The 57,671-nt window shown below is 45.8% G+C and carries 55 protein-coding genes, 2 pseudogenes and 1 riboswitch (1 of these 58 running past the window's edge); of the genes and pseudogenes, 43 read left to right on the forward strand and 14 right to left on the reverse strand.

The annotated features are described in order from the left end of the window. The first annotated feature begins 265 nt into the window (after positions 1–265). From ABXS70_RS09540 to ABXS70_RS09565, 6 genes are all read left to right on the forward strand, one after another. Entirely contained in the window at positions 266–970 is a 705-nt protein-coding gene (locus ABXS70_RS09540; protein ID WP_366295478.1) for a thiamine phosphate synthase, read from the forward strand. A 51-nt stretch (positions 971–1,021) separates the two neighbouring features. Further along, positions 1,022–2,266, forward strand: coding sequence for a glycine oxidase ThiO (gene thiO / locus ABXS70_RS09545; RefSeq protein ID WP_366295480.1), 1,245 nt, complete (start codon positions 1,022–1,024; stop codon positions 2,264–2,266). Further along, entirely contained in the window at positions 2,263–2,466 is a 204-nt protein-coding gene (gene thiS / locus ABXS70_RS09550; RefSeq protein ID WP_342551438.1) for a sulfur carrier protein ThiS, read from the forward strand. The genes thiO and thiS overlap by 4 nt, the downstream gene beginning before the upstream one ends. A 27-nt stretch (positions 2,467–2,493) precedes the next feature. After that, positions 2,494–3,261 carry a thiazole synthase gene (locus tag ABXS70_RS09555; RefSeq protein ID WP_342551437.1) on the forward strand — a complete coding sequence of 256 codons (768 nt, stop codon included), beginning with the start codon at positions 2,494–2,496 and terminating at the stop codon, positions 3,259–3,261. After that, positions 3,258–4,307: a ThiF family adenylyltransferase gene (locus tag ABXS70_RS09560; RefSeq protein WP_342551436.1), complete on the forward strand. Its 1,050-nt coding sequence runs from the start codon at positions 3,258–3,260 to the stop codon at positions 4,305–4,307. The genes ABXS70_RS09555 and ABXS70_RS09560 overlap by 4 nt, the downstream gene beginning before the upstream one ends. Before the next feature lie 140 nt (positions 4,308–4,447). After that, on the forward strand, positions 4,448–5,146 hold the full coding sequence (locus tag ABXS70_RS09565; protein WP_366295483.1) for a response regulator transcription factor: 699 nt from the start codon (positions 4,448–4,450) through the stop codon (positions 5,144–5,146). Between the two features lie 124 nt (positions 5,147–5,270). Here ABXS70_RS09565 and ABXS70_RS09570 read toward each other — a convergent pair whose 3' ends face one another. Beyond that, positions 5,271–5,765 carry a C40 family peptidase gene (locus ABXS70_RS09570; protein ID WP_342551434.1) on the reverse strand — a complete coding sequence of 165 codons (495 nt, stop codon included), beginning with the start codon at positions 5,763–5,765 and terminating at the stop codon, positions 5,271–5,273. 338 nt (positions 5,766–6,103) lie between these two features. Further along, the gene (locus ABXS70_RS09575; protein ID WP_342551433.1) at positions 6,104–6,745 is read right to left on the reverse strand and encodes a thiamine diphosphokinase; all 642 of its coding nucleotides are present in this window, start codon (positions 6,743–6,745) and stop codon (positions 6,104–6,106) included. Between the two features lie 194 nt (positions 6,746–6,939). Here ABXS70_RS09575 and ABXS70_RS09580 point away from each other — a divergent pair, with 194 nt between their 5' ends. Both ABXS70_RS09580 and ABXS70_RS09585 read left to right on the forward strand, forming a co-directional pair. Next, entirely contained in the window at positions 6,940–7,635 is a 696-nt protein-coding gene (locus tag ABXS70_RS09580; protein WP_366295486.1) for a trimeric intracellular cation channel family protein, read from the forward strand. A gap of 6 nt (positions 7,636–7,641) precedes the next feature. After that, positions 7,642–8,112: a low molecular weight protein-tyrosine-phosphatase gene (locus ABXS70_RS09585; protein WP_366295488.1), complete on the forward strand. Its 471-nt coding sequence runs from the start codon at positions 7,642–7,644 to the stop codon at positions 8,110–8,112. A gap of 207 nt (positions 8,113–8,319) precedes the next feature. Here the strand turns inward: ABXS70_RS09585 and ABXS70_RS09590 are convergent, their stop codons facing one another. Beyond that, the gene (locus ABXS70_RS09590) at positions 8,320–9,054 is read right to left on the reverse strand and encodes an alpha/beta hydrolase-fold protein (protein WP_342551430.1); all 735 of its coding nucleotides are present in this window, start codon (positions 9,052–9,054) and stop codon (positions 8,320–8,322) included. Positions 9,055–9,308: 254 nt separating this feature from the next. Here ABXS70_RS09590 and pdhA point away from each other — a divergent pair, with 254 nt between their 5' ends. From pdhA to ABXS70_RS09635, 9 genes are all read left to right on the forward strand, one after another. After that, entirely contained in the window at positions 9,309–10,376 is a 1,068-nt protein-coding gene (gene pdhA / locus ABXS70_RS09595) for a pyruvate dehydrogenase (acetyl-transferring) E1 component subunit alpha (protein ID WP_145401862.1), read from the forward strand. 105 nt (positions 10,377–10,481) lie between these two features. Continuing rightward, positions 10,482–11,459 (forward strand): alpha-ketoacid dehydrogenase subunit beta, encoded by a 978-nt coding sequence (locus ABXS70_RS09600; protein ID WP_366295491.1) that lies wholly within the window; start codon positions 10,482–10,484, stop codon positions 11,457–11,459. Between the two features lie 176 nt (positions 11,460–11,635). After that, positions 11,636–12,958, forward strand: a complete 1,323-nt coding sequence (locus tag ABXS70_RS09605) for a dihydrolipoamide acetyltransferase family protein (protein ID WP_342551429.1) — start codon at positions 11,636–11,638, stop codon at positions 12,956–12,958. Positions 12,959–12,961: 3 nt separating this feature from the next. After that, positions 12,962–14,377, forward strand: a complete 1,416-nt coding sequence (gene lpdA / locus ABXS70_RS09610) for a dihydrolipoyl dehydrogenase (RefSeq protein WP_145331519.1) — start codon at positions 12,962–12,964, stop codon at positions 14,375–14,377. Between the two features lie 280 nt (positions 14,378–14,657). Continuing rightward, positions 14,658–15,452 (forward strand): thymidylate synthase, encoded by a 795-nt coding sequence (gene thyA / locus ABXS70_RS09615; protein ID WP_342551428.1) that lies wholly within the window; start codon positions 14,658–14,660, stop codon positions 15,450–15,452. A gap of 87 nt (positions 15,453–15,539) precedes the next feature. Next, the gene (locus ABXS70_RS09620; protein WP_342551427.1) at positions 15,540–16,028 is read left to right on the forward strand and encodes a dihydrofolate reductase; all 489 of its coding nucleotides are present in this window, start codon (positions 15,540–15,542) and stop codon (positions 16,026–16,028) included. 612 nt (positions 16,029–16,640) lie between these two features. Continuing rightward, entirely contained in the window at positions 16,641–18,128 is a 1,488-nt protein-coding gene (locus ABXS70_RS09625; protein WP_342551426.1) for a glutamate synthase subunit beta, read from the forward strand. A gap of 401 nt (positions 18,129–18,529) precedes the next feature. After that, complete coding sequence (locus ABXS70_RS09630; RefSeq protein WP_342556364.1) at positions 18,530–18,997, forward strand: Fur family transcriptional regulator; 468 nt, start codon at positions 18,530–18,532, stop codon at positions 18,995–18,997. Between the two features lie 126 nt (positions 18,998–19,123). Further along, positions 19,124–21,424 carry a DNA topoisomerase 3 gene (locus ABXS70_RS09635; protein WP_342551425.1) on the forward strand — a complete coding sequence of 767 codons (2,301 nt, stop codon included), beginning with the start codon at positions 19,124–19,126 and terminating at the stop codon, positions 21,422–21,424. A 103-nt stretch (positions 21,425–21,527) separates the two neighbouring features. On the opposite strand, the gene ABXS70_RS09640 is transcribed toward ABXS70_RS09635, so the two are convergent. Further along, positions 21,528–22,289: an HAD family hydrolase gene (locus ABXS70_RS09640; protein ID WP_342551424.1), complete on the reverse strand. Its 762-nt coding sequence runs from the start codon at positions 22,287–22,289 to the stop codon at positions 21,528–21,530. A 52-nt stretch (positions 22,290–22,341) separates the two neighbouring features. Beyond that, positions 22,342–23,262, reverse strand: coding sequence for an ArsR family transcriptional regulator (locus ABXS70_RS09645; protein ID WP_342551423.1), 921 nt, complete (start codon positions 23,260–23,262; stop codon positions 22,342–22,344). A gap of 213 nt (positions 23,263–23,475) precedes the next feature. Here ABXS70_RS09645 and ABXS70_RS09650 point away from each other — a divergent pair, with 213 nt between their 5' ends. The 5 genes from ABXS70_RS09650 to ABXS70_RS09670 all read left to right on the forward strand — a co-directional run bounded on the left by ABXS70_RS09650 (position 23,476) and on the right by ABXS70_RS09670 (position 29,104). Next, on the forward strand, positions 23,476–24,666 hold the full coding sequence (locus tag ABXS70_RS09650; protein ID WP_342551422.1) for an MFS transporter: 1,191 nt from the start codon (positions 23,476–23,478) through the stop codon (positions 24,664–24,666). An 83-nt stretch (positions 24,667–24,749) separates the two neighbouring features. Then, positions 24,750–25,475 (forward strand): ATP-binding cassette domain-containing protein, encoded by a 726-nt coding sequence (locus ABXS70_RS09655; protein ID WP_342551421.1) that lies wholly within the window; start codon positions 24,750–24,752, stop codon positions 25,473–25,475. Between the two features lie 112 nt (positions 25,476–25,587). Next, complete coding sequence (locus tag ABXS70_RS09660) at positions 25,588–26,901, forward strand: hypothetical protein (protein ID WP_342551420.1); 1,314 nt, start codon at positions 25,588–25,590, stop codon at positions 26,899–26,901. A gap of 14 nt (positions 26,902–26,915) precedes the next feature. After that, complete coding sequence (locus ABXS70_RS09665) at positions 26,916–27,614, forward strand: response regulator transcription factor (RefSeq protein WP_090916668.1); 699 nt, start codon at positions 26,916–26,918, stop codon at positions 27,612–27,614. Next, a complete protein-coding gene (locus ABXS70_RS09670; protein ID WP_342551419.1) occupies positions 27,611–29,104 on the forward strand; it encodes a HAMP domain-containing sensor histidine kinase in 1,494 nt (497 codons plus the stop codon). The genes ABXS70_RS09665 and ABXS70_RS09670 overlap by 4 nt, the downstream gene beginning before the upstream one ends. Before the next feature lie 128 nt (positions 29,105–29,232). Here ABXS70_RS09670 and ABXS70_RS09675 read toward each other — a convergent pair whose 3' ends face one another. Then, a complete protein-coding gene (locus ABXS70_RS09675) occupies positions 29,233–30,459 on the reverse strand; it encodes a glucose-1-phosphate adenylyltransferase (RefSeq protein WP_342551418.1) in 1,227 nt (408 codons plus the stop codon). Positions 30,460–30,655: 196 nt separating this feature from the next. Here ABXS70_RS09675 and glgB point away from each other — a divergent pair, with 196 nt between their 5' ends. After that, a complete protein-coding gene (gene glgB / locus ABXS70_RS09680; protein WP_342551417.1) occupies positions 30,656–32,665 on the forward strand; it encodes a 1,4-alpha-glucan branching protein GlgB in 2,010 nt (669 codons plus the stop codon). Continuing rightward, complete coding sequence (gene glgA, locus ABXS70_RS09685; RefSeq protein WP_366295498.1) at positions 32,662–34,092, forward strand: glycogen synthase GlgA; 1,431 nt, start codon at positions 32,662–32,664, stop codon at positions 34,090–34,092. Before glgB ends, glgA begins: the two co-directional genes overlap by 4 nt. Positions 34,093–34,264: 172 nt before the next feature. Here the strand turns inward: glgA and ABXS70_RS09690 are convergent, their stop codons facing one another. Next, entirely contained in the window at positions 34,265–35,440 is a 1,176-nt protein-coding gene (locus tag ABXS70_RS09690) for a M20 family metallopeptidase (protein ID WP_366295500.1), read from the reverse strand. A 198-nt stretch (positions 35,441–35,638) separates the two neighbouring features. Between ABXS70_RS09690 and ABXS70_RS09695 the strand changes: the two genes are divergently transcribed. The 3 genes from ABXS70_RS09695 to ABXS70_RS09705 all read left to right on the forward strand — a co-directional run bounded on the left by ABXS70_RS09695 (position 35,639) and on the right by ABXS70_RS09705 (position 38,952). Further along, positions 35,639–37,105, forward strand: a complete 1,467-nt coding sequence (locus ABXS70_RS09695; protein ID WP_342551414.1) for an ABC transporter substrate-binding protein/permease — start codon at positions 35,639–35,641, stop codon at positions 37,103–37,105. After that, positions 37,092–37,814: an amino acid ABC transporter ATP-binding protein gene (locus ABXS70_RS09700; RefSeq protein ID WP_342551413.1), complete on the forward strand. Its 723-nt coding sequence runs from the start codon at positions 37,092–37,094 to the stop codon at positions 37,812–37,814. Before ABXS70_RS09695 ends, ABXS70_RS09700 begins: the two co-directional genes overlap by 14 nt. Positions 37,815–38,083: 269 nt before the next feature. Beyond that, a riboswitch (cyclic di-AMP (ydaO/yuaA leader) is annotated at positions 38,084–38,278 on the forward strand. Between the two features lie 2 nt (positions 38,279–38,280). After that, the gene (locus ABXS70_RS09705; RefSeq protein ID WP_366295503.1) at positions 38,281–38,952 is read left to right on the forward strand and encodes a 3D domain-containing protein; all 672 of its coding nucleotides are present in this window, start codon (positions 38,281–38,283) and stop codon (positions 38,950–38,952) included. Positions 38,953–39,126: 174 nt separating this feature from the next. Here the strand turns inward: ABXS70_RS09705 and ABXS70_RS09710 are convergent, their stop codons facing one another. After that, positions 39,127–39,933 (reverse strand): polysaccharide deacetylase family protein, encoded by an 807-nt coding sequence (locus tag ABXS70_RS09710; RefSeq protein WP_366295505.1) that lies wholly within the window; start codon positions 39,931–39,933, stop codon positions 39,127–39,129. Between the two features lie 155 nt (positions 39,934–40,088). On the opposite strand from ABXS70_RS09710, the gene ABXS70_RS09715 reads away from it, so the two are divergent. The 5 genes and pseudogenes from ABXS70_RS09715 (at position 40,089) to ABXS70_RS09735 (ending at position 43,066) form a co-directional block, all read left to right on the forward strand. Continuing rightward, positions 40,089–40,433 carry a hypothetical protein gene (locus tag ABXS70_RS09715; RefSeq protein WP_342551410.1) on the forward strand — a complete coding sequence of 115 codons (345 nt, stop codon included), beginning with the start codon at positions 40,089–40,091 and terminating at the stop codon, positions 40,431–40,433. 167 nt (positions 40,434–40,600) lie between these two features. Next, positions 40,601–41,271: pseudogene (locus tag ABXS70_RS09720) on the forward strand (PspA/IM30 family protein). A 95-nt stretch (positions 41,272–41,366) separates the two neighbouring features. After that, entirely contained in the window at positions 41,367–41,768 is a 402-nt protein-coding gene (locus ABXS70_RS09725) for a DUF350 domain-containing protein (protein ID WP_342551408.1), read from the forward strand. 30 nt (positions 41,769–41,798) lie between these two features. Beyond that, complete coding sequence (locus ABXS70_RS09730; RefSeq protein WP_342551407.1) at positions 41,799–42,305, forward strand: DUF4178 domain-containing protein; 507 nt, start codon at positions 41,799–41,801, stop codon at positions 42,303–42,305. Positions 42,306–42,316: 11 nt separating this feature from the next. Further along, the gene (locus ABXS70_RS09735) at positions 42,317–43,066 is read left to right on the forward strand and encodes a DUF4247 domain-containing protein (protein WP_342551406.1); all 750 of its coding nucleotides are present in this window, start codon (positions 42,317–42,319) and stop codon (positions 43,064–43,066) included. A 101-nt stretch (positions 43,067–43,167) separates the two neighbouring features. Here ABXS70_RS09735 and ABXS70_RS09740 read toward each other — a convergent pair whose 3' ends face one another. After that, complete coding sequence (locus ABXS70_RS09740; protein ID WP_342551405.1) at positions 43,168–43,458, reverse strand: HNH endonuclease; 291 nt, start codon at positions 43,456–43,458, stop codon at positions 43,168–43,170. A 283-nt stretch (positions 43,459–43,741) separates the two neighbouring features. Here ABXS70_RS09740 and glp point away from each other — a divergent pair, with 283 nt between their 5' ends. Next, positions 43,742–45,010, forward strand: coding sequence for a gephyrin-like molybdotransferase Glp (gene glp, locus ABXS70_RS09745; RefSeq protein ID WP_366296587.1), 1,269 nt, complete (start codon positions 43,742–43,744; stop codon positions 45,008–45,010). 8 nt (positions 45,011–45,018) lie between these two features. After that, a complete protein-coding gene (gene mobB, locus ABXS70_RS09750; RefSeq protein WP_342551404.1) occupies positions 45,019–45,591 on the forward strand; it encodes a molybdopterin-guanine dinucleotide biosynthesis protein B in 573 nt (190 codons plus the stop codon). A gap of 287 nt (positions 45,592–45,878) precedes the next feature. Here mobB and xerS read toward each other — a convergent pair whose 3' ends face one another. After that, positions 45,879–46,970, reverse strand: a complete 1,092-nt coding sequence (gene xerS / locus ABXS70_RS09755) for a tyrosine recombinase XerS (protein WP_342551403.1) — start codon at positions 46,968–46,970, stop codon at positions 45,879–45,881. Positions 46,971–47,188: 218 nt separating this feature from the next. Between xerS and ABXS70_RS09760 the strand changes: the two genes are divergently transcribed. From ABXS70_RS09760 to ABXS70_RS09770, 3 genes are all read left to right on the forward strand, one after another. After that, the gene (locus tag ABXS70_RS09760; RefSeq protein WP_366295509.1) at positions 47,189–47,677 is read left to right on the forward strand and encodes a GNAT family N-acetyltransferase; all 489 of its coding nucleotides are present in this window, start codon (positions 47,189–47,191) and stop codon (positions 47,675–47,677) included. Between the two features lie 48 nt (positions 47,678–47,725). Next, positions 47,726–48,499, forward strand: a complete 774-nt coding sequence (locus tag ABXS70_RS09765) for a glucose 1-dehydrogenase (protein ID WP_366295511.1) — start codon at positions 47,726–47,728, stop codon at positions 48,497–48,499. Between the two features lie 181 nt (positions 48,500–48,680). Next, positions 48,681–49,571, forward strand: coding sequence for an aldo/keto reductase (locus tag ABXS70_RS09770; RefSeq protein WP_366296589.1), 891 nt, complete (start codon positions 48,681–48,683; stop codon positions 49,569–49,571). Between the two features lie 543 nt (positions 49,572–50,114). Here the strand turns inward: ABXS70_RS09770 and ABXS70_RS09775 are convergent. Beyond that, positions 50,115–51,344 carry a DUF418 domain-containing protein gene (locus tag ABXS70_RS09775; RefSeq protein WP_342551401.1) on the reverse strand — a complete coding sequence of 410 codons (1,230 nt, stop codon included), beginning with the start codon at positions 51,342–51,344 and terminating at the stop codon, positions 50,115–50,117. Positions 51,345–51,618: 274 nt separating this feature from the next. On the opposite strand from ABXS70_RS09775, the gene ABXS70_RS09780 reads away from it, so the two are divergent. The 5 genes from ABXS70_RS09780 to ABXS70_RS09800 all read left to right on the forward strand — a co-directional run bounded on the left by ABXS70_RS09780 (position 51,619) and on the right by ABXS70_RS09800 (position 55,014). After that, positions 51,619–52,314 (forward strand): response regulator transcription factor, encoded by a 696-nt coding sequence (locus ABXS70_RS09780; protein ID WP_342551400.1) that lies wholly within the window; start codon positions 51,619–51,621, stop codon positions 52,312–52,314. Next, a complete protein-coding gene (locus tag ABXS70_RS09785) occupies positions 52,301–53,596 on the forward strand; it encodes a HAMP domain-containing sensor histidine kinase (RefSeq protein ID WP_366295513.1) in 1,296 nt (431 codons plus the stop codon). The genes ABXS70_RS09780 and ABXS70_RS09785 overlap by 14 nt, the downstream gene beginning before the upstream one ends. 80 nt (positions 53,597–53,676) lie before the next feature. Then, positions 53,677–54,264 (forward strand): sigma-70 family RNA polymerase sigma factor, encoded by a 588-nt coding sequence (locus ABXS70_RS09790; RefSeq protein WP_342551398.1) that lies wholly within the window; start codon positions 53,677–53,679, stop codon positions 54,262–54,264. Between the two features lie 17 nt (positions 54,265–54,281). Next, entirely contained in the window at positions 54,282–54,707 is a 426-nt protein-coding gene (psiE, locus tag ABXS70_RS09795; protein ID WP_342551397.1) for a phosphate-starvation-inducible protein PsiE, read from the forward strand. Between the two features lie 28 nt (positions 54,708–54,735). Then, the gene (locus tag ABXS70_RS09800) at positions 54,736–55,014 is read left to right on the forward strand and encodes a barnase inhibitor (RefSeq protein WP_342551396.1); all 279 of its coding nucleotides are present in this window, start codon (positions 54,736–54,738) and stop codon (positions 55,012–55,014) included. A 224-nt stretch (positions 55,015–55,238) separates the two neighbouring features. On the opposite strand, the gene ABXS70_RS09805 is transcribed toward ABXS70_RS09800, so the two are convergent. Both ABXS70_RS09805 and ABXS70_RS09810 read right to left on the reverse strand, forming a co-directional pair. Further along, positions 55,239–55,883, reverse strand: a complete 645-nt coding sequence (locus ABXS70_RS09805) for a LysE family transporter (protein WP_366295516.1) — start codon at positions 55,881–55,883, stop codon at positions 55,239–55,241. A gap of 184 nt (positions 55,884–56,067) precedes the next feature. Further along, entirely contained in the window at positions 56,068–56,817 is a 750-nt protein-coding gene (locus ABXS70_RS09810; RefSeq protein ID WP_366295518.1) for a YqcI/YcgG family protein, read from the reverse strand. A gap of 183 nt (positions 56,818–57,000) precedes the next feature. On the opposite strand from ABXS70_RS09810, the pseudogene ABXS70_RS09815 reads away from it, so the two are divergent. Next, positions 57,001–57,132 (forward strand): annotated as a pseudogene (locus ABXS70_RS09815) (manganese catalase family protein); the annotation flags it as partial. 291 nt (positions 57,133–57,423) lie between these two features. Here the strand turns inward: ABXS70_RS09815 and ABXS70_RS09820 are convergent. Beyond that, a protein-coding gene (locus tag ABXS70_RS09820) for an AMP-dependent synthetase and ligase (protein ID WP_342551393.1) crosses the window boundary here: on the reverse strand, positions 57,424–57,671 show its 3' portion. It continues 109 nt past the right edge of the window; only the last 248 of its 357 coding nucleotides appear in the window; its start codon lies off the right edge, out of view; it ends in the stop codon at positions 57,424–57,426.

Genomic DNA, 57,671 nt, shown 5'->3' on the forward strand with positions numbered 1-57,671 from the left:
AAAATATGAACAGGATCTCTACACTGCAGGTGATGCAGGCTTTCGATACCGGGCTAATAGTTAATGGGTATTTTAACTGTTAACAGGTATAACTGCATTTTCGTTATTGAACTGAATCTTTGTTTATACGCAGCCGCTCCCCTACGGGAGCGGCTTTTTTGATTTTTTATTAATATTTTTGGTTTCCGTATAAGCGATGTGAGGAGGGAGAACAAAGCTGCGTACAGTAAAATGCGAGAATGAAGCAGGGAGATTACGTGAGCAGATGAAGGAATTAGCCGAGCAGAAGAAATACCAACCGCAGAAGTTGGAAGAGAGCTTTAGACGGAGGTGTGAACAAGATCACTGCTCTTTTGAGCTGCATGCTGTATCCACAAATAAAGGGGAACAAGCGGCCATGCTGCGGGCAGCCAAGGAAATATGGCCTTGGGTGGATTATATTCACATCCGGGAAAAGCATCTCACGCTGCAGCAGCGGTTCAACTGGGCCAAGCAGATGGCAGCGTCCGGTATTCCAGCATCTCACATTGTAATAAATGGTGCGAATCCGTCGGAGTCCAGCCCCTTTTATCAAGGTGTGCATTGGAGTCGGGAGATGCTGCATAAGGCAGGAGTGGAGATGGCAGCCTGGCATCAGCATGATGTCCGAATGAGATTAGGCATATCCGTGCATTCCGCCGAGGAGGCGAGAATCGCTGAAGAGTTTGGAGCAGATTACCTTTTTTTCGGCCATGTGTACGCGAGTCAGAGCAAACCGGATACAGCACCAAGGGGATTGGCCGTATTGGCAGAGGTATGTTCAAGTGTTCGCGTGCCTGTTATCGCGATCGGAGGTATACAGCCAAGCCATATTCAGGCTGTCCGGTCATCTGGAGCCAGGGGGGCCGCTGTAATTTCAAGTATTTTAAAACATGAAAGCCCAGCCTATGCTGCCGCTCTTTTCAAACAAGCTGTGGAAGCCGGAATGTGAATGGTCGACAGCCAAGGAGATGTACAGCTGCGAAGTTAAGGAGATGAGAACGTGGAACAGAAAAGTATGAATCAATCTGAGGAGGCTTTCCCCTCATCGAGTAAATACGATAACCCTGAGCTTGACTCCATATGTAAACCATCAACTGAACCGTCAGAAGCTTTCCAAGCAGAAACCATTATTATTGGCGGGGGAATTATCGGCTGTGCGATTGCTTTTGAACTGGCATCCAGAGGCAGGGAAGTACTGCTTCTCGAACAGTCCGAGATTGCGAGTGGGAGTTCAGGTGCAGCCGCTGGTATGCTTGCAGCAGATAGTGAGGATTTTGCCCATCCTCTTATTGCACGGGCGGCGCGCGACAGCAGAGAACTGCTGCATCACCAAAAAGAGCAGCTGTACGCTCTTACAGGAATGGAGATAGGTCTTAGGCACACCGGTTTTATCACACCTTTTCGTTCCTATAGTGAGCTGAGTCGCTGCAAAGATAAACAAAATAATTCATCAGTTAAGAATCAGCTTTGGTGGGACAGAAGCACTGTGGAGCGGGAAGCGGCATGGCTGAACCGGGATGTGTACGGAGCTTATTACAGACCTTTGGAGAGCGAAGTGCTGCCTGTGTCGCTGACCAGAGCTTATGCGAGGGCAGCTCACATGATGGGAGCGCGGATTTGGGAAGGTGTGCAGGACATTCGTCTCGTTGTAAATAACAATGGAGTGCAGGGCGTGGCAGCTGCCAAGCGAGAGATAACCTGCAAACATGTGATTGTGGCTGCTGGATTACATGGAGAGCAGCTGATGAGTCAGGTAGGGGTAGCTCTGCCATCGTGTCCGGTGAAAGGAGAAATAGCCGCAATCCGATTTTCGGCAGAACAAGCAGGATATAGACCTGATCGTACAATCTATGCAGAAGACGTTTACGTTGTTCCCAAAGCCAACGGAGAAGTATGGATCGGTGCAACCAGTCTGCCTGGCCGAACAGATCGCAGTGTGTCTGCACATAGCGTTCAACGGCTGCTCACTGCGGCAGGTTATTGGGTTCCGGGAGTCAAGGAAGCGGAATTTTTGCGTGCATGGGCAGGAGTGAGACCTTCTACACCTGATGGGCTGCCGTATATCGGTCAATGTGAACAAGTTCCCGGCTTGTACGCTGCATATGGACATTTTCGGAATGGGATTTTACTTAGTGCGATAACCGGTCGCTGGATCGCGGATATGCTGGAAGGCAAAAGTGCGGAAGAGATGGGAATTGAAGCATTATCGCCTGAGCGATTGAACAGAAAGGGTGTTGTGCTGTGAACATCATCGTGAACGGTCAGAAGATGGAGATTGACGATGAACTAAATCGAGTGGATAAATTACTGCAATCGTTCAACCTGCAGGTGAAAACGGTAGTTGTGGAGTTAAATCGCAGTATTTTGACCAAGGATCATCATGAGATAACAATGTTAAGAGAAGGCGATCGCATTGAGATTGTTCACTTTGTAGGTGGCGGTTAATCATTATAGACAGGGGATGCGTGGAACATGTTAACTATCGGAAAATATTCGTTTGAATCGAGACTGCTGCTCGGAACAGGGAAATTTTCAGACCTGGAGATTCAAGGCCAGGCTGTAGAAGCTTCGGGTACGGAGGTGCTTACCTTTGCCGTACGTCGTCTGAATTTGGAGGAAACGGAGAAAAAACACTTTCTGGATACGTTAGATTTGAGCAAATACACACTGCTGCCCAATACTGCGGGTGCATCAACGGCAGAAGAAGCTGTAAGAATTGCTGAGCTTGCGCGGGCTTCGGGACTTTGTGATATGATAAAAGTCGAAGTCATCGGTGACGGAATAACGTTACTTCCAGATCCGATCGAAACGTACAAGGCCTGCAGTATTTTGCTGGAAAAGGGATTCACCGTACTGCCTTATATTTCGGATGACGTTATCCTGGCTAAACGGCTGCAGCTGCTGGGCGTACATGCAGTCATGCCTGGGGCTTCTCCTATTGGTGCGGGTAGAGGCATTATTAACCCGTATAATCTGGAAATCATCATAGAGCAGGCGGTTGTGCCTGTTATCGTTGATGCAGGTCTGCGTTCACCTAAGGATGCTGCCTTTGCCATGGAGCTTGGGGCAGATGGTGTGCTGCTTAACACTGCGGTATCTGGATCAGATGATCCCGTCTTAATGGCAAAAGCGATGCGGCTGGGGGTTGAAGCAGGTAGACTGGCTTACGAAGCAGGCATGATTCCTATGAAGCGTTATGCTGCAGCAAGCAGTCCGGTGGAAGGAATGGTTCATACATGACAGATCAGTTACAGCACGCGGAGCAGGCAGATCGTTATTCGAGACAGGAACGATATGCGCCGCTTGGCAGAGAAGGTCAGGCTAGACTGAGTGACAGCAAAGTTTTAATTATTGGAGCCGGAGCGCTTGGAACAGGTATTGCAGAGACACTGGTTCGTTCCGGTGTTGGTCAGATTACGATTGTGGATCGGGACTATGTGGAATGGAGCAACCTGCAGCGGCAGCAGCTATATGTTGAACAGGATGCGATTGACCGTATGCCCAAAGCAATGGCAGCCCTCAAACGTTTATCCGCCATTAATTCAACAGTCCGCATTGAAGCTAAAGTAATGGATGTGCGGGTGGATGAATTGGAAGACCTCATTCAGCATACCGACTTGATTATGGATGCAACCGATAATTTTGATACAAGACTGCTCATTAATGATATGGCACAGAAACATCAAATTCCTTGGATTTACGGGGGATGTGTTGGCAGTTATGGGATTACGTATACATTCTTGCCCGGTGATACGCCCTGTCTGAACTGTCTTTTGGGAGAAGTGCCGCTGGGTGGAGATACTTGTGACACATCGGGCATTATACCACAAGCGGTACAGATGGTGACGGCCAATCAAACGGCGGAAGCGATGAAGCTGCTGAGCGGTAACGAAGCAGCCCTCAGACGTAAACTGCTGTCATTTGATGTGTGGAGGAACGAGTACATAAGCATTAATGTAGATGGAGCCAAAAAGCACGATTGTGCCTCATGCGGCCCATCCGCAGCTTATCCGTTTCTTTCTGCATCCAATTTGGAGAAAACAGATGTGCTGTGCGGCAGAGATACCGTCCAGATTAGACCTGCCCGCCGCATGCAGCTGGACCTGCTGCATACAGCAGAGCGCTTGATGAAGCTGGGGGAAGGAAAAGTGGAAAACAATCCTTTTCTGGTGTCATTCACGATCGGCCATCATCGGTTGGTTATTTTTCAGGATGGCCGTGTTCTTGTTCATGGGACAAAAGATACGGCTGAAGCTCGAACATTAGTTCATCGCTATTTCGGCTGACTCACATGATCTTCTGATTTAATCACATTATGTCTGGCAAAGTCTGTTCCTACGGGAATGGACTTTTTCTTTTTATGGCATGCTAACTGTACAATCCATGCCAAGCGGCGGCGGAATACAGACGGGCCGGGTGATAATAGTTGAAAACAGTCATTTGTTTAATAGGGGCAGGGGAGTTAGCGAGCCGGATCAAAGACATCATAAAGGAAGAGGGCTATGAAATACAGGAGCTGGACTGGTCTGAATTACGCCAAAAAACGGACCGGAGGTCCACTCGTCCTCAATTAGTCCTGTTAGTTGACCGGGAACCTGAGCCTGTGCACTGGAGTGAGCCGGATAAAAAAGCGTTGAAAGAATGGATGAATCAGAGCTTACCCATACCGCTCATGGTTATCATCCCGGAGACTTCTCCGCAGCGGGTCATTGATTGGCTCGATTTTGGTGCGAATGACGTGATGGAGGAGCCTGTGCACTGGAAGGTTATGCTTGCCAGAATACGCAGTCTGCTTCGGCTGTTTGCAAATGGAGCACATGACGGAGAGGAAATGATTGTTGTTCAAGACCTTAGAATTAATTTGCGATCGCGAAGAGTAAGCCGTGCAGGGCAGTATCTTAATCTGACTCCTAAAGAGTATGAGCTGCTGGAGTTTCTGGCACTGCATCTGAACGAAGCCTGTACACGAAGTGATATTTTACGCGAGGTATGGGGATACGATTTTGCGATGGATACCAACGTCGTGGACGTGTATATTAAACATCTAAGGGTTAAAGTGGATAAGGGAAGAGAGATGAAACTGATCCATACGGTTCGGGGAATAGGCTATATGCTGCATGGTTAATGTAGAACAATTGGTTATGACCACCAGTCCCATCATTCACCAGTTTGAGAGCGGGCTTATTCCGGGTAAAACTAAAAAGACCGGATCAATTGATCCGGCCCGTTGGATTTTATCTTACGTTAGATTAGAGTACGCGGCGAGCTGTAATGTATGTTCTTTTCCACGTGCCTGAGTTCAGATCAGACAGTGTTACGCCAGGGGAACCGTACGTGTGAAGTATTTTGCCGTTTCCTGCATACACACCAACATGTGTAATGTTTGAACCGGTGGAGCGGCTGCCGCTCGAGAAGAAGACCATGTCGCCAACACGAAGATTGGCTTTGGAGACAAATTTACCTTCTTTAGATTGTTTAACGGAAGTGCGCGGAAGATCTACACCATACTTTTTGAAAATGTATTTCATAAAAGAAGAGCAGTCAAAGTACCTGGTAGTTGTTGTTGAAGCACCAAATTTATATGGAGTTCCAGTGAATTTTTTACCATAGTTTACAACTTGTTGTCCAGTAGATACAGATGCCGCATGTGCAGCAGGTGCATTAGTCATTGATACAGCTCCAAAACCTAGTACAGCGCACAACCCGACGGTTACGGCCTTTTGGATGAAGAAGTTTGTTTTCATGTTGTTAGTACCTCCAAAATTCGTTTTCGTTAAGTTGCTAGAGCGAGTATAACAGGTTTGTAACAACCTAGAAATTGGATACATAAGCAAAAAGCCTGATAGACCAGTCGTTTGGTCATGTTTATTAAAATACGATTAAAAATGTCAAAAAATTAATTATTGACGAATGGGAAAGTGTGTTTAAAACAAAAATCCCCTTGATAATCAAGGGGATTTCTTCGTTTACTGCATTTTATATGCTCGAAAATCAGGTTACAAAAAAGTAATAATTGAACTCCAGCCTGCAGCTTTATCCACGTTAAATAAATTGAAATGAATCGCTTTTAGCAATCAAATATTCAGTCTTTGCTCTGGATAATAAGCAGCAAACCACTGTCAATCGTGACTGTACCCGATTCCCCAAGCAGCTTATTGCTGATTCCCAAAGATTGCCCCATGCGTATGGTCGCTTGATCCAAAGGGTACATAAATCCTTCGAGACAAATACCTGTCACCTCATGCGTTAATGGAAGCAGTGAAACATAGGTATAACCGCGCTGCCTAACGACAGCACTGGAGGTGGTTAATGTCATATAATTGTGCTCGTCCTGTAGGGCGCAGGAGATGTGATGCTGCATGGCCCGCACCATAATATGAACATTCGCAAGCGTATGGTCCATACGTGTCCCCGTGGCGCCAAAGATGAGAATATGCGTAGGTTCGTGATCCAAGGCCGTTTCAAAGGCCATTTCTGTATCGGTAAGGTCTTTATGGATCGGATCACAGGCAATGAACTCGACACTGCTGCTGCTTACGATCTCTCGTTCTTCTTCTGTAATAGAATCAAAGTCCCCCACAGCGATGTGCGGTTTGATCCCATTCTGGATTAAATACAAGGCACCACGGTCTGCCGCAATAATGAGGTCATCTGGCAGAATTTCATGCAGGAAATCCTTGGCGAGCACGCCTCCAGTGAAGATGATAATACGTTTATAGTCCATCTTGTTTCATCCTTCCTTATTTATAGAGGGAATTACATTTAATTGTTTATATGTACTTCTTTTTGGAGAACCAACCTTTAAAACAATATACCAAACCAGTATAATCGACAAAATGTGGTTGCACAATTTCTATACTCGCGGATACAATGGGGAGAGCGACATGGAGATGACTTGAAAAGTGAGGTTTGAACAGGTTGGACTTACACATTTTTGAAGTGTTCAGCATTATCGGTACGATTGCATTTGCAATGTCCGGTGCATTTGTAGCCATGGAAGAGGAATACGATATTTTGGGCGTACTGGTGCTTGGCCTAGTCACAGCATTTGGAGGCGGGGTGATTCGGAACGTACTTATTGGTGTGCCTGTAACGACGCTGTGGAGTCAGGGTTCGCTAATCATGCTTGCGTTAGTCTCTGTAGCCGTTGCTTTTATATTACCTCTGAAGTGGATTGGTCACTGGAAACGGACAGAAGCTTTGTTTGATGCGATTGGACTAGCTGCTTTTGCAATTCAAGGCGGATTGTATGCAGCCAATATGGGCCATCCAATTAGTGCTGTGATCGTTGCAGCTGTACTTACTGGCATTGGGGGAGGAATTATCCGTGATCTTCTCGCCGGACGTAAACCGCTCGTTCTGCGTGACGAGATTTATGCAGTCTGGGCAATGATTGCGGGATTTGTGATTGGAATGGGCTGGTTTACAACCAACATCGGCCTGTTGATCTGTTTTGCGACTGTCGTCTTTTTCCGGATGTGTTCTGTTCATTATAAATGGAAACTTCCGCGCCGTTCGCTGACCCCAAGCGAAAACGTCAATTTAAAGCCGGAGAAACTCATGCCGCACCATGCGCCTACCGTCATTCAAGGGACATTAAGCAAGGGGGAATAATATCACATGATTAACGTTGTATTTGTATGTCTCGGTAACATCTGCAGATCACCTATGGCAGAAGCCGTTATGCGCCACAAAGTTCTGGAAAAGGGACTTGGAGAACAGATTCGGATTGATTCGGCTGGTACAGGTAACTGGCATGTGGGCAAACCTCCTCATGAAGGTACTCGGAAGCTGCTGGACGAATATCAGATTTCGTATGCCAACATGACGGCGAGGCAATTTGTAAGTGAAGACTTTACTCAATTTGACTACATTATATGTATGGATAATTCCAATGCGGAAAACGTGCGAAGCCTGCCGGGCGGTGAAGAGGCAGAGATTATCAAATTCATGGACCTGCTTCCGAACGAAAAGTTGAGAGAAGTGCCCGATCCGTATTACACAGGGGATTTTGAAGAAGTGTACGAGCTCGTGAATGCAGGTTGTGCTGTGTTGTTGAACAGAATTGAAGAAGAGCAGTCGTTGTCCTGATCCATTGAGCCTGCATTGGTGGATTGGCAAAGAAGCAGGAATGGTATGAAACGGAACCTCCTGCTTTTTTTCAGCTCATGAGTGTAAGCGTTAACATGGGACATGTAGTATATAAATGAAGCTGTAAACAAAAAAGCGGCTGGGCAGCCGCTTTGTTCAATACTTCTTACTTATATATTATGGTGTCTCTTTTGAAATGCTTTTTGACTATCTTTCCTGCAAAAAGTAAAGCAAAGCATCCGGCAGTTCCTTTTGCCAGAAGCCCCACTGGTGATTCCCGTCTTTCTCTTGATAAGAGACGTGAGCACCGCGTTTCTCCAGCAAGTCACGGGTATCCCGGTTCAGCTGTACAAAATCATACGTTCCAGTATCGGCTTCAAAGGCCGTTTCCTGCAAACCAACAATCATCCAGATGGACAGCCAGGACAAATCTTGGGCAGCGGCGTAGATTTCCTGAGAAGCAGAGTAGAACGCACCAGACATGCTGATGACTCGGGTAAACAGTTCCGGGTACATCAGGGCCAGATGGAGTGAAACACTTCCCCCCAGCGAGTCACCGGCTAACACACGTTCCTGCGGAGAGCGTCTTACGGGATATTTTTCTTCCACATAGGGAATAATCTCTTCTGCAAAGCACTTTGTGTAGGCTTCAAATCGGCTGCCAAAGGGAGCGTACTCTTGAGTTCGCACCGAGACATCCACCTGAACCCCTACAATAATGAAAGGTTCAGCTCCTTCATCCAGAATGATGCGGTTAGCAGTAGTGGCGATTCGGCCAAAGTTGAAAAATTCTTCTCCATCCTGACAGTAAACGACAGGGTAACTAAGCAGCTCGTTATAGCCTGGAGGAAGATAAATGCGAAGGGTTCGTTTCTCGCCGAGATAACGACTTTCAATCTCTTCCTTAACAATTGTACGTTTCAAATAGCGGGAATCCGTCATAAAACGTCACCTTTCCGGGTTATTTTTGCATTCGACCGCCCGATACGGTAAGATTAACCTCGTGCGGGGATGGGTCAAACACGCAATCATGTATTATGCTGTTATACCAATATTAGACCCCTGTTATACATACAATCCGAGAGGAAACATAAAAAAATTACGGATTTCTTTGACGTATGCAGTGAAACAGGTGTATAATAATAATATAACAGCGGAACTTGATATTCAAATTTTTTGTTGAGGTGAAGAAAAAAATGAGCAAGGTTCCTTATGAAGTATACACGGAGGATGTAGAAGCTCTGTCCGTGCTGTCTCCTGACGGCGAAATTGTTAACAAAGACATGATGCCTAAGCTTTCCGACGATCAATTAAAAGAAATTATGTATCGCATGGTATTTACCCGTACTTGGGATGACCGTGCAGTAAACCTCGGCCGTCAAGGTCGTCTTGGTTTCTATGCTCCAGTATCTGGTCAAGAAGCTACAATGGTAGGTAGTGAGTTCGCACTTGAAAAAGAAGATTTTATCGCTCCAGGCTATCGCGACATTCCGCAACTCGTGTGGCACGGACTTCCTCTTTATCAAGCATTTTTGTACTCCCGTGGACACCAACATGGTGGACAAATTCCAGACGGCGTTAACGTATTGATGCCGCAAATTATCATTGGTGCACAAATCCTGCACGCAATGGGGATTGCTATGGGTTACAAATTGAAGAAACAAAAACAAGTGGTTATCACATACACAGGTGATGGCGGTTCTTCCGAAGGTGACTTCTATGAAGGCCTGAACTACGCTGGTGTATACAAACTGCCTGTAATCTTCTTCGTACAAAACAACGGCTATGCCATCACTACTCCTTTTGCTAAACAAACAGCAGCCCTGTCCATCGCTCACAAAGCGGTAGCAGCAGGTATTAAAGGTGTTAAAGTTGACGGTATGGACATCTTCGCTGTTATCAAAGCCGTTCAGGAAGCTGCTGAGCGTGGACGTAACGGAGAAGGCGCAACGTTGATTGAGGCAGTAACCTATCGTTTCCGTCCACACTCCCTTTCCGATGATGCTTCCAAGTATCGTACGAAAGAAGAAGAGGCTGAGTGGAGCGTAAAAGATCCAATCGCACGTTTTGCTAAATATCTGGAGAAAAAAGGTCTGTGGACTGAAGAAGATACAGCGCGTGTGAAAGAAGAAGCAAAAGCTAAAGTGAACGAAGAGATCAAAAAAGCGGAAAAAACCGAGAAAATGACGATTTCAGGCTTGATCGACAGCATGTTCGAACAAACGCCTAAGCACTTGGAAGAGCAAAAAGCTGATTTCCAATAAGTTTTTTCCGATAAAGCATAAACATCCGGCGCCTGATCTGGTGTCTCGGTATACATGTATGAATTCAAATGTGAACTGTCAATGTTTAAGGAGGAAATGAAGCAAATGGCACAATTGAACATGAAAGAAGCAATTCGTGATGCGCTTCGCGTGGAGCTGAAACGTGATCCTAACGTTCTGCTTTTCGGTGAAGACGTAGGTAATGTAGGCGGCGTTTTCCGTGTAACGGAAGGCTTGCAAAAAGAGTTTGGCGAAGAGCGTGTATTTGATACACCGCTGGCTGAATCCGCAATCGGCGGTTTGGCTGTAGGTTTGGGTATTCAAGGCTTCCGTCCGGTAGCTGAGATTCAATTCGTTGGTTTTATCTTCGAAGCCCTTGACCAAATGGTCGTTCAAGCTGCTCGTATGCGTTTCCGCTCTGGCGGTAAGTATAATTCTCCAATCGTATTCCGTACACCATTCGGTGGCGGCGTTAAAGCGGCAGAACTGCACACAGACTCTCTGGAAGGTTTGCTCACGCAAACTCCGGGTATTAAAGTGGTAGTTCCTTCTAACCCTTACGATGCAAAAGGTCTGATGATCGCTTCCATTCGCGACAACGATCCAGTATTCTTCATGGAACACTTGAACCTGTACCACGCATTCCGTGCAGAAGTGCCTGAAGAAGATTATGTTGTTGAATTGGGTAAAGCGAACGTTGTTCGTGAAGGTTCTGATGTTACTATCATTACTTACGGTATGATGGTTCATACTTCTGTAAAAGCTGCAGAAGAGCTTGAAAAACAAGGTGTTAAAGTTGAAGTTATCGACCTTCGTACGATCAGCCCGATCGATATCGATACAGTTGTTGCTTCTGTTAAGAAAACAAACCGTGCAATTGTTGTACAAGAAGCACAAAAGAGCGCAGGTGTTGCTGCTGAAGTCATTGCACAAATCAATGAAAAAGCAATCCTGCACTTGGAAGCACCGGTACTGCGTGTAGCTGGTCCGGATACGGTATATCCTTTTGCACAAATCGAAGATACATGGCTGCCTAACCCGGCACGTATCGTTGCTGCGGTTAACAAAGTTATGAACTTCTAATTCGATCATCTGACATGCCGCAAGGCGCAGTATGGTGATTCACATCGCAGCGCACGCTGCACTGTAAACAGCCATTAGCCCCTTGATTGACAGTTATTTGCACTCGCAGTAACAGTTAGTTTTTGGAGCTAAGGGTTGTTTTCAGGATTGAGCAAATAATCAAGGAGGTTTTTCAGTTGGCTAAATTTGAATATAAATTCCCTGAACTGGGCGAAGGCCTTCACGAAGGCGAAATCATCAAGATGCACATCAAAGTTGGGGATAAAGTAACTGACGACGATATCATCATGGAAGTACAGAACGACAAAGCGGTTGTTGAAGTTCCTTGTCCGGTAAACGGAACTGTAACTGAAGTTTTCGCTAAAGACGGTCAAATCTGCCACGTTGGTGAAGTTGTAGCAGTTATCGATGCAGAAGGCGAACTGCCTGAGCAAGACGACGCTCCTGCTGAAGACCAAGGTGCACAAGAGAAAGACGCAGCGCAAGGCGGAGCAGACACTAGCGGTTCTTCTGCAGCAGCTTCAAGCTCCAATGCAGCTCAAGAAGGCGGCAGCAACAGCGTTCCTGCAGTTCCTGCAAAAGACGTTTTGGCTACGCCAAGCGTTCGCAAGTTTGCTCGTGAGCAGGGTGTAGACATCGCTCAGGTTAACGGCACTGGTAACAACGGTAAAGTAACCAAAGAAGATGTGGAATCCTTCAAAAATGGTGGCGGTTCTTCCGCAGCGGCATCTTCCGAAGCTCCGGCTCAAGAAGAGAAAAAATCCGCAGCACCTGCAGCTGCAGCAGCTGATCAACGCCTTGAAGAAGAGCGCGTACCATTCAAAGGTATCCGTAAAGCGATCTCCAATGCAATGGTTAAATCAGCTTACACTGCACCGCACGTTACAATCATGGACGAAGTGGACGTAACTGAATTGGTTGCATTCCGTACTCGCATGAAACCAATTGCAGAGAAAAAAGGTACAAAAGTTACTTACCTGCCATTCATCGTTAAAGCATTGGTTGCTGCTTCCCGTCAATTCCCGGCGTTGAACGCAATGATTGATGAAGAAGCAAATGAAATTGTGTACAAAAAATACTACAACATCGGTATCGCTACAGATACAGACAACGGCCTGATCGTTCCTGTAATCAAAGATGCTGATCGCAAATCCATCTGGATGATCGCTGATTCCATCCGTGATCTGGCAGCTCGTGGACGCGATGGTAAACTGAGCGCGAACGAAATGAAAGGAAGCACGATCTCCATCAGTAACATCGGTTCTGCTGGCGGTATGTTCTTCACTCCGATCATCAACTTCCCAGAAGTTGCAATCTTGGGTACAGGACGCATCAGTGAAAAAGCGGTTATCAAAAACGGCGAAGTTGTTGCAGCACCTGTAATGGCATTGTCCTTGAGTTTCGACCACCGTATCATCGATGGCGCAACAGCACAAAACTTTATGAATTACATTAAACAGCTGCTCGCTAACCCTGAGCTGCTTGTTATGGAGGTGTAAGATATGGTAGTAGGCGACGCTTCTCTCAATATCGACACATTAGTAATTGGTGCAGGACCTGGCGGCTATGTAGCTGCCATCCGCGCTGCACAACTGGGCCAAAGCGTATTGATCGTAGACAAATCCGAACTGGGCGGCGTATGTTTGAACCGTGGATGTATCCCATCCAAAGCTCTGATCTCTGCTGCACATCAATATGAGTCTGCTCTTCACGGCGATGCTTTCGGTATCTCCGCTGAGAACGTAAAAGTAGACTTTGCTAAAACTCAAGAATTCAAAAACGGCGTTGTTAAGAAAATGACTGGCGGCGTAGCTGGTTTGCTCAAAGGCAACAAAGTTGAAGTTTTCAACGGTGAGTGCATGTTCATCAACGAAAACGAAGCTCGTGTATTTAACGATCACGAATCACCACGTTACAAGTTCAAAAATGCAATCATTGCAACAGGTTCCCGTCCAATCGAACTGAAACCTTTCCCGTTTGGCGGACGCATTCTGTCTTCCACAGAAGCATTGAACCTGCCTGAAGTACCAAAAAGCATGATCGTAATCGGTGGCGGTTATATCGGCGCTGAGCTTGGTCAAATGTACTCCAAATTCGGTGCTAAAGTAACAATTATCGAAGGTTTGGATACAGTACTGCCAGGTTTCGATAAAGACATGACCAGCCTTGTAGCTAAAAACATGAAGAAAACAGGCATCGAAATCGTAACGGGTGCAAAAGCGGAAAGCGCTGAGCAAACGGATAAAGATGTAACTGTTAAATATTCTGTAAATGGTGAGTCCAAAGAAGTAACTGCAGATTACCTGCTCGTTACTGTAGGACGTCGTCCTAATACAGACGGAGAACTTGGTTTGGACATGATCGGTGTTGACGTTGACGAGCGTGGTTTCGTTAAAGTTGACCACCAAGGTCGCACAAGCATTCCACACATCTTCGCAATCGGTGATATCGTATCTGGTCTGGCTCTGGCACACAAAGCTTCTTATGAAGGTAAAGTGGCTGCAGAAGCAATTGCTGGACAACCATCTGTAGTAGACTACAAATGTATGCCAGCTGTTGTCTTCACAGATCCTGAGTGCTCCAGCGTAGGTTATACGGAGAAAGAAGCTAAAGAAAAAGGTTACAAAGTAAAAGCAGGTAAATTCCCTTATGCGGGTAACGGCCGTGCTGTATCTTTGAACCATGCTGAAGGCTTCGTGAAAATCGTTGCTGACGAAGAGAGCGGTCTTGTACTGGGCTGCCAAATCGTGGGTCTGGAAGCTTCCAACTTGATTGCTGAGCTTGGTCTTGCGATCGAAATGGGCGCAACATTGGAAGATCTGGCGCTGACTATTCACGCTCACCCTACATTGGGCGAAATCGTGATGGAAGCAGCGGAACTGGTAATGGGTCACCCGATCCACATCATCTCCCGCTAAGATCATCAAAGCATCGGATTCGTCCGGCATTATATGTAATTTCAAAAGAGGCGAATAGCGCAATAGTGCTGTTCGTCTCTTTTTTGATATGTTTTAATTGGGTTAGAGTGGGGTTTGATGATAGATTGCTGTGGCGCTCCTCAGGTTTGAACAGGTTTCTAGTCTCTTGCCATCATGAGCAGTATTTATGGTAAACTAATAAAATGATCAGACTCAAGAAGTCTGCGGCCCAGTCGGGTATGAGTGTGCAACATATATAGAGATGCGAGGAGATACCACAATGAAAAATTATCTCGATTTATTACAAGATATATTGGATAACGGCGTGCACAAAGGCGATCGTACCGGAACAGGAACACAATCCGTGTTTGGCAGACAGCTTCGCTATGACTTGTCCAACGGATTTCCGTTAGTTACGACGAAACGAATTCACCTGAAATCGGTCATTCACGAATTGCTTTGGTTTTTGAGCGGTGATACGAATATTGCCTATTTGAAAGAAAACGGAGTGAAGATCTGGGATGACTGGGCGGATGAGAACGGTGATCTTGGACCGGTGTACGGTTCACAATGGCGTACATGGGAAGCGCCGAACGGGGAAAAAATAGATCAGATCGCAGCTGTTGTTGATTCTATTAAAAATAATCCGGATTCCCGTCGTCACTTGGTGAGTGCGTGGAATGTAGCGGAGATTAACAACATGAAATTACCACCTTGTCATTTCGCGTTTCAGTTTTATGTGGCTGAGGGTAAATTATCCTGTATGCTGACGATGCGTTCCGTGGATACGTTCCTCGGTTTGCCATTTAACATTGCCAGTTATGCGCTTCTGACTCATATGATTGCACAGCAGTGTGATCTGGAAGTGGGTGACTTCATTTGGTCTGGTGGAGATGTACACATCTACTCCAATCATGTGGAGCAGGTGAAAACACAGCTGGAACGGGAACCTTTTGCTCTACCTAAATTGGTGATTAAACGTAAGCCTGATTCCATTTTTGATTACAAGTTCGAAGATTTTGAATTTGAAAATTATGAGCACCATCCAGGGATCAAAGCTCCAATTGCAGTTTAATCATTATGTGCGAGAGCGATTATCCGTGAAGGGTGAGAATCAAGCAGTGATGGTGTGACGGATTCAAATGAAAGGGGTGTGCAGGTTTTGAGTATTGAACTAGTATGGGCCATGGGAGAGAATGGCGTGATCGGACATAACAACGCTCTTCCTTGGCGATTGCCAAAAGATATGGCTTTCTTCAAGCAGCAAACGATAAACAAAACGATTATTATGGGACGTAATACGTGGGAGTCGTTTGGGGGTAAGCCCCTTCCTCAGCGTCGTAACATTGTTGTAACCCGGGACTTGAACTACAGAGCGGAACAGGCGGAGATCGTACATACGATCGAAGAAGGACTGAAGGCAGCTCAGGGTGAAGAGCTTTGCGTAATTGGAGGTTCTCAGGTGTACCGGGAGTTTTTGCCGTTTGCAGATCGGCTCGTCGTAACCAAAATTCATGAGCAGTTCGAGGGAGATACGTTTTTTCCCGAAGTGGATTGGTCAGAATGGGAACTGAAAAAGAAAATCGAAGGTGAGCAGGACGAGAAGAATATATATCCTTTCACATTTGAATTCTACGAGCGAAAAAAGTAAATTTGGACAGAAAATAGTAATTTGTATTAGATTGAAAGGACATCCTTTGCGAGTGTACTCGTGAACGATGTCTTTTCTTGTTTGTATGAGATGGGAATGCAACAGGGGTATACATATAACATGTATGTAACACATGATTTGGATAATACTGCATGAAATTGAGGGGATCATTCTAAGCGAAATGGTCAAATAGTCTAAAAGCTGTCGGGATTCAACGTTGTGAAGCTTTAAATTAACCTTGTTTTACGGGTATAGGCAGCATTTTTACTAAAAACTTTGGTTTTAATGATAATTTATCTAACATTTATGTGACGTTATTTTGGTTTTTATTCGTATCTTTCGTCTGGAAGCAGGCGGCATGTTGTGATTTAAGACCAAATTTAAGCTATTGACCACACGTTATAGTGAACGATATGATGTATAAAATACAAATAATTATGCGGATAATCCATTTAATATTCACCGTCGTAAATGCTACTATAATTGAAATATCTTTGAGTAGATTTTGTGTTACAATAGACAAACAAAAACTCAGGTAAAAAGAGTAATCCATTTCATATAGAGCCATGCGCATGAAGGGATTAAGACAAGAACGGATGGGGGAAACGTAAGATGTCTACACCTACTGGATTTATGGAATATAAGCGGCAGCTCCCTGCCGATCGAGAGCCGGCGGAGCGCATCAAGGATTGGGAAGAGTTTCATAAACATATGGCTGAGGAAGAGCTCAGAACACAAGGTGCACGATGTATGGATTGCGGTACCCCTTATTGCCATACAGGAATAGATATGACTGGTGGTACGTCAGGCTGCCCGGTTCATAACCTGATTCCGGAATGGAATAATCTCGTCTATCGCGGTTTGTGGAAGGAAGCGCTGGAGCGCCTTCACAAAACGAATAACTTCCCGGAGTTCACAGGCCGCATCTGTCCAGCGCCTTGTGAAGGATCATGTACCGTAGGGCTTATTGGTCAGCCTGTAACGATCAAAACGATTGAGGAAGCGATTATTGAAAAAGGATTCGAAGAAGGCTGGGTAGTTCCGCAGCCACCGGAGAAACGCACAGGCAGACGTGTAGCTGTAGTTGGTTCAGGTCCGGCGGGACTTGCAGCAGCAGCTCAATTGAACAAAGCAGGACATACGGTAACGGTGTATGAACGCTCTGATCGCGTCGGCGGATTGCTGATGTACGGAATTCCAACGATGAAGCTGGATAAAAAAGTGGTGCAGCGCCGTGTAGATCTGCTGGAAGCCGAAGGTATCCAGTTTATTACGAATACAGAGATCGGAAAAGATATCCCGGCTCAGCAGCTTGTTGACGAATATGATGCTGTTGTTCTGTGCGGCGGCGCAACTAAACCGCGTGAGTTCAACATTGAAGGTGCAGATCTGAACGGGGTGCACTATGCAATGGATTTTCTGAATGGAAGTATCAAAAGTTATCTGGACTCCAACCTGGAGGATGGAAACTATATTTCTGCGCAGAATAAAGATGTAATCGTAATCGGGGGCGGAGACACGGGTTCTGACTGTGTTGCGACGTCGCTGCGCCACGGCTGCCGTACGATTACGCAATTCGGTACCCATACTCAAGCGCCGCTGGAACGTGACCGTATTAATAACCCTTGGCCGCAATTCCCGAACGTATATACACTGGATTATGCACAAGAAGAAGCCAAAGCATTGTTTGGTCAAGATCCGCGTGAATTTTCCATTATGACGACCAAATTTGTGGGTGATGACGAGGGCAATCTCAAAGAACTGCATACGATTCAGATCGAGCGTATTGTAGATGAGACAGGCCGCAAAATTTATCAGCCAATCCCGGGTACTGAGCGAGTATTCCCTGCTCAGATGGCGATGATTGCGATTGGTTTCGACGGACCGGAGCAAACGCTGGTTGAGCAGCTGGGACTTGAAACAGATCGCCGCACAAACGTGAAAGCACGTTATGGCAAATATAACACGAACGTGGATAAAGTATTTGCCGCAGGTGATATGCGTCGTGGTCAAAGTCTGGTCGTATGGGCTATCAATGAAGGCCGCGAAGCCGCTCGTGAAGTGGATAAATATTTGATGGGTGCAACAGTTCTGGCTTAGGCCTATTGAACGAATGATGCAGCCCAACGTATTCTCTACTGCCATTATTTTGTTTATATGATGAAATGTTAACTCCATAAATAAAGTGAACTGATAACCCTCACAGATGTGAGGGTTATTTGCTGTGCTTTTTTCAAAATGAATCACGTTAACACTCTTAAAGTGTTCCATTATATGTGAAATTGTGATTGAAAGCATTGCTTTTTATACGATAAAGACTTATTATTAGATTATAATTATTATAAATAAGAAGAAGTAATGATATCGACGCAAATCGAACTTTAATACAAAACGGAGTAATGAATACGATCTGAGTATATTAATGAAGATACGTTTAAGTAAAGATAAGTATGAAATTTTAACGGAGGTGCACCCGCATGGCAGGTAACCGGGACAAGTCCATTTCAGAGCAAATTCAACAAATAAAAAACCAATTGGTTGATAAAGGATATAAGTTAACCCAGCAGCGTGAAGTAACAGTACGTGTGCTGCTTGAGCATGAGAAAGATCATTTCAGCGCGGAAGAAGTATTTTTGCTGGTCAAAGAAAAATTTCCGGAAATTGGACTGGCAACCGTATATCGTACGTTGGAACTGTTAAGTGATCTTCAAGTGGTTGAGAAAATCAACTTTGGTGATGGAGCTGCTCGCTTTGATCTGCGGAGCACCGACGGCTCCCATCACCATCACCACTTGATCTGCACGGAATGCGGAAGCGTAGAAGAGATTATGGAAGACGGGCTGCTCCGTTTGGAACAGCAGGTACTGCGTCAGTACGGATTTGCTGTTACCGATCACCGGCTTGATTTTCAAGGTGTATGCAGAGAATGCAGAGCAAAACAGCAGCTGGATGAGCAGGCCGTTGGTTAATTCAAGCCGGGTAGGTGCTCTTGAATCCAAAATCTGATATAATAAGTTTCAGAAGCAAGGGGCTTCCGTCGGCGGAAGGCCCCTTTTTGCCGTCATACGAGGCGGTGAAGGAGGAGAGATGGACGGATGAAGACACTGGTTATCGCGGAGAAACCCGACATGGGTAGAACCATTGCCGCCGTCATAGAACCAAAAGCCAAAAATAATCGCACGTATTTGGAGGGTGAGCATTATATTATCACCTGGGCGATTGGGCATTTGCTTGGATTGGCTGAACCGGATGCCTATGATTCGAAATACAAGCGGTGGAACATTGCGGACCTGCCGATTATCCCGGATCAGTTCAAAATCGTACCGAATCCGCGGACCAAAGACCAACTCAAAATCATTGGAGATTTAGCGAAGCGGGCTTCGGCGATTGTTAACGCTTGTGATGCCGGGCGGGAGGGGCAGTATATTTTTGCCCTTATACAGCAGCAGTTAAAACTGCGTCAGCCTGTAAAACGCCTGTGGATATCCGATCTGACGGCAGAGAGTATTCGGCGCGGGTTCGATGGACTTAAAGATGCTGCCGAATTCGAGAATCTGACGCATGCTGCCCGTGCACGAAGTGAGGCGGATTGGCTGATTGGCATGAATGCATCCCGGGCGTTTACAACAAGACACAATGCGCTTTTGTCAGTGGGCCGTGTGCAGACACCTGTACTGGCGCTAATTTATGATCGCGAGATGGAGATCGAGGCTTTTCAGTCCCAAACGTTCTATGAAGTCGCGGCCTGGTTCAGGCAGGAAGGTGTAGAATACCGCGGGGTGCGTCAGGGGGACAAACTCACGGATGCAGAAGCAGCCGAAGCGATTGCATCAAGTGTAAAGGGGAAGACAGGGCAGATTATCAAATATGAAGCCAAACAAACGAAAGACTATCCCTACAGGCTGTATGATCTCACTCTTCTACAGCGTGAGGCGAATGCAAAGTACGGTTACGGAGCTAAAAAAACGTTGGACATCGCGCAGGCTTTATATGAAAAACATAAAGTAATCTCTTACCCGCGTACCAATTCCAACTATGTAACCGAACAGAACATCGAAGGTATGCACAAAACGCTGAACTTACTCAAAAATGGAACGTACAGCGAGCTTGCTTTGGGAGCCAAACCAGAACTGGTGCATAAAAACAATAAAGGGGTATGCAATCCGAGCAGGGTAGAGGATCACCACGCGATCCTGCCCACTCTGAAACGGCCAGGCACACTATCCAAGGATGAGCAGAACATCTACGATTTGATTGTGCGGCGTTTCTTGTCCCATTTCTATCCTCCGGCTGAATACAAGCAGCATACGGTGTTGACGGAAGTTGAAAAACACCAGTTCAAAACGTCCGTTAAGGAATTGTTATCGATCGGTTGGAAAGTGGTGCTGGGTGCAAATGAGACGGAGCAGAGCGCTTCGGGCAGGAAAAAAAGCAAGAAAAACAACAATGAAGAAGAGGATGCGGAGGAATGGACAGACAAAGCATTTGCTGTTCAGCCAGACCTGCCTGTTCAATGTACGAAGAGTGAGTTCAAAGAGAAAGCAACCCAGCCTCCGAAGAGTTACACCGAAGGAACGCTTCTCAAGGCAATGGAGAGCGCAGGGAAGCAGATTGAGAATGAAGAGCTTCGTGATGCGATGAAAGACAGCGGACTAGGAACACCGGCTACACGCGCAGCTACGATTGAACGTCTCAAAAACGTAGGTTATATCACTATGCAGGGCAAGAAAATGCAATTGACACTCAAAGGCCGAACAGCGATTGAACTCATTCGTCGTGCTGGAGTAGACCTGCTGACTTCGCCTGAGATGACCGGGCAGTGGGAACGCAGATTATATCAAATTTCCAAAGGTGAAGCTGGACAGGACAAGTTCATGGAAAACGTCAAGAAATTCACGCTGTCTATTATTGAAAAGGTTCGTGTGCAGGCTCCTGCTGCTGCCGACGCTTTTGGTGAAGACGCACGGGGAGGCAAAGGTAGAGGGAAAGGCAGAGCGGCCCGCAGCCAAGCAGGCAGTTCTCCTGCCGGTGGTACCAGAACGACCAAGCCATCCGCTGCAAATGCAGACTCCGGTAAACGTACAACAGCTGAAGCAAATACACGTTCCGGAGCGCGTGAAGTTCTGGCTTCATGTCCTTCACCTGGCTGTAGTGGGCATATTATCGAAGGCAAGAAGGGATATGGCTGCTCCCGTTTCAAAGAAGGTTGTGCTTTCGTGGTCTGGAAAGAATATGCTGGCAAAAAAATAACAAGCACTATGCTGAAATCTTTGATTGAGAAGGGCAGTACGCAGGTTCTCTCGTTCAAACGCAAGGATGGAAGTACGGTGAAAGCACGTATTATTTTGAAGGATGCTGTCACAGGGCAGTTATCCGGCGAGAAACAGGAAGCTTGATTCCAAGCTGTATAAAAAAAGAAACCCTTGTCTCAGGTGAAATGTCCCTTACTTCAGGCACATTTTACAGGAGAGTGGGTTTCTTTATTATAGGAGAACTCTTTTAACCGAGGGTTCTTTTTTGCTTTAGCTGTAGATCCTCATGGATGACTTTGGGGACCTCTTCCAGAGCTGTGATCGTATACATCGAGGTTTCCGGGTTCGGCTGCAGCTCAACAATGTTATACTGCCACTCATTCGGCTGTTTAATATAAATGCTGTGAATGCCTGCGTTCACGGCAGGCATAATGTCTGTGCGAAGAGAATTGCCAATCATCCATGTTGCACGCCGCTCAAACGGTCCTTTGGACAGGATGCCTTCCAATGCTTGTATGTTTTTGTGCTGTCGTATATAGATTCGGTCGTCAAAATAGATCGACAGTTTCATTTGATCAATTTTTCGCTGCTGGATGACCGTTTCCCCGCCAGTATACAAATAGAGAGCGTGCCCGGCGGACTTCAGCTCCTCCAAAGTCTCGACCATATGCGGGTAAGGTTCAACTTCCTGGGTGTAAACACTCATACCCAGTTTGCTCAAGTACGTCTCTTCTTCAGCAGATGTTGCTCGGTTATACTTTTTTGAGAAATATCGATACGTATCAATGAGGGATTGCGGGAAATGATGACTCGCAAAACCCACTTTGTTCACGCCGGTAACATCTATTTCGAGCTGTTTCTCCCGGATCTGCTGTGTGGTCAGAGCATGTCCATCGAACCACTGCTGCATGTTCTCAAAAAATTCTCCCAGCACCAGATTGAAGTATTTGTTGCAGTACACAAGTGTATCATCGAGATCAAATAAAATATGCTGTTTGGTTAAAGCCATCGTTCGCTCACTCCTTGCTGCGCTTACTGCAGGTCATTCACTATCACATCACTTAGATGCGAATGTAGGATTCCAGAAACATGTTCAATTCAGATACGCCATCCGGCCGAATGCTGTATTTTTCTTTGCGGTTGCTTCCCAGTAGATGGGTTCGCAGCAGACCAGCAATGCGAAGGGCCATGACTTGATCCTTCACAGGATCTTCCTCTTTGCCAAGCTCTTCACACATCTCCGCGAGAGATTTTGGTTCATCCGATACATATCTTAACAAACGAAGTCTTTCGGGATCAGCCAAAGCATGTGTGAACCTCAGCAAACACGTTGGCGGCTCATCTTCGCTCTCTTCAGGCGCATCTACAGGATACTGCATAATCATCATGCCCTCATAAAAACAGTACATGTTAATTGGACGGTTATGCACGGTCGGAAATAATATGACTTCGTTCAAACCTGGCATCGGTTCAACGATTACACCTGCAGTCGCATATTCAATTAACAGTTCAGAACCCATCTTTTCAAGCAGAATGCGCTTTTCTTCAGCGTCTTCTTCAAGCCATACGCGGTGATCCTCGCTAATTGTCTGGCAGTAGTGCTGATCCCATAGTCGCAGTAATGGGACGTAGCTGTTCCGAATGCGCGTTGATTCTTCTATAGTAAGTTCAGGCATTAACGGAGATATGCGCGCAAACAGTTCATCAGGTGATAGCCCTGCGAGCATGTCCAAAAAATCCTGGTTCTCTGAAGTTGTATTCTGATAGGCTGCCCAGGCAAACAGGACATCAAAGTCGTCAAAAGGCCAAGCCGCGGCCGGTGCAAGCGCAGCTCGCACGTTGGAACTTAGCTTGCCTTCAACGTCCAGAATCCATTCAGGACCAATGTCCAAATGCTGAATCCACTTTTTCGTTACATAGACCAGAAAGCTGTTTAGCATCTCATATATCGGTGAGACATCAATTTTAACGTGATAAGTCATAATGATGCAGAATCCTCCCGTCACATCTAGATATACACAGCGACTTATGTACTATTATGGCTTGTTTTACCGGGCGTTGTCCACTATAATGTTCAAGTCCGGGGCTGTGCCGCGGTTCAATGGTGCAAGGATACACCTATATAAATGACAGACTAAAGATCGTCAGTGATGGCGATTTTTCTTTGTTTGCGCTTTCAGGAGGAATGAAATACCGTGGGATCTGTATTCAAATTTAAATTATCACCCTCAACCTTAAATTATCTGATTTTAATCACAGTGATCGTGGCAGCGGGGATCAGCCAGGGACTGCTGCTGCCTGTACTGTCGATTTTTCTGGAGCAGCAGGGTGTTTCTCCCGGATTAAACGGGCTGAATGCAGCTGCGCTCTATATTGGCTCGTTTGCGATGACGCTGGCGGCAGAGCGTTTGCTGGGACTGCTGGGGTTTAAAAAGCTGATTGTCGGCGGACTGATTCTCGTTATGCTTCCCTTGATTCTGTTTCCTTATTTTCCTGACATAAAAATCTGGTTTGCGCTGCGGCTAATTGTAGGCATTGGAGACAGTGCATTGCATTATGCTGCCCAGCTGTGGGTACTGCTGGTTACTTCGCCTGAGAAACGAGGACGCTACATATCGCTGTACGGCATGTCTTACGGGCTCGGGTTCAGTATCGGACCTCTCGGCATCAAACTGCTCACATATGGTGATGCCGTCCCTTTCATGGTACTGTTTGCAGGCATGGCGGCTGTGCTTGTTCTGGTGCTGGTGAAACTTCCGGATACCAAGCCAGAAAAGGCAGAACATGGTCAGCTGCCTGAACGGCGCTTCCGCCGCAGTTTCGCTTGGGCGTGGTATGCACTGATGCCCGCCCTTTTATACGGGTATATGGAAGCAGGCATGAACAGCAATTTTCCGGTTTACGGGCTTCGAATCGGATATAATGCAGATCAGATTGCTTCACTGCTTCCTTTTATAGGGATCGGAGGATTGTTCCTTCAGCTTCCGCTTGGCATGTTAAGTGACCGATATGGCCGAAAAAAAATTCTCATGACAGCCGGGATTGGAGGAGGTCTTGCCTTTATGCTGGTTCCCTTCGCGGGAACAAATTTTGGGCTGACACTTGTGCTGCTGCTCGCTGCGGGTGGCCTTGTTGGCTCCTTCTTCTCACTTGGGCTGGCTTATGCTGCAGATATTTTACCGAAAGTACTGCTGCCTGCAGCGAATGTGGTTGCTTCCTTTCATTTTACAATCGGAAGCATTATCGCACCCAATCTTGGGGGACAGTTAATCAACTGGGTGTCACCCGGAAGCATGTTTACGATGCTGGGCTGCATGTATTTTATTTTTGGCATCACAGGTGTATTATTTCGGCGTAAACGGGAAGCGGAATTTGTGTTAAAATAGAAGCTGGTGTTCGCATGGAAATTGATGTCCATTTCCGAGTACACTAGTAGTAGGGAAAAACATGGACAAGAGGAGACATCGCGATGATCAGAGTGGAGAACTTAAGCAAATCCGTTGGAGCGGATCGTATTCCGGTTCTGCGTGATATTCGTTTTGATATGCAGCAGGGAGAGATGATTGCGGTTGTCGGCTCCAGCGGGAGCGGTAAGAGCATGCTGCTGAAATGTTTGGCGTTGAAGGAGAAGTGGGATTCAGGACGGTTTACCGTTGAAGGCACTGATATTTTGAAGGAAGGCTGGTCCGGTAAACAGAAAATCAGGCGTGAATGGGCATACCTGGAACAGAATCCGCAGCTGTATCCTAGACGCACAGCACTGAAAAATGTGCTTATTGGACGATTTGGCCAGACACCATTATGGAGAATGGCAACGGGCATGGTACGCTCAGATGATTACATGGGGGCAATGGATCACCTCGAAAGTCTAGGTTTGCTGGATAAGGCTCATCAGCTTGCTGAAAAAATGAGTGGTGGCGAAAAACAGCGTGTAGCTATCGCAAGAGCACTGGCTCATGGCGCCAAAGTAGTCCTGGCGGACGAACCTGTCATCGGACTGGACCCTCATACGGCTGATGCTGTTCTGGAAACGCTTCGTAAGTTGTGTGAAGAGGAACGAGCGACGGTGATTGCCGTACTGCCGATTGAACTCGCCGAAAAACATGCTTCGCGAATCTGGGGAATCGCGGAAGGCAGTATTGTTTTTGACATAAGAGGACGGAGATTGACGCAGCAGGAAAAAAATTTGATTTGAGATTTTAAACATAATGAATGATGCCTAATAAGAAGCTTGTGGAGAGTGCTTGATCGATTAAGAATAAACGGCTGGAGAATGCTTAATGAAATGAGTGATATGAGGTTGTTTAATGAAAAGAGTGATGGGATTGTTTAATTCGCGATGGGGGCGCTGCGTAGCGGCAGGGACGACGGCTGTACTGCTTGGAACCATGCTGAGCGGATGTACGTTTATCAGCGATCCCAAGCTTCTGATGAAGCCGCCGATGATGTCTACAGACAAGGAAAAGCTGTATAACATTGTGCAAAAGGAAACACCGCCTGAAAGTAAATTGATTCGGCCCAAAGATATGAGCAACACGAGTATGATCCGGGTGGAAGACCTGAATGGAGACGGCATTCGCGAGGCAAGTGTCTTTTACGAGACACCAAATGAAAATGTGCGCATCCATGGCATGATTCTGGAAGAGCAGGGCGGTTCCTGGGTCAAAAAACTAACATTCGATGTGCCGGGCAATGAGCTGGAATCGTTCAAGGTTATGGATATTACGAATGACGGTAATCCGGACATTGTTGTCGGGGTCAGTCTGCAGGATCAAAAAGCTCTGACTGCTTATTCATACAAGGGCGGCGTATTGGAACAAGTGCTGGGCGGCGTACCTTATAATCAGGTTATCATTGATGATATGAAGGGGAATGCGCTGGATTTAAGCGGAGACGGCAAAAGTGATTTCGTCGTCGTTTCGCTGAATGGTAGCGGATTTGCAACCATTGCGCTGTATCAGTACCAGGATGACAGCTTCAAGGAAATGGATCGTGTCGTTACAGATTATACTGTCAAAGAAGTGTACAACGCACTTGGCGGTGAGATCGCCGAAGGAAAAATGGGGATAGTGCTTGACGCGGATCTCGACGACCGAAGTTCCTTCACGCAAATGATGTATGTGAAAGACAATAAACTCGTCAGCGCTTTTAAATCGCCAGATCAAACGTACAGAGATGACAAAATTTTAAGCGGTGATGTGAATAATGATGGTATTATTGAGTTTGGATTAAAGGAAACGCCAAAAGGCTGGGAGCATTACGTATTTGATTCGCGCATGTGGTTTTATACGTTTTACCAGTGGGACGGTAAAGAAGGCAAGAAGTTTGTTTCGTTCCAGTTCCGGGATGACGCAGATTTGTTCCATCTAAACTTAAAGCCTGAATGGTATGGCAAAATCACGATCGATACCAAATCGGAGAAGGAAAAGTATATCCGATTCAAAATGATCAAAACCGATGAAACCGTGGCGGAGATCAAATATTTTACGTTTTCTCAGTGGGATCTTGAAAAGGGGAAGAGCTGGAAGGAGATTACTCGAACGAAAGATCGGGTCATTGCATCGCGTGTCGCACAGTCGGAGGCGGGCAATGCATTAAGCAAAAACTTCTCAGCTGAATAGAAAGGAAGAACTTGATGAGTAAAGTACTTATTCTTGAGGATGAAGAATCCATCCGCAGTTTTATCGTCATTAACTTGAAAAGAAACGGATTCGAAGTGCTGGAAGCTGGTGATGGTCATGAAGCGCTTCGCATTTTACAATCCGTTCCGGATATTGATTTGGCACTGCTGGACGTTATGGTTCCCGGCATCGACGGGTTTGAAGTGTGCAGACGCATTCGCGAAACAAACGAACGACTGGGAATCATTTTCCTGACAGCAAAAGTTCAGGAGCAGGACAAAGTATACGCCCTGTCGGTAGGGGCAGATGACCACGTGAGCAAACCTTTCAGCCCGACCGAACTGATTGCACGAATTCAATCGCTGCTGCGCCGGGTTAACGTACATCGTGAAACGGCTGCGAAAGTAACGTTCCAGTCCGGACCATTTTCACTCGATCTCATCTCCAAACAGTTTAAAAAGAATAATGAAGCGATTGAGTTAACCCCGACGGAGTTTTCTTTGATTCAATTCTTCCTGGAAAAAGAAAACACACCTCTTAGCCGTGACCTTCTGCTGGACCACGTATGGGGCAAAGAGTACATGGGTGATCCCAAAATCGTCGATGTTAACATCCGTCGACTGCGTCAAAAAATTGAGAACAATCCTTCCGAGCCTGAATACCTGCAAACTGTATGGGGTCACGGGTACAAATGGAAGGGCCGGGATCAATGATAAAAAAAGGAATTACGCGGCAGATTGTACTGCACTACTTTATTGTCGTTTTCCTTGCTCTGGTGCTGGTTGAATTCGTGTTTATGCTGGCTGTGCAGCGGTTTTATTATGAGAGTATCTATAATACCATTAGTACTCACATTACCAATAACAGAGACTTCCTTGAGCCGATTGCCAGAGCTGGCAATGGAGAAGATGGCAATAACAACTTGTCTAGGCTTCTTGTGCGTCTTGCATTGGATAATACCGAACTGGAGATTTTGGATATGAATGGCCGCGTGCTGGCAAGTTCAACAGCGTTTGAATCGGATCGAGCGGTGCTGCAGACAAGTGATATTATGCAGGCATTAAACGGTGATATGGGACGGTGGATCGGCAGACAGCCTAACACCGGTGAATCGGTCATGGCTGTCGCGAACAAGTTTGATCTGGGCGGAGAAAATACGTACATTGTGCGTTATCTGACCTCCCTTGAATCCGTTAACTCCAAGCTGCTCGTTATGGGATTGCTTGCCATTGCCGTAGGAGTTGGCGTACTTGCCATCGTATTAATTATCAGTATTGGTATGGCCAATTCCATCGTCCGTCCGATTAACAGTATTACTGCTGTATCCGCGCAGATGGCGAAAGGGCGACTTGATGTCAGGGTGAAAGGGAACTACAAGCATGAACTAGGCGAACTTGCCTCAACCCTGAACTTCATGGCTCATGAAATTGTGCGCAGCAACCAGATCAAGGACGACTTTATTTCGTCGATCTCCCATGAATTACGGACGCCGCTGACCAGTATCAAAGGTTGGAGTGAAACGCTGGATTCAGGGGGATATGATCCGGAGGAAACACGTATCGGTATGGGCATCATTGCCAAGGAAACGGAGCGGCTGATTGGACTGGTCGAGGAGATGCTCGACTTCTCCAAGCTGCAGCAGAATCAGATGAAGCTGGTTAAAGGCACGGTTAACATTCGTGAGATTGTACAGGAGACGATGCTGAACGTTTGGGCCAAGGCGGAACAAAAGCAGGTGCATCTGAAGCTGGAAACCGACGAGACGCGAGCGTACAATGTATACGGAGACGGAAATCGGTTGAAACAGGTGTTTCTGAATATCGTTGATAATGCGATCAAGTTCTCTCACGAGAATTCCTGGATCTTCCTGTCTGTCAAAGAAGAGAAAGGTCAGATTATTGCGGCTGTGCAGGATACGGGCATCGGGATCAGTGAAGAACATCTCATCAAAGTACGGGACCGGTTCTTTCAGGTGAATCACCAGAACGGAGGCACGGGACTCGGGCTTGCCATCACGCAGGAGCTCGTAGAGCTGCATGAGGGCACCATTACGATGCAGAGTGAGCTGGGGTCAGGAACGACAGTTACAGTGTCATTACCGATGCTCCAAGAAGAGGACACACCGATTCAACATAATGTAACGAGCACAGAAGCGACTGCAGAAGTGATTCAAGAACCACCATCTGACGGTGAGAAGCTGTGATTCGTGGTCTGAAATACTCGTCAACACAGTGAACATACGTTTTTAATGATACGTTTAAAATGAAACGAGAAAAGGCGAGCCGTCATGGCTCGCCTTTTTTATGTTATATGCTCATTTATCCCATAAGATTAGGAGGAAAGTTCACCCGCACGGAGACGTCCGCTTTTCTCATATACTTCTTTGAGTATACGTACAGGCTGTGTGCGTACCGCTGGTTTAGGTGATACGACCTCATTCGGTCCTACCACGACAATTTCATCCGCTGTGCCTTTGACAATCGCACCATCTTTGATGATGGCTCCTTCGCCAATAATTGCCCGTTCGATGTGAACGCCGCGACCTACGCGGGCATTCGGCATAACAACGCTGTCCAGTACCTCAGAACCTTTGCCTACTTCAGCACCGCAGAAGATGACAGAGCGTTCAGCGCGGCCTTCAATGGCGCACGAGTCATGAACCATCGAAGCAATATGCTCCATTTTGCTCTGTCTTGCTTTGATTGCACTCGGTTTGGAGCGCCATTCGCGAGTGAACATGGGCCAGTCATCTCGCTGCAGACTCCAGTTCTCCTCATTATAAAGGAGGTCCATATGCGCATCCCAAAGGCTTTTTACCGTACCTACATCTTTCCAGTACCCATTAAAGTTATACACATAGAGTGAGTTATTTTCATTCAACATCTGTGGAATAACATCTTTACCGAAGTCGTGACTGGAGTTAGGATTCGCAGCATCCTTAAGGAGATGGCGTTTCAAATACTGCCAATTGAACATGTAAATGCCCATGGAAGCCAAGTTGCTTTTCGGTTCGGCCGGTTTTTCAGCAAATTCGGTCACGCGCAGGTTCTCGTCTGCAGCCATAATGCCGAAGCGATGTGCTTCGTCCCAAGGCACTTCCATGACAGAAATCGTTGCAACAGCATTGTTGGCTTTGTGAGCCTCAAGCATTTCACGGTAATTCATATGATAAATGTGGTCACCCGACAAAATTAGAACATTTTCGGGATTTTGCTGGTCGATATAGTCCATATTTTTATATATGGCATCCGCAGTTCCCAAGTATTCGTCATTTCCTGTATGATAAGATGGAAGCAAGGAGATTCCGGTCTCATTTGATTGGCCTTGTATCCATGGTTCTCCTTGACCAATATGTTCGTGCAGTGATTCCGCCTCGTACTGCGTCAGAACACCTACAGTGTCGATCCCAGAGTTGACGCAGTTACTGAGAGGAAAATCGATAATCCGGTAATGCCCGCCAAACGGTACAGCGGGTTTTGCAATCCTCGAGGTTAAAGGGGCTAATCGCTTTCCTTCTCCTCCCGCCAACAGCATAGCGATGCAATCTTTATTAAACATGATCGTTTCCCTCCCAAAATATTTGTGCAGTGTAGTACATTAGTAAACGAATGCGAAGCTTCTGAAACGATAATTACTGTAAAAATTCTGAAAAAATACATCAAAATTTAAAACAACGCATTTTTCTTTTCAACTTGGCTAGAATGGGGTAATGGTTAACGTTATATCTATTTTCTGGAGAAAAGAAGGTGATCTCTTGGCTGTTCAACCGCTAGCACAACCGGAAATTTTACCGGAGCATATTTATTTATTTCATGAAGGTAATCTTCATCACAGTTATCGAATGTTGGGCGCGCATCCTGAGACTCGCGATCACCGTCAAGGGTTCCGCTTTACCGTCTGGGCGCCAAACGCCGTAGAAGTCGGACTGGCTCTGGACCGTAATGGCTGGAAAGGTGAAAAGGAACCTTTATATAAGATACCCGAATCAGGATTTTGGAGTCGTTTCTTTCCGGAAATTGAAGAAGGTACTTTATACAAATTTCGCATTTTAACGGAAGATGGGACTGAATTCCTCAAAGCAGACCCTTATGCATTTCAGGCTGAAGTCCGCCCCCAAACGGCATCGGTCACAAGTTCCATTGAAGGTTACAAGTGGAATGACGGTGCATGGAGACGCAAACGGCGTACGATGTATAACAAACCTTTACATATTTATGAAATGCATCTGGGAACGTGGAGACGCAAGGAAGATGGCAGTCTCTATAGTTACCGTGAGATGGCAGATTTGCTCGTTCCGTATTTGCTTGAGATGAATTATACCCATGTTGAAATGATGCCCCTTAGCGAGCATCCGTACGACCTGTCATGGGGATATCAAAATACGGGTTTCTACGCGCCAACAAGCCGTTATGGGCAGCCCAAAGACCTCATGTATCTGGTGGATACACTGCATCAGGCGGGTATAGGTGTACTGCTGGATTGGGTGCCTGCTCATTTTGCCAAAGATGCACATGGCCTGCGTCTGTTCGATGGAACACCTCTGTACGAGTACGCTGATCCCATGTTAGCCGAGAAACCAGGCTGGGGCACACTCAGTTTTGACTATTCCAAACCGGAGGTGCGCTCGTTCCTCATTTCCAATGCACTGTACTGGATGGAAATGTACCATTTTGATGGCCTGCGTGTAGATGCGGTGACAAGTATGCTTCGCCTTGATTTTGAAAAACAGCCAGGTCAGTATCGAACCAACGATGAAGGTGGCCTGGAAAATAAAGAAGCGGTCGCTTTTTTACAGCAGTTGAACCAAACTATTTTTGAATACTATCCCTATGCTTTAATGATGGCTGAAGAGTCCAGTGCATGGCCAATGGTGACGATGCCAGTGGATAAGGGTGGTCTTGGTTTTAACTATAAATGGAACATGGGCTGGATGAATGATACGCTCGATTATATGGAATCTGAATTTCATGAACGTCCTTCCAAACATCATTTGCTGACATTCCCGGTTGTATACTCCTTTTCTGAAAATTATGTGCTTCCTCTTTCTCATGACGAGGTGGTACATGGTAAAAAGTCTCTTCTGAACAAAATGCCAGGAAGTTATGAGCAGAAATTTGCAGGTATGCGCGCGTTTCTCGGTTATTTCATGACATTCCCAGGCAAAAAGCTGTTGTTCATGGGTGGAGAGTTCGGCCAGTTTATTGAATGGAAAGATGAGGATCAACTGGATTGGTTTTTGCTGGATTATGACAGTCACCGCAGCCTGCACAAGTTTGAACGGGAGCTGTCTGAGCTGTACGTCCGTGAAAAAGCTTTATGGGAGCTTGATCATTCCTTTGACGGTTATGAATGGATCACTCCGGATGATCAGGGCCAAAGTGTCATTTCATATGTACGCAAAGGAAAAAAACCTGCGGATACACTCCTTGTGCTCATTAACTTTCAGCCAGTCAAAAGGGAGCGTTACCGGATTGGCGTCATGCGTCCCGGTATGTATACCGAAATTCTGAACAGTGACCATTCGGATTACGGTGGTTCAGGGATAACTAATGATATGCTGATCCCTACAGAAAAGATTCCTTTTCACGGGCATGCAAACAGCCTGGAAGTGGATTTACCCCCTCTGAGTGTCGTTATTTTAAAAAAGAATACACGTCGGAAAACGGAGCCCATCGCTGAAGGCAGCGCTTCCGTGAAATCGAATAAAAAAACAGTGAAAAAAGAGAGAAATACGCTTAAACCGAAAAGGGGGACGAACACATGAATATTTTATTTGCAGCGGCGGAAGCACATCCGTTTATCAAAACAGGGGGACTTGCTGATGTGATCGGTGCACTTCCCCAGGCGTTGAAGAAAAACGGGGCAGATGTGCGAGTGATTCTGCCGAAATACAAAGGGATTCCTGAAGAATACAAAGAGGCGATGAAGCCCGTACTAGTCACAGATGTTCCTCTAGGTTGGCGCAGACCCTATTGTGGAATAGAAATGCTGGAGTATCAGGGGATTCCGGTCTATTTTATAGACAATGAATATTATTTTGGGCGTGACGGAGTTTACGGGTACATGGATGATGGCGAGCGGTTTGCCTTTTTTAACCGTGCTGTGCTTGAGGTGCTTCCGCAGATCGAGTTCAAGCCGGACATCCTGCACACCCATGACTGGCATGCAGGCATGATTCCACTGCTGCTGAAAGCTCATTATGCTCATGATGCTTTCTATAGTGAAATGCGCTCGGTGTTCACCATACATAACTTGTTGTATCAAGGGGTGTTTCCGCATGAGCTGTTCAGCGAAATTCTGGAGCTTGATGACAGGTATTTCACAATGGAAGGCGCTGAATACTATGGAAATGTCAATTTCCTGAAATCAGGAATTGTGTTCTCGGATCATGTGACTACGGTTAGCCCGACTTATGCACAGGAGGTACAGACTTCGTACTATGGCTACGGCCTGGATGGTCTGCTCAGTTCATTGGGAGATCGATTTAGCGGCATTGTGAACGGTATTGATACCAAAAGCTACAATCCGGCATCGGATAACAAAATTGCTGTGAAATATAGAACCAGTCTGTCCAAGAAAACAGAAAACAAAATCGAACTGCAAAAGGAATTGGTACTGCCAGTTCGTCCAGATGCACCGCTTATGGTCATGGTAACCAGGCTTGTTGACTCCAAAGGACTGGATCTGGTGTGCCGGATTTTGGATGAGCTGCTCTATTATGATGATATTCAATTTGCTCTGCTCGGGACGGGAGATGCGGCTTATGAACATTGGTTCCGGGAAGCGGCCAATCGTTATCCGCTGAAAATGTCAGCACAGATCACGTTTAACGATGGGCTGTCCCGCCGTTTCTATGCAGGCAGTGACATTTTCCTGATGCCTTCGAAATTTGAACCCTGCGGGATCAGCCAACTGCTGGCAATGCGTTATGGAAGTGTGCCCCTCGTCAGAGAAACGGGTGGATTAAATGATACGGTACAAGCTTACAACGAGTTTACAGGGGAAGGAAATGGATTCTCATTTGCAAGTTTTAATGCACATGACATGATGAATACGATTCGTCGTGCAGAGGAGTTCTACCGCAAGCCTGAACATTGGAAGAAAATCGTCAAAAACGCAATGGGCGGAGAGTACAGCTGGGATGTATCGGCAGAGGAATATATGGATATTTATCGCCGAATTCAAGGGTGATTCAGGTTCGAGCGAGAATAATAAACGGGCTAAAGCCGCAGTGTGCACACTGCGGCTTTGCTGTTTCTTTTATTAAAACGGAGGGAGGACAGCAAACTTGTATTGGAGCACAAGCCGGTTAACCTAACTTTAAATTAACTTGTGACTGCCACCCCTTGGACAGCTTTTGAGGTTAACGAACTACTTTTTCGAACTCTTCACGGATTGCTTTCAACAGTTCAGGTTTGCTCAGAACATCGTAAGCTGTGGCGGCAAGCGCTTTGGCCCCCAAAATCATCCCGTCCAGTGCACGCTCCTGCAGCGCGAGATCACGGAATTCAATGGAATGCAGCGTATGAACTTCATCCACCACACGGATATAAGGATGAATGGACGGACATCTCAGGGAAACGTTGCCGATATCCATGGAGCCGTGGTCATTTCCGCTAACGATTTCTTCCTGCGGGATGCCAAGCTGCAGCAAATTCTGGCTGAACGCGTCAGAGAACGTCTCATTTGTAACCATTTCATCGTAAGACGTTTCATAGTTGGATGTTACCAATTTGCATCCCGTCTGGAGTGCTGCGCCTTGTGCAATCTGAATGACACGCTCAGTCAGTACGTTCAGTTCCTTGCGGCTGGCTGCGCGCACATAAAACTGTGCAGAAGCATAATCCGGGATGATGTTGGCGGCTTGACCGCCGCTGTTGATAATGCCATGAATACGAACGGTGCTCTTGACCTGCTGTCTGAACGCATTAATGCCGTTAAACGTTTGAATAACAGCATCCAGTGCGTTAATACCTTCATGCGGACTGGCTGCTGCGTGGGACGATTTGCCATGAAACTCGAATTGTACAGCATCAATCGCCAGGGAGCTGCCTGATTTTTCATAAGCATAGAATGGATGTGCCATAAGTGCGGCATCACAGTCATCGAATAATCCAGCTTCCGCCATTGGAACTTTAGCCCCGCGTGTCTCTTCTGCAGGGGTACCAAACACTTTAATTGTTCCGCCTACTTCTTCAACAACTGCTTTTAGTCCCACGGCCGCACCCAGACTCATCATGCAGATCAAGTGGTGGCCACAAGCATGGCCAATCTCTGGCAGGGCGTCATACTCACATAACAGAGCAATGGTAGGACCAGGCTTGCTTGAAGCATAGGTACCGATAAAAGCGGTGTCCAGCCCAAGAACCGGAGCTTCTACTTCGAATCCATGATAAGACAATTCTTCCTTTAGACGGGCTGATGCTAAATATTCCTCATTTCCAAGTTCAGGATGAGCGCCAATATATGATGAAATATCTTTGAAACGGGAAGCATATTGATCAATAACGTTAAATATTTGTGTTTTGTTGGGTGTCATAGGTAAACTCCTTAGGCAAAAATGAAAATAATTTATTGATTATAACATCTTTGCAGTATTTTTTCAGAAACAAGTCAGAATTCAATCTTGAAAATACATTGCATAATCATGCATTGTACTTTATAATGACTCAGTCATCAACATGACTGACGAATCAATATGTAAAAGTAATTATAGCATTGTAAGGGGAGAACAGGGTTGAAATTAATAAGTCGTTACACCGTAATGCTGTTAACATTCCTTCTTTTTCTAACGGCGGCTGCACCTGCAGCGCTGGCGAGCGGAACGGCAGACAGCAGCTCAAAAGGTAAAAAACTGGTGCTTGGAACGAGTGCCGATTTTGCACCATACGAATTCCACAAAGTCATTGACGGTAAGGATGAGATCGTCGGATTTGATATTGCGATCGCGAAAGAAATTGCGGCAGATCTCGGCGCCGAACTCGTTATTGAAGATATGGGATTTGACGGTTTGCTGCCTGCGCTGCAGAGCGGTCGCGTAGATTTGGTCATCTCAGGCATGACACCGACAGATGAGCGGAAGAAAAGTATTGATTTTTCTGAGCCGTACTACAAATCCAAACAAGTCATTATGATCCGCAATGTGGACAAAGACAAATTTCCGGACATGAAGTCTTTGGAGAATACCAAAATCGGTGTACAAAAAGGCTCCATTCAGGAATCGATTGGACAGAAAATTCCAGGCGCGAAGCTCACTTCTCTGGATAAAATCTCCGATATCGTGCTGCAGCTTCAAACGAAACGTGTCGATGCGGCGATTGTCGAGGATACGGTGGCTGCTGGTTATCTGGATGATATTATCGGTTTGGCAGCCGCAGTTCCGGATGAAGAGCAGGTTGAAGCGGCAATCGGGATTCGCAAAGGCAATACAGAGCTGCTGACCGCAGTGAATCAAACGCTGGAGCGTCTGAAAAGCGAAGATAAAATCAACCAGATGGTAACGGATGCGAGTCTCCTGATGGCGGATAAAGTGAACAAATCACAAAATATTTTTGAAGTATTCTGGCAGTATAAAAGCTTCTATGCAACAGGTGTGGGATATACGCTGCTGTTATCGGCTCTCGGTGTCCTGTTCGGGGTAATCATCGGTTTGATTATCTGCCTGTTCCGTCTTCATAATCTGGCCGTTCTGCGCTGGATTGGTACAGCTTACGTAGAAGTCATTCGAGGCACGCCAATGCTGGTTCAGCTCATGATTATCTACTATGGGGTGTCCTTGACCTTTGGCATCAACTTCTCCGCACTGCAGGCGGGGATTATGACACTCTCCATCAACAGTGGTGCGTACCTGGCCGAGATTTTCCGTGCAGGGATTCAAGGCGTGGATCGTGGTCAATTGGAGGCTGCTCGTTCACTCGGTATGGGCAGAGGTGATGCGATGCGTTATATCATTTTGCCGCAGGCTTTCAAAGCCGTACTTCCGGCAATCGGTAACGAGTTCGTGACCATCATTAAAGAGTCATCCATTATCTCCGTCATCGGTATGGTGGATATTATGTATCAGGCAAGTGTAGTTAAAAACATTACGTACCAAGGAATGAATCCATTCCTTATTGCGGCAGCGATCTACTTCGTCATGACATTCATTTTGTCCAAGCTGCTGGGTCGATTGGAAAGGAAGTTGGGTGCAAGTGATAGACGTTAGACAATTATACAAATCATATGGCAAAAATGATGTGCTGAAAGGCATCGACGTATCCATCGGTAAAGGTGAGGTCGTCGTAGTGATTGGTCCTTCGGGTTCGGGTAAAAGTACATTCCTGCGCTGTCTGAACCTTCTGGAGCAGCCGACATCGGGACAAATTAATTTTGAAGGTGTTTCAATTACCGATCCCAAGCACAATATTAATGCTACGCGAGAAAAAATGGGCATGGTATTTCAGCATTTCAATCTGTTTCCGCACAAAACGGTGCAGCAAAACATTACGATTGCGCCAATCAAGGTAAAGAAGCAATCTGCAGTTGAAGCAAACAAAATTGCCGATGATCTTCTGAAAACGGTTGGTTTGGCTGATAAAAAAGATGTATATCCTAATCAGCTGTCTGGTGGACAGAAGCAGCGGATCGCAATTGCAAGAGCCCTGGCGATGCAGCCGCATGTTATGCTGTTTGATGAGCCCACATCTGCACTGGACCCGGAGATGGTTGGAGAAGTACTGGAAGTTATGAAACGTCTTGCCGAGGGCGGCATGACCATGGTCATCGTTACCCATGAGATGGGTTTTGCGCGTGAGGTTGGTGACCGGATCCTGTTTATGGATGGCGGGGTTATCGTTGAAGAAGGTACGCCTGATGAAGTTTTCGGTGCACCGAAACATTCGCGTACACGTGATTTTCTCGCAAAAGTACTCTAAATCATCCCGCTTCCTGGAGTGGATTTATAGCAAAAGCAGCGTTAACGGCAGAGGTCCGCTAACGCTGCTTTTTTGCATTTCACATAAGAAGGAATGAAATCAGGGCTTCAAAACAAAATAAGTAACGTTTCTGTTACCCATGTAAGAGATAAACGGACTGATTAAAGGATGTGAAATTCTGGAGTTATCTTACAAATCCCGGAGGACCAAAGAAGATCGGTCGCTAATTGGTAACATTTACTACAGCTTAGGGTTACAAAATTGTGATATATTGAATGCTGCCGAAACTTCCGAAGTGGAAGTGTGGGGGATGTAACAGTGCAGACGTGTCAGTTCATAAGAACGGCGCGCCGCTAGGGGTGAATTAGGGTACATAATGCTTCAGCATGTGATTTACAGCCTATAGGGTGGATTCCTCCATCCGAATCCGACAACTAACTTCGCAGGCATAATGAGGAGGAAGACCATGTTTCACAAAAAACGTATAGCCAAGACAGCCATTGCATTACTGACATCCGTACTGTTGATTCAAACCGTTCCGGTTCACGCGGAATCGATTCATACAGCTAAAGAGGGGGATACGTTCTTCACCCTATCCAAACAGTATGGTATTGCCATGGACACATTAATTAAAGCCAATAAAGACATTTCACCGTATAACATCTATGGTGGTCTGAAAATTACAATTCCAGGTCAGGAAAATAAAGCGCAAGCAGCCCCGGTTCAGATGAAGTCAGAGGAAAAACCGGTTACAGCAGCGAGTCTGGATGTAAGCGCGGATACTAAAGTTGTCCAAGCCTGGGGTAAAACATTTGACTATAGTAAGACCTTAAACGTGAAAGCTACAGCATATTCCGCAGATGCTTCCGAGAACGGGGGCTGGGGAGCAGTTGATTATTTTGGCAACCCGCTGGAACTGGGCACGATTGCAGTAGATCCGAAGGTGATTCCTTTTGGAACCAAAGTTCTCGTGACGGGGCATACGCACCCGGGACTGCCTAAACAGGCTTTCGTTGCTACTGCTCTGGATGCAGGGAGTGCCATCAAAGGCAACCGCATCGACATTTTTATTCCGGGAAGCAAACAGTTCGTAAGTTCATTTGGTTTTCAGGATATTGAGCTTTACATTTTAAAATAAAAAGTAAAATTGACTTAACTCCCTAGATTCTTTGATGGGATTCAGAGAAAAATGATACGCTAACATATAGAGGGTGTTCTTTGGTTGTTGTCATGAATGAGTAAGATTCATGGTTACCGATAGGAACACCCTGTATTTTTATCTATACAATCAGCTTTAAGGCTGCCGGGTGTCTTATTGTTTTTCCTTAGGCAGCTGCAGCATCTCGTCCAGCGTGACCAGTTCATAACCTCGATGTCGCAATTCCTCAATGACATCTGGCAGGGCCTCCACTGTACCTTGGAGATTAGAGCCTGTACCTCCGCCTGCATGCTGCAGTACGATGGAGCCGGGTTTAACCGCTGACAGAATATTATGTTTCACTTGTTCCTTGGACAGCCCTTTCCAATCCAACGAATCCACATTCCAGTTGATAATGCTGTAGTGCTGCTTGGCGGCCCAGCGCAGCTGTTCCTCGTTAATATCTCCATAAGGTGGGCGAATCAATTTGGGTGTGTAGCCCGTCAGTCGCTGAATGATATCCCCGGTATGTAGAATCTGTCTGCGAAAAGCAGTCATCGATAACTTGCTGAATTCGGGATGGTTGTAGCTGTGATTGCCAACAATATGTCCTTCTTTCACCATACGTTTCACCAGATTTGGATGTTTTTCCGCCCGACTGCCTACCACAAAAAAGGTTGCGCGAACCTTATATTTTTTCAAGACATCCAGTACCTGCGGCGTAAACCTCGGGTCGGGTACATCATCAAAAGTCAGTGCAACCTGTTTGGTCGACGGGCCATTTGTCTTGAAAGTATCCGCATATTTCTGACGCAGTTGACCTAAAGTCAGCTGTTCTTCTCGATCATTGGCGCTGGATGCAGGTGGATCAAGCTCGGGCAGATTAGGTATGTGATTTGCTGAAGCAGCCGCGGGAGGAACCAGGTAAACCCCAAAACATATAACCATAACGAGTGCTGGCATAACGAGGCGTTTAAACATTGGACGGCCTCCTTTTTTCAGAAATTTCGTTCTTTATGGTATGCCCTTCACGAGAACCATTTATGCGAATGTGAGAAGTTTCATTGTGTAGATCAGGTTATGAAAGTCATAATTCCACCATATATCATATAAAGAGAAGGCTAGGTGGAGAGACGATGAGTACATATGATTTGAAATCCATTCGTTTAGAGGTTTTTGAGGCAGGGCAGGACAAGGTATTTCTCGTTACAGGGGGGAAAGCTCATATCGGGGCTGTAGCTACGTTCTATGTCGACCATGAACGGGTAAGCGGTACAACGGTGCATATCCCGGGACATAAAGAACAGGAATTATGTGAGCGGCTTGCCCGCAAAGCGGCTCTGCAATTGAAAGTTACGGTAACCGTAATTATGGGTATCCACTTTGACAGCATTACGCGCTTGCAGATCGACGAAATTGTTCAGACGGCGGAGAGACTTGTGGATGAACATCTGAATAAAAAACAAGAATCCAATCATTAATATCATTTAATGGATGCACATCTGATATGCAGCATGATTCCGTATCATCCTCCTTATACTAAGATGCAGATCCGTTTTAATTTTTTTTCGCAAAATTGAAACGAGTTGCAGATTACTGCGTATGTATCTTTATATACAATGTAATATCCACTGGGAGGAATAACCTAATGTCCATTTTCAAAAGATTACGTGACCTTACAATGTCCAACATCAACGCTATTATCGACAAAGCCGAAGACCCGATCAAAATGACGGATCAATATATCCGTGACATGCAGGAAGATCTGGAAGATGCAGAGAAAGCCGTAGCTGCTCAGATTGCCATTGAGAAGAAGTTCAAGCAATTGTTCGAGGAACAGGAAGCGCTTGTCAAGAAACGTGAAGAGCAGGCTCACACGGCAGCTCGTGCACAGAACATGGATCTTGCCCGCCGCGCGCTGGAAGAGAAAAAGCTGCTGAAGAGAAAATGCTTGAATACAAAGCCAGCTATGACCAAAACAAAGCTTCCGCAGACAATCTTCGCGGTAAACTCGATGAGATGCGTAAGCAGTTGACTCAGATGAAGAATAAACGTGAGACATTGGTCGCTCGTTACAATGCAGCCAAAGCTCAAACGGAAATCAACAAAGCGCTGAATGGATTCAGCTCTGATACCGCAAGTGCCGGCATGAAACGTATGGAAGAGAAAATGATGCAGATGGAAGCTCAGGCTGAAGCAAGCAACGAAATGTCTTCCAAAGGCAAATCGCTGGATGAAGAGTTCGAGAAGCTTGGCAAGGATGCTGCTGTCGAGGACGAACTTGCTGCACTGATGAAACAGTACGAAAATAAAAACTAACACCTTGGCGTTCAGCAGGGTTAAACAGCGGAGGAGAACAGTGTTTCTCCTTCGCTTTTAAATGCGGATCATGTTGATAAGTGGAGGCTGTGTAAATGGATTTGAACATTTTGGCGATGCTGGTCTGGACTGTTTCAGGTTCGGTTTTGCTGTTTGTATTGATGTATGTGGATTCGCTTTTTACAAAATATAAGGATTTTGCTGAAGTCAAGGCTGGTAATATGGCGGTAACCACCCGGATGGTCATGAAATTATTTGCACAGGGTTACGTGCTTGCAACTTCAATTTCGACGGCTGGTCATCTTGGAGAAGCGCTGCTTGTTTCCGTTGTATCTTTTGTTCTTTTGTTGATCCTGGAAAGTGTTGTTCACTTTATCATTCGCAAATGGGCTGCTCTGGATCTGGATACAGGAATACAGCAGGGCAAGACAGGATATGGATTGTTTTCCGGGGCACTGCATATTGTAGGCGCATTGATTATTGCAGCTTGCCTGTAAGCCATAAGATAAGGAACAGGGGTAATTTGCATGAGTGTATGGAAACGTATTAAAGGAATACTAACAAAGCCGGAGCCGCCTAAGGCGGAAAAAACAATGCTGCAGCTTGCACCTGGCGATATTTGCGAAGTTTCACTGGTCACCTACGAAGTTATAGGCAGAGTACAGAATCGTGCTCGTAATGCTGTCGTATTAACGCTGCAGGATGGAAGTGCATTCCGATATTTACACGTGGAGGAGCGTGAAATCACTCGGTATGCCTTATATACACCTATAGACGGAAGACTTGATGCCCCCGACGAAGTGCCAACGATTCTGGAACTGGATGACCATGTGTATCATTTGGAGGAAGAGTATGGTGGTATGGTTCAGACGGTGGGCAGAACACCTTATGGTCAGGCTGGCGAGCAGCTGGTATGGCAGTATCAATCGGATGATAACAAACTTCTTCGTGTGGAATGGCAAGACAGAAGGTTTAACCTGTATGAGGGTGAGTCCATTCTTCCTGCGGATATCAAAGTGATTCGTTCGAACTAGGAGAGGTTCCAATGAAAAAACGCTTGGCACATGGATTAAAATTAATGCTGGTCCTCAGCCTTGTGATGTCTCTGTTGTCTGCGTGCGGTGCAGCCCCTTCGGTTCAGGATACATATCCGCTTGAATCGGTAAGCGGCAGTGGTCAGTCTACCTCTTACGTTTATCGGGCTGCAGACCGTACTGTTCCAGAAGTGGCAAAGGAGCTGTCCGATCAACGAAAACCGGATCAGATTTCCGCGGAAAGTACGGAACGCATGTTCCTGGTGTACCAGGATCAGTATTATCATCTACAGCAGGACCCCAAGAAACCAGAAGATACGCTGGTTGAAGTAGATTCCAAGGAATATGTACGTCAAAACTACAGCTCTTCCTTCCTGCAGGGGTATCTGACAGCAACCTTAATTGGTAATTTGTTTGATACTTTCGGTGGGCGAGGATCAGGGAACTACCGGGGATATACGGAACGGGATACGTACAAACCAAAGGCTGGATCTTACCGAGCCCCAACCAATAATGATAAAAAATTGGCTCCGCCTCTTACCGTGGAGCGCAAAGGCTCGATTACACGTCGCGGCAGCGACAAGGATACAAGTGTTGGTTCTGGCGGCGGGTTGTTTAACCGCAATAAGGAACAGAGCAGAGGAAGCATTGATCGCAACAAAAGCAGCGGCGGCTTCGGCGGGTTGTTTGATTCACCGAAAAAATCCTATAAAAAACCAAAGACACGTGTCGGCGGCGGCAGGATTATGAGGCGAAGATAGACAGATTGCTGACGAATGTTGTGAAAGATGATAGGAAGACCAAAAAACAGCAGCAGGGTGGAACTGTCGATTTCGGCAGCAGACTTCCTACTGCTGTTTTTTTAGGTTTTACGGACATGGTGCGACTTGCGTACACGAGGAATTGTCGAAGCAGGCTGCTTGCGTATCCAGCGCAGATAAGGAATGATGCGTTCATCGGTTCGCAGGGATTGAAGATCGGTAAGACCGAGCGTAATCAAATCCCGATTGGTATATAACGAGTGAATCTGCTTGTGGCAGGCAATACATAGGTTGGCAGTAGGCATGAAGTTACCGCCCATTTCCTTTGGAGTCAGATGATGAACTGTTGTTTCAACGGGCTCTCTGCCGCATAATTCACAATGATTATTCATAGTTGCCACCTCCCGTTATCGAATGCTATTATGCGCATCTGCATGTCATTTCATGTTGACTGCTGTCCGTGGTAATGATGATCGGAGGTATGATAAAATGGCGCGATTCTGACAGTAGGGGGTGCGTCAAAAATCCATTTGTTCAGATACACATGCAGTTTTTTGGCTGCAATTCAGTGAGCAATCGACTTGTCATCTGCTCATATTCGGGCTACACTTTCTTAAATGAGAAAAAGACTTCTGGAGGAATGCTGCTGTGAAACATAATTCCCATTCATATGATATGACTACCGCAAAATTTCATCGTACCGCTGTACAAGTGCCCGAGGCACAAGCCAAAATTGCTGCCAGGGCAGCTGTAGGCCGGATCGAATATGTGCCTCTTGCAAGTGCACATGGACGCACACTTGCAGCACCGATTGCAGCACCGCATGCATATCCTTTTTTCCGCAGATCGGGCATGGATGGTTTTGCGATTCAAAGTTCAGATACGGCTGAGGCTTCAAGTGATCATCAAGTATGGTTTCGGGTTATTGATGACATTCCGTGCGGATATACACCAGAACATACAATTACACCTGGAACGGCCGCAAGAATCATGACAGGGGCTCAAGTGCCGGATGGTGCAGATGCCGTTGTTATGATGGAAATGACCGAAAGCAAACAGGAACAAGGGGACCACTGGATTGCATTGAAACGTCAGATCCAGGCAGGAGCTAATATTACTCCGATTGGCCTTGAAGTGCAGGAGGGCCAGCAGCTTCTCGAAGCAGGTACAGTGATTGGAGCAGGTGAACAGTCCGTGCTCGCGACGTTTGGTGTGGCGGATGTGCCGGTGTTTGAACGGCCCAAGGTGGCTATTTTCGCTACAGGAACCGAACTGCTTGAGGTTCATGAGCCGCTGCAGCCTGGTCGGATTCGCAACAGCAACAGCTATATGCTGCGTTCTTTGGTTATTGAAGCCGGAGGAGAGCCGGTGATGTACGGAGCGATTGCAGACGATGTAAATACAGCAAGGGCGAAGCTGGAGGAAGCGATCCGGGACAACGATATCGTTGTAACAACGGGCGGTGTGTCTGTTGGCGATTATGATATTATGGGTGAACTTGTGCTGGAGGAACAGATGCAGCTGCTGTTTAACAAAGTTACGATGCGACCGGGGAGTGTAACGACAGCTGCTGTATATAAGGATAAGCTGCTGTTTGCTTTGTCAGGCAATCCCGGAGCATGTTTTGTTGGTTTTAATCTTTTTGTTCGTCCGGCGCTCCGGGCGATGCAGGCGGATTCCAACCCTTATCTGGAAGAGTGGAATGTGATTTTGGAGGATGGTTACGCCAAAGTGAACAATTTCACACGTTTTGTACGTGGACGTACGATTATACGTGATGGAAGAGTATACGCGGTGCCTGCCGCTTCTCGTGTAGATGAGTCGAGTGTCATGATTACGATCAAAGATAGTGATTGTCTGATTGTTATTCCGCCTGAGAAAAAGGGCATTGCAGCAGGCGAACAGGTCACGATTCTCAAACTTCCCGCGGGACAATCCAGGTAGACGGACATATGGATAAAACAACTGCCGCAAGACCTCGGATCATTCAGGTTGTAGGATATAAAAATACAGGCAAAACAACGATGACAGCTGCTTTGATCACCGGACTTTCCGCTAAAGGTTTTAAAGTTGCTGCCATTAAACATGATGGACACGATCATTTTGAGATGGATCAAGAAGGCACGGACTCTTATCAGTTCGGCCGAGCAGGGGCAGCTGCTGTTGCGGTTATGTCTCATAAAAGGACAGCGATCATTAAGCAGCAAAGCACAGGACTTGAAGATATGCTCAGCCAGTTCACGGATTATGACTGGATTGTGATTGAAGGTTTCAAGGATGCGCCTTATCCCAAATTAGTGATGGTAAGAGAAGCGGGCGATCTCCCTCTGGCTGGCCAGCTTCAGCATGTTGCGGGCATCGTGTTTTGGCTGCCAGAGTTACTGGAACAAACCAAAGAAAAACTTGGCGAAGACAGAGGCATTCGTGGTGAGCAGGAAAATAATATCCGGGAGACGGCGGCGGTGGCTAAATTCCTGTCCAGTGAGCATGAAGCCATCATAGAGGCTGTGCTGGAACTGGATTAAAAACTGCAGACTCATTAGCAGACAGAAGTAAATCAAGATCGCAGCAGACGCTTGCTGTTGAGTGAGAAGCAGTCAATCTAATAATCTTAACGTAATTAATATTATGTAAACCAAAAATTTCAACACATGAAGTGCCAAAGAAATAGCAGGTAATCTGAATGATATAAAGCTGTATATACACGTATCAGCAGGCCATTGAACCATTCTTGCACAGCCTGCTGTGGTGTATCGAAATATTTGAGAATATAATCTTTGCTATTTGAGGGCTTTTACGTCTTGCTGTATATTTATGCGTTGTCTTCTACGCGGCGTTCAATGGCCTCGGACATCGTTTTGTCGGTCAGATGCGCGTAAATTTCAGTCGTTTCAGTAGAAGCATGACCCAGCTGCTCTTTCGTTTTGTAGATATCATTTTGCAAATAATAGTCGGTGGCGAACGAATGGCGTAATTTGTGTACGGTCAGATACGGCTTGCCAAAACATTTGGCATATTTCATAATCATGGCCTGAATGGCACGTTTGGTCATTCGACTGCCTTCGGATTCACCGTTACGAAGTGCGATAAAGAGAGCTTTTTCCCGTTTGGGGGTGCGATAACGCGATTGACGCAGGTCCATATAAACTGCCAATTCGTCTTTGGCTTGTTCTCTGAAATATACGGGTGTTTTGAACGACTCATCGTTGTTACCTTTACGGTAAACATAGAGCATCTTGTTACCCAGATCGAGGTCATCTACGTTCAGGTTAACAACCTCCGATACCCGCAGACCTGAGTTGAGAATCAGGCTGGCAATACAAGCATCCCGTTCTTTGTTCAGTTCATGGGAATAAAGAGCCTGCTTGTTCTTTTGCATATCGATGGCGTAACCTTCGAGAATGTAACCGATAAATTCGAGCAGTTCATTTTCCTCCAAAATTTTTCCTTTGAGCTTCGCGGCGGTATCCTTCGGTTTATGAGTTCGCTTAATTTCGATTTTGGCCATAATATTACGTTTAAGTAATGGATAGAAGTTATCATCTTCAGCGATTTGGCTTAAATAATGAAATAACGACCGTAGAGAGGAAAGCTTGCGCGAAACTGTAATTCTTGAATTGGTCCCTTCGCGTCTTGTGGTCAGGAACAGCCGATAGGCCGTAACTGAATCCATACGGAGCACTTCCAGCTCGATTAATTGTACCTCTTTATTCGACTCAGCCTGAGACAAGCCTTCTGCTCGCAGCCAGCTGAAAAATGTATCATAATCTCTCAAATACTCAAGCAGTGTGGACGGAGAGAGGTCAGGCAGTTTATAGTCAATGAATTGCTGAACAAACCATGGCATAGAAGGCAGCTTTTCATCCAGTTTGCGTCGGTCAATCTCTTTTTGCACGTTGGTCAAGTTCGGCACCTCCATGTAAGCATTATTTTATAAAATCATCTTTAGTGTACCATATTTTACATGCAATCATCTTGTTTCATTCTGCCGAAAGAGACTGAATGGACCTTCAGTAAAAAAATCGGTATGGATTCGGAAATGTCATGCTGTTGCTCTTCATCTTATAAAGCTTTACAGTGGTTATACAATGTTATACATACAGACCAGAGGAGGCGGACGCTGTGAATATGCAGATTGAACTCGTTCTTCGCGAACGCAGTCAGGTGATTCGGCATCTTATGCAGTTTTATCTCTACGATTTCACAAAATATCTGAATATTGATGTAGATCAGGATGGTATTTTCCCGGAATATCCGGGTCTGGATGCATTCTGGACAGAAAAAGGCCGCAAATTTCCTTTTTTAATTACGAGTGATGGAGCACCTGCAGGTTTTGCGCTTGTAGAAAAGTTAGACCCGGCGAGTAAAGATAATGACTACTATTTAACCGAGTTTTTTGTCATGCAAAAATACAGGCGCAGCGGGGTGGGAACCCAGGCAGCGTACGAGCTGTTCAGACGTTTTCCTGGGCGCTGGAAAGTAACGCAGGTTCGCAACAATGTAATTGCGCAGGCATTCTGGCGTAAAATTATTGGGGATTATACGGGAGGGCGTTTTCGGGAAAAATTCCACCCGGAACTGGGCAATCCCAGCCAGTATTTTGTAACCTGATGCCTCACAAAAGAAAATTAACGCAATAGATGAAAAGGAAGGTGTAACATGACTGGACCAGCATTTCATCTCGATGGGCAGACCGCACTGGTTACAGGCGCTGGCAGAGGGATTGGCAAAGCTCTTGCCATCGGGCTTGCGGAGTCGGGCAGTAATGTCGTGCTTGTATCCCGCACGATGAAGGAGATCGAAGAGACCGCAGCGTATATTCATAACCAGACAGGACGTAAGGCTTTGGCGCTCTGCGCTGATGTAACTTCAACAGAGCAGCTCGAAGAGGTTTTTCAAAAGTCAATTTCCGAAATGGGACGAATTCATATTCTCGTAAACAATGCGGGCATGAACATCCGGACTCCTGCGCTGGAAGTGACGGATGAACAATGGGAAACGATAATGCAGACGAATCTTAAATCTGCCTTTTTCGCTTCACAACTGGCAGGGCGGCATATGAAGGAGTATGGAGATGGTAAGATCATTAACATATCTTCGGTAGGTGGGCATACAGCGCTGCGAACGGGTGTTGTATACGGCTCAACCAAAGCGGCTTTAATTCACATGACCAAGGTACTTGCACTGGAGTGGGGGAAATATGGTATTCGAGTGAACTCGGTTGGACCGTGGTATTTCCGGACGCCGCTGACCGAGAAGCTGCTTGATGATCCGCAGTATTTGCAGGAGATTGTCAGCCGTACACCGCTTGGACGTGTAGGTGAGCTGCCGGAAGTCGTTGGACCTGTGGTTTTTCTCGCTTCGGAGGCGGCTGGTTATATTACAGGACAGACTTTGCTGGTGGATGGCGGCATGTCCATTTACGGTTTCTAGTGACGGGCAGACGTATCTTTTGAAAAATGGAAAGAAATTGTGTTGTTTTATACTCTAACGGGTAATAATATACGATTTTGTGCACATGTAAAGTCTTATACATGCTGGCGATCACCCGCATAATGATCGTGTCGTTCATTTTATCTACTACCTACTAAACCTGATATGGAGGAAAATCATGATGGAACTTCGTAATTACGGAAACACCGGAATGAAAGTCAGTACACTGGGTTTTGGCGGCTCGGAGATTAGAGATGCATCCATAAAAGACGTGGAAGTACTGCTTAACCGTGCATTGGATGCTGGTCTCAATATGATTGATACGGCTGAATGTTATGGGGACAGTGAGGAAAAGATCGGTAAGGTGTTGTCCCATCGCCGGGATGACTACGTTCTTTTTACCAAATGTGGACATGCAGCCGGTGTAGACGGACCTGATTGGGATGCGAAAGTGCTTGAACAAACGATAGATCGCAGTCTTAAACGTTTAAAAACGGATTATGTGGATGTCGTGCATCTGCACAGCTGTTCGGAAGAAGTGCTTCGGCAGGGCGACGTAATCGAGGTGCTGCAGCGGGCGAAAGAGGCAGGCAAAACACGTTTTATCGGGTACAGCGGGGATTCGACAGATGCGTTATATGCCATTCGGACAGATGCATTTGACAGTTTGGAGACATCCGTTAATATTGCGGATCAGGAAGCGATTGAACTAACGCTGCCTGAGGCGCGTAAAAGAAATATGGGCATTATCGCGAAAAGACCGATTGCTAACGTGGCATGGATGTATGATACGCTGACGGAAGAGGATTATGCCTACCATTATTGGAAACGGTTAAATGAGCTTAAATATGAATTTCTGAGTGATGATGCTCAGCGAGTGGTGGAAATCGCACTGCGGTTTACTCTGAGTACCGAGGGTGTGCATACTGCTATTGTGGGAACTGCCAAGCCGGACCGCTGGCAGCAGAATGCCGATCTGGTTGCGAAAGGACCGCTTGCACAAGAGCAGTATGATGCTATTCGTGCACGCTGGCAGGAAATCGCGCGGGCAGACTGGACCGGCCGCATTTGATTTGAATGAATATAAGCGTAACAACCTAACAACGAAGACTTTAAATAAGACGATCAAGTGTTTAAACCAATCCATGATATAAAATGCTGCTGAAAACTGCCTTGTTGGCAGTTTTTTTTGTAACTTTATTGTTTAACACTGTTTAATGTTTTAATATTTCAATATATGAAAAATTCACAATAGAAAATAACAAATCGAAATACCTCGTTTTAATGACGGATTTGAGTCCTTCTTCAGCAAGCGAATTATATCTGATCCTAATTGCCTGCTGTTTCAAGATGTCGTTTGCGGCTTACAGCTTACGCGTGGTGACGGTGACGGTCACGGTGTCCAACATGTTCGGATGAGCTTTTGAAAAAGAAAAGCCTCCGAAGAGGCAGGTTTGTCTTTAAGCACAAGTAAGTCACAAATAAGTACAGATAAAATCTGTTCGTACAGTTATGAAGTACATGGTTTAGCAGTGCCCTCTTATCTGCTCCAAGATCACCGCTAAGCACCGGAATGGGTATTCGTGTCTTCATCTACGCATTAGATCTATATAACTTACTGCTGTCTACCGCTGTCGGTTGACTGGACAAGTTTAGGTCGTCCTGTTTTAGATGAATCTTTAAGATTGCCATATGTGAGTTTACGCCATATCCATTCCATAGGACCTATTCTGAAACGACTCAGCCACAGCGAGGCGATGATCATGAGCGCAGCATACACAGCAAAACTCAGCATAAGTGTGCCGACAGGTTTTATAGAGTCTGCCAGGCCGGCTCCATAGCGAAGCAGCAGCACAATTCCGATGATAGAATGCAGCAGATAACAGGTCAGCGACATACGTCCGACTTTGGTAAATATCATTAAAGCACCTCGAAGCGCAGGGATATACAAAAACAACATGGCAAGACTGCTCATATAGAACATGCTGCCGGTCAAATTACCCTGCTGTCCCAAGATCATAAACAGCTCCATCCAAAATGTATTGTCAGCAGGAATCAGAGTATACAGCAGTGCACTGATCTGGGTTAACGTAAAGGCCGCCATACTGATGAACCAGATCCGTTTCCAAGTCGACGACTTGGCTTCCATGTTGTTGAAAAAGTCCATTTTAACAAAATACATACCGATTAAAAACATCAGGAACATGGAATATACCGTAGAAAACGAAGTCGCCGCCATCATCCGCATGTCTGCCCATCTTGCTGCAATGGACTCGAAATAAGTTAAGCTCGTGTGACTGGACAAGGTGAAATCGATATAAGGTGGTGCACCCGGCGAAGATGAGTTTAGAGCATTAAAGATCATCATCCAAACCGGCGCGAGAAACTGGATCAAAATGAGTGCGATAATCCAGCGCAGCAGCGTTTGCGGTGTGCGCGAATAAAAGGCAAAGAGTAAAAAGCCGGCTAAAGCGTAAAAAGTCAAGATATCTCCAACCCAGATAAAAGTGATGTGCAGCACACCAAAGCCAAATAGAATCAATAATCTGCGTGCAAACAGTTTCCGGGGTTGATCAACTCGCTGCTCGGCCCGGTTCATAAAAATCATAAATCCTACACCAAATAAAAAAGAAAATAACGTGATAAACTTTCCCTCCGCAAACGCAGATACCAGGTTATGTACCAGGTCGTCTGAAGATCTATCAAATCCTTTTACAGTATCCACGATTAGAAAATAATTCACAATAATGATGCCCAGCATGGCGAATCCACGTACAATGTCCAGGAAATGGACTCGTTCCTGCAGACGCATGGGTTGTGCCGTGTTTTGCTTTTCTCCATTCATAAATACTTCTCCTTCCGTTAATAGGTGAGGTGCCTCTCCATCAAGCGCGATCATGATGCATAGATTTCGTCTTCACTTTGGATAACTATAGTGATCGATTCTTAACAGTTTCTGAATGTTCGTTTCTTTTTTTGGAGTTGTGACAGCTTTGTGAAGTGAGCTTGCTTTCATAAATGGTTAAGAATTGTGTTTTATCTTATTACGTAAGTGTTTCCCATGGACGATATATAGTGAGGACACGTAAATACATCAGGAATCATGAGGTGAGAAGGGTATGACCCATCGAATATTAGTGGTAGAGGATGACCAGGATATTGGCGATCTGCTGCAGGAATCCCTTACAAGGGCAGGTTATGAGGTGTTGAGGGCCAAAGACGGGCAGCGTGCGCTGGAGCTTGTGGATGATGAACTGGATTTGGTCCTTCTGGATATCATGATGCCGGGGATGTCGGGGGTTGAAACATGTGAACAGATTCGTACGTATTCCAACGTTCCGATCCTGTTCTTAACTGCTAAATCGAGTACCTTGGATAAAACGGAAGGACTTCTGGCAGGCGGGGATGATTACATGACAAAACCATTTTCCGAAGAAGAGCTTCATGCCAGAGTTATTGCTCAATTGCGAAGATACAAGATATATAAGGAGAAAAAAGAGAGTGGGGATACCTTTCTTGTTGGAGGCAGGTTAAAAGTAAATGAGCATTTTAATGATGTCTGGAAAGAAGGACAGCAGCTCAAACTGTCAGATCTGGAGTATCGCATCCTGAAACTATTAATGAATAAACGAAGCAAAATATTTTCTGCTCAAAATATTTATGAAAGCGTCTGGGAACAGCCGTATTTCTATTGTTCGAACAATACGGTCATGGTGCATATTCGCAAATTACGTGCCAAAATTGAAGATGATCCGGCACATCCGGTCTATATCCTTACGGAATGGGGGAGAGGTTACCGTTTTGGCACACCGTAAATTTACGCTCAGTAAGAAACTGGCTTTGCTGATTTTGATCGCTGCTGCCGTTAGTGGTCTGCTGTTTGTAACGATGCAGAAAATCAGCAATGATTTAATAGACAGATATATGAACTCGGAAGCTTACTATGAGAGTGAGACAGCCAAATCCATTGCAAAATTCAGGCAGTACGCAGCGGCGAATCATCTATCGTCAACGGATCGGAAGGCATTTGGGGAATGGGTGAAAAAAGAAAATTACATTATGCTCACCATTTTCAAAGACAAAGTACTCCAGTATGATTCCAATTACTCGGCTGAAGATGAGGCGGCCTACGGTGTAGAGCCTGAAACACGATATGCTCAGAAACACTCCTATCCCGTTATGTTCAGTGACGGAGAGGGGAGAGTAACCGTTGACGGTTTTTTCTCATCCCGATATTACGATATCGTTTTTACCCTGGAGCTGCTGAGCGCCACAATTTTTTTTCTATCTATTGTCCTGCTGGGCATTCGTCGAAATCTCGCTTATTTGAGAACGATTCATGAGGAAATTCACATCCTTGAAGGCGGGGAGCTGGAGTATGAGATGACGATTCGAGGTCACGATGAACTAGCGATGATCGCTGAGAGCATCGAGGAACTTCGTAAAGCTTTTCTGGACAAGTTGGATGCGATCGAAACATTACAGGTGGAAAGCCGCAGTCTTGTGACTGAAATGTCTCATGATATGCGGACTCCGCTGACTTCCTTGATTATGTATCTAGAGTTCGCCAAGAAAGAAGAGGGAGAACACAGTCATTACATTTCCAATGCATACAGCAAAGCGATTCAGCTCAAAAAGCTGTCCGATAATTTGTTTGATTACTTCCTGCTGCATAAAGAACAAGAGACGGATCTTGAGAGCATTGCTGTACAAGACGCCATTTATGATCTGATATCGGATCAGATTGCGGTCCTGCGACAGGAGCATTTTGAAGTTCGCATTGTTGGGGAACTGCCGCAGGTATATATTATGGTGAATCTGGAGGAGTTGGGGCGAGTGTTCGATAACATTTTGTCCAATGTGTTGAAGTATGCGGAAAGGAAGCATGAAATCTGCATCACTTTTGAATCCGATCCGGAAATGTTTGATATCCGAATGACCAATAGGATTAAAGTTCCTGAGAATTCTCAGGAAAGTACAGGACTTGGTGAGAGAATTATTCACCGGATAATGAATCGCATGCAGGGTGAGTTTACAAGAAAGCAGGAGGGTACGTACTATAATGCGATCATGAAGTTCAGAAAATCAAAGGTCTGATCATGCAGCTGATTTGAAATGTAAATTTAATTTAGATAGAAAACACCAGGGGTTTAAATTACATCTGTGGAGGAACCATTATGAACCCGGTAGAGAAGCCAACGAAAGGCACCTTATTTGCAGCCAAACCAACGTTTACTTCACTTATGCTCACGTATCAATCGATGGTCTGGAGATTAGCTTCACGGTATTTTCGAGATCCGCAGGATCGGGATGATATCGTGCAGGAGACATTCTTGAGAGTGTACACACATATTGAACAGATGAACACCCAGAAGAACGTTGTGAACTGGATATATACAATTGGTAAAAATGTATGTCTCGATGATCTTCGTAAGAAGAAGAGACAGCATTCGGCCCCGCCTCCGCTTTATAGGCAGGATAACGGTTCCTCTCAGGATGCCATATACGAGGTAATATCCCGTGAACCTGGACCAGAGGAAAGATTAATTCAAAGTGAGACAGCCGCGGAGCACAAACGCCGCATCAATGATGCATTTCATCAAATACCTTGTAAATGGAAACCATATGTATATCAGCGGTACTGCTTGGAGATGACAGTGAAAGATATCAGTGCATTGAACAGCGTACCCGAAAATACGACTAAAACCTATCTTTTCCGGGGAAGAAAACATATGAAACAGCAGTTAATGGACATCACATATTGAAATAGGAGTCAGCACAGATGAAAACCAAAACATTATATAATAAATTCCGCAAAACACCTCACATCTTACAGGCGCTGCTGAATATTTGCTTGTTCTTTTTAGCTCTCGCTCTCAGTGCACTATTGATTAGTGAGACATGGTATATCGTTCAAATCGTGTTTAAATCCTTTTTCACTCGCGAAGATAGTTACTATGAGATGTTGTCCGAATTGCTTGTTTTCTTCTTATACTTTGAATTTATTGCGTTAATTGTGAAGTACTTCAAATCTAATTTTCATTTTCCGCTCCGTTACTTTATTTATATTGGGATCACGGCCGTTATTCGTTTAATTATTACCGATCATGATAAGGCGATGTCTACTTTCTGGTGGTCCATGGCGATCCTGGTTATGGTTTGTGCTCTTTTTATAGCGAATCGGCGCAAAGATCATCAAGATCATTAAAGTTAACAGAACGCAGGAGCTAACGAATATGAAAAAGGTAATTATTGATGGTCAAGCGATCAGAAATTTAGAGGAGCTGCGCGCTGTGCTTCAGAATGAGTTTTCACTGCATCCAGCGGATTTTGAAACTATGGATACGCTTTGGGAAGCTTTAGTATGGCATGTACCTGTGCCGGTTACGCTGGAATGGATCCATTTTAATAACAGCAGAGCTGTGCTTGGACTTTATGCAGATCAACTGATGAATTTACTATATGAAATCGACGAGCAGCTGGAAGAATTGTTTAGATTCAGTGTAAAATTATAAAAATTCAACATATGAAAAATTCACAATAGAAAACCTATTCCACTCCATTGCTGCATTAATGTTCAAGTGTCAGTTTATCTCTCCTCCCAACTTGAATATTGTATAAATGGAAATCCACATACCAAAAGGTAAGTCAACAGAAAAAGCTGCTTCTTTCTTTAAGAAAGGGCAGCTTTTTCGCTTTGTATATGCACTTGGTCCAGTTAGAAGAGAGGGTGCTTGTCTTAGAAAATGTACTGCCAAAGTGCAGTCATGAACTTGTACAAAAAGTAGAATGAGAATCCGATCAGAAGCACTCCTGCCAGGCTGGAAACGAGCTGTACCATCTTTGCGCTCATCATTTTGCGTGTAATGGAAACGATGGTGAGCAGCCCCAGATCATGCAGGAGAATACCACATAATATCCCTACTGCCGCGATGATGAAGCTCAGCTTGCCTGCGGATTGATACGAGTCCGACAATACAACGCCAAAGACAGAAACCCAGAACATTAGATTGCCAGGGGAGATGGCAACCAATAAACCATTTCGATACGTTCGCCAAAAGGAAGACGGAGCATGGGCTGCTTTCCCGTCCGTAGTGGCGAGGTTCAAATCTGAATTACGAATGGAGTCATAACCCAAATAAGCCAAAAAACCTGCACCAGCCAGCCATAATGGAATCTGCACCAAGGGGATCGACAGAATTGAAGCGAACCCAAAATACATTGCGAGAATCAAGACCGTATCCAATGTCATGCCTCCCAGACCCACTGCCCAGCCATGAAGAAATCCGTTTCGCAGCCCCTGTTTGGTCATCTCTACCGTAATTGCTCCAACGGGCATGGCAATAGCAAGACCTATGAGGATGAACTTAATATATATTTCCATAATCATTCCCTTTCTGTAAAATGGGTCAAGAAAAAACAACAGCTTGTCCACTTCACAAGTTTTTTGTAAAACAGTCTATGTATCTCTCTTCATCTCTTCACATGGATTGCAGAACGGCAGCTCTCCTCAGATCATTGGCTGGTATACAGCTTATTCGGAGGAGAGCTTGTTTAGAATGCTGATTCTATTCTTTTACTTTTTCCCGCTGCAGTGAGTGTAAAAAAGGGCACTTGGTGGGCGTAGTATCGTCGTCCCGTAAGAAATATTGTTTGTACTCCAGATTGCCTTCCGATCCGTATTGTTTTAATTCAGGATGGGCGGGAACCGTATCATAGGCGGCAAGCCGAGCGCGTATTCTAGGAGCAACAGCTGACGCCCGCTGGGGCTGCTCATTCCACAAGTCAAGTACCCAGCGTGGGGTCATCGCCAGCATAAAGTACGGAAAGTGCCTGCTTTGCCGCGAGATATGTGCTGGCGTACCGCAGTAGACGAAATAACGTTCATCATTGTAACAAAATTCCCACAAAGGATTCTCCGGGTCTTCCGGAATATCTTCCGGCCATGCTTCGGGGTCCAGACTTCGCAGCTCACTTAGAAGGTTCCAGAATGATTGTTCATAAGTAAGTACATCCTTCATCTCTTGATCCTGTTCGAAAAAGATGACCAGCGATGAATAATTTCCGAAAGTACGGGAAACCGCTCCATACTCACTTACCACTTTCGATAACTGCTCCGCAGGAGAAGCATTTCCAGACTGAAAAATAAATCCGTAGCGAAGATGACCAAGTGCATACGCCTGAGTTGCTGGGATACAGGGAAATCGTGCCTCACGGTCACTCATTTTGGCGGAAAACAAGCGGTAAGCATCCCTTTGCCATAGTTCAACCGGAAGCTCCTCATTTTCCATATCAACCGAAGAAAACAACAGCGACATCTACAATCCTCCTTTTACTTTACTTATAGGATATAGCCTGCAGGCAAAATGGTGACTGTCCATGTCATGCGAGTGAATATTGTTAGATAACCCAAACCGAAAGATTGCTAAATCAGGAGCACATATCATTAGGGAAATCGTAGAAAACTAGGTTTGCAAGCAAATTTAGACTGATGGCCTACCATGTTTTTCTATCGTGAAGACCTGATTAATCTGATTGTACCGGACAAACCCGATCCGGCTGCAGCGAATGTGTTACAGGAAACGCTGGGTGGTCAGTTCGGTGAAATGCGTACGATGATGCAGTTCTTTTTTTAGAGCAGCAATTTCAGGGGCAAAGCCATGCAGTATAGAGATCTGATTCGCCACCTCAGGGCCATCCGCTTCCTTATCTGCCTGAGCTTCCGAATGAGCACAGTTCTGGTACACATGATCTTAATGCCTAGCGAGCAGAGGGATGGCTTGACTTACGAGTGTCTCTAGCAAATGTATCCATGAGAGAAAGAGATCCTTCGGGATCTTTTTTAGACTTTTGCAGTGAAAATAAAAAGGAGCCCATCACAGGCTCCTTGTGTGTTGATATCTAATTCATCCATTCGGATACATCTAGATACGATTATGGTTTGAGAAATGGCCGAAGGATTGTCCTTGACCTTGAATTGAAGGGTTAGGCGTATTGTAAGGTTGATCCATGTAGGATACGTGCTGTGAAGAAGTATTTGCCAGCTGCTGAGCAAGGTTAGAGATCTGCTGCAGCTGCTGAATCGCTGTCTGGTGCCCTTGCAGCGCCGTTTGGATAATTTGAGCAGCTTGCTGCTCGCGTTGAGCCAGCTGTTCGAGCTGCTGGGCGTTGC

Origin of the sequence: Paenibacillus sp. AN1007 (assembly GCF_040702995.1) — a bacterium.
Taxonomy (GTDB): Bacteria; Bacillota; Bacilli; order Paenibacillales; family Paenibacillaceae; genus Paenibacillus.

Bases quoted from the DNA above. Each gene is read 5' to 3' on its own strand.
- ABXS70_RS09635 (WP_342551425.1), top strand. From the start codon at position 19,124: ATGAAGACACTGGTTATCGCGGAGAAACCCGACATGGGTAGAACCATT.
- ABXS70_RS09665 (WP_090916668.1), top strand. From the start codon at position 26,916: ATGAGTAAAGTACTTATTCTTGAGGATGAAGAATCCATCCGCAGTTTT.
- ABXS70_RS09770 (WP_366296589.1), top strand. From the start codon at position 48,681: ATGGAACTTCGTAATTACGGAAACACCGGAATGAAAGTCAGTACACTG.
- ABXS70_RS09560 (WP_342551436.1), top strand. From the start codon at position 3,258: ATGACAGATCAGTTACAGCACGCGGAGCAGGCAGATCGTTATTCGAGA.
- ABXS70_RS09810 (WP_366295518.1), bottom strand. From the start codon at position 56,817: ATGTCGCTGTTGTTTTCTTCGGTTGATATGGAAAATGAGGAGCTTCCG.
- psiE (WP_342551397.1), top strand. From the start codon at position 54,282: ATGAAAACCAAAACATTATATAATAAATTCCGCAAAACACCTCACATC.
- ABXS70_RS09555 (WP_342551437.1), top strand. From the start codon at position 2,494: ATGTTAACTATCGGAAAATATTCGTTTGAATCGAGACTGCTGCTCGGA.
- ABXS70_RS09675 (WP_342551418.1), bottom strand. From the start codon at position 30,459: ATGTTTAATAAAGATTGCATCGCTATGCTGTTGGCGGGAGGAGAAGGA.
- ABXS70_RS09575 (WP_342551433.1), bottom strand. From the start codon at position 6,745: ATGGACTATAAACGTATTATCATCTTCACTGGAGGCGTGCTCGCCAAG.
- ABXS70_RS09765 (WP_366295511.1), top strand. From the start codon at position 47,726: ATGACTGGACCAGCATTTCATCTCGATGGGCAGACCGCACTGGTTACA.
- mobB (WP_342551404.1), top strand. From the start codon at position 45,019: ATGGATAAAACAACTGCCGCAAGACCTCGGATCATTCAGGTTGTAGGA.
- ABXS70_RS09660 (WP_342551420.1), top strand. From the start codon at position 25,588: ATGAAAAGAGTGATGGGATTGTTTAATTCGCGATGGGGGCGCTGCGTA.
- ABXS70_RS09735 (WP_342551406.1), top strand. From the start codon at position 42,317: ATGAAAAAACGCTTGGCACATGGATTAAAATTAATGCTGGTCCTCAGC.
- ABXS70_RS09540 (WP_366295478.1), top strand. From the start codon at position 266: ATGAAGGAATTAGCCGAGCAGAAGAAATACCAACCGCAGAAGTTGGAA.
- glgA (WP_366295498.1), top strand. From the start codon at position 32,662: ATGAATATTTTATTTGCAGCGGCGGAAGCACATCCGTTTATCAAAACA.
- ABXS70_RS09600 (WP_366295491.1), top strand. From the start codon at position 10,482: ATGGCACAATTGAACATGAAAGAAGCAATTCGTGATGCGCTTCGCGTG.
- ABXS70_RS09570 (WP_342551434.1), bottom strand. From the start codon at position 5,765: ATGAAAACAAACTTCTTCATCCAAAAGGCCGTAACCGTCGGGTTGTGC.
- ABXS70_RS09670 (WP_342551419.1), top strand. From the start codon at position 27,611: ATGATAAAAAAAGGAATTACGCGGCAGATTGTACTGCACTACTTTATT.
- ABXS70_RS09780 (WP_342551400.1), top strand. From the start codon at position 51,619: ATGACCCATCGAATATTAGTGGTAGAGGATGACCAGGATATTGGCGAT.
- ABXS70_RS09705 (WP_366295503.1), top strand. From the start codon at position 38,281: ATGTTTCACAAAAAACGTATAGCCAAGACAGCCATTGCATTACTGACA.
- ABXS70_RS09710 (WP_366295505.1), bottom strand. From the start codon at position 39,933: ATGTTTAAACGCCTCGTTATGCCAGCACTCGTTATGGTTATATGTTTT.
- thyA (WP_342551428.1), top strand. From the start codon at position 14,658: ATGAAAAATTATCTCGATTTATTACAAGATATATTGGATAACGGCGTG.
- ABXS70_RS09640 (WP_342551424.1), bottom strand. From the start codon at position 22,289: ATGGCTTTAACCAAACAGCATATTTTATTTGATCTCGATGATACACTT.
- ABXS70_RS09800 (WP_342551396.1), top strand. From the start codon at position 54,736: ATGAAAAAGGTAATTATTGATGGTCAAGCGATCAGAAATTTAGAGGAG.
- ABXS70_RS09730 (WP_342551407.1), top strand. From the start codon at position 41,799: ATGAGTGTATGGAAACGTATTAAAGGAATACTAACAAAGCCGGAGCCG.
- ABXS70_RS09740 (WP_342551405.1), bottom strand. From the start codon at position 43,458: ATGAATAATCATTGTGAATTATGCGGCAGAGAGCCCGTTGAAACAACA.
- ABXS70_RS09590 (WP_342551430.1), bottom strand. From the start codon at position 9,054: ATGACGGATTCCCGCTATTTGAAACGTACAATTGTTAAGGAAGAGATT.
- ABXS70_RS09715 (WP_342551410.1), top strand. From the start codon at position 40,089: ATGAGTACATATGATTTGAAATCCATTCGTTTAGAGGTTTTTGAGGCA.
- ABXS70_RS09690 (WP_366295500.1), bottom strand. From the start codon at position 35,440: ATGACACCCAACAAAACACAAATATTTAACGTTATTGATCAATATGCT.
- lpdA (WP_145331519.1), top strand. From the start codon at position 12,962: ATGGTAGTAGGCGACGCTTCTCTCAATATCGACACATTAGTAATTGGT.
- ABXS70_RS09625 (WP_342551426.1), top strand. From the start codon at position 16,641: ATGTCTACACCTACTGGATTTATGGAATATAAGCGGCAGCTCCCTGCC.
- glp (WP_366296587.1), top strand. From the start codon at position 43,742: ATGACTACCGCAAAATTTCATCGTACCGCTGTACAAGTGCCCGAGGCA.
- ABXS70_RS09775 (WP_342551401.1), bottom strand. From the start codon at position 51,344: ATGAATGGAGAAAAGCAAAACACGGCACAACCCATGCGTCTGCAGGAA.
- ABXS70_RS09585 (WP_366295488.1), top strand. From the start codon at position 7,642: ATGATTAACGTTGTATTTGTATGTCTCGGTAACATCTGCAGATCACCT.
- ABXS70_RS09645 (WP_342551423.1), bottom strand. From the start codon at position 23,262: ATGACTTATCACGTTAAAATTGATGTCTCACCGATATATGAGATGCTA.
- pdhA (WP_145401862.1), top strand. From the start codon at position 9,309: ATGAGCAAGGTTCCTTATGAAGTATACACGGAGGATGTAGAAGCTCTG.
- ABXS70_RS09805 (WP_366295516.1), bottom strand. From the start codon at position 55,883: ATGGAAATATATATTAAGTTCATCCTCATAGGTCTTGCTATTGCCATG.
- ABXS70_RS09790 (WP_342551398.1), top strand. From the start codon at position 53,677: ATGAACCCGGTAGAGAAGCCAACGAAAGGCACCTTATTTGCAGCCAAA.
- ABXS70_RS09725 (WP_342551408.1), top strand. From the start codon at position 41,367: ATGGATTTGAACATTTTGGCGATGCTGGTCTGGACTGTTTCAGGTTCG.
- ABXS70_RS09655 (WP_342551421.1), top strand. From the start codon at position 24,750: ATGATCAGAGTGGAGAACTTAAGCAAATCCGTTGGAGCGGATCGTATT.